The 57671-nt window shown below is 62.9% G+C and carries 41 protein-coding genes (1 of these 41 cut by a window edge); 22 read left to right on the top strand and 19 right to left on the bottom strand.

The features are described from left to right. The first annotated feature begins 130 nt into the window (after nucleotides 1-130). Both I2H31_RS16285 and I2H31_RS16280 read left to right on the top strand, forming a co-directional pair. Nucleotides 131-3322, top strand: a complete 3192-nt coding sequence (locus I2H31_RS16285) for an efflux RND transporter permease subunit (protein ID WP_196294106.1) — start codon at nucleotides 131-133, stop codon at nucleotides 3320-3322. Continuing rightward, nucleotides 3315-4763, top strand: coding sequence for a TolC family protein (locus tag I2H31_RS16280; RefSeq protein ID WP_196294105.1), 1449 nt, complete (start codon nucleotides 3315-3317; stop codon nucleotides 4761-4763). The genes I2H31_RS16285 and I2H31_RS16280 overlap by 8 nt, the downstream gene beginning before the upstream one ends. A 136-nt stretch (nucleotides 4764-4899) precedes the next feature. Here the strand turns inward: I2H31_RS16280 and I2H31_RS16275 are convergent, their stop codons facing one another. The 4 genes from I2H31_RS16275 to I2H31_RS16260 form a co-directional block, all read right to left on the bottom strand. Further along, nucleotides 4900-5424: a hypothetical protein gene (locus tag I2H31_RS16275; protein WP_196294104.1), complete on the bottom strand. Its 525-nt coding sequence runs from the start codon at nucleotides 5422-5424 to the stop codon at nucleotides 4900-4902. 49 nt (nucleotides 5425-5473) lie between these two features. Continuing rightward, nucleotides 5474-5911 (bottom strand): NAD(+)--rifampin ADP-ribosyltransferase, encoded by a 438-nt coding sequence (arr, locus tag I2H31_RS16270; protein ID WP_196294103.1) that lies wholly within the window; start codon nucleotides 5909-5911, stop codon nucleotides 5474-5476. A 422-nt stretch (nucleotides 5912-6333) separates the two neighbouring features. After that, nucleotides 6334-6489, bottom strand: a complete 156-nt coding sequence (locus tag I2H31_RS16265; RefSeq protein ID WP_196294102.1) for a hypothetical protein — start codon at nucleotides 6487-6489, stop codon at nucleotides 6334-6336. Nucleotides 6490-6686: 197 nt separating this feature from the next. Next, a complete protein-coding gene (locus I2H31_RS16260; protein WP_196294101.1) occupies nucleotides 6687-8366 on the bottom strand; it encodes a glycoside hydrolase family 43 protein in 1680 nt (559 codons plus the stop codon). A gap of 679 nt (nucleotides 8367-9045) precedes the next feature. Here I2H31_RS16260 and I2H31_RS16255 point away from each other — a divergent pair. The 3 genes from I2H31_RS16255 (at nucleotide 9046) to I2H31_RS16245 (ending at nucleotide 13831) form a co-directional block, all read left to right on the top strand. Then, the gene (locus tag I2H31_RS16255) at nucleotides 9046-9882 is read left to right on the top strand and encodes a rhamnogalacturonan acetylesterase (protein ID WP_196294100.1); all 837 of its coding nucleotides are present in this window, start codon (nucleotides 9046-9048) and stop codon (nucleotides 9880-9882) included. 151 nt (nucleotides 9883-10033) lie between these two features. Continuing rightward, nucleotides 10034-11038: a pectinesterase family protein gene (locus I2H31_RS16250; protein WP_196294099.1), complete on the top strand. Its 1005-nt coding sequence runs from the start codon at nucleotides 10034-10036 to the stop codon at nucleotides 11036-11038. Nucleotides 11039-11119: 81 nt separating this feature from the next. After that, nucleotides 11120-13831: a glycoside hydrolase family 3 C-terminal domain-containing protein gene (locus I2H31_RS16245; protein ID WP_196294098.1), complete on the top strand. Its 2712-nt coding sequence runs from the start codon at nucleotides 11120-11122 to the stop codon at nucleotides 13829-13831. 14 nt (nucleotides 13832-13845) lie between these two features. On the opposite strand, the gene I2H31_RS16240 is transcribed toward I2H31_RS16245, so the two are convergent. Continuing rightward, a complete protein-coding gene (locus I2H31_RS16240) occupies nucleotides 13846-14829 on the bottom strand; it encodes an alpha/beta hydrolase (protein WP_196294097.1) in 984 nt (327 codons plus the stop codon). A gap of 174 nt (nucleotides 14830-15003) precedes the next feature. Between I2H31_RS16240 and I2H31_RS16235 the strand changes: the two genes are divergently transcribed. From I2H31_RS16235 to I2H31_RS25240, 11 genes are all read left to right on the top strand, one after another. Continuing rightward, on the top strand, nucleotides 15004-16635 hold the full coding sequence (locus tag I2H31_RS16235) for a DUF6377 domain-containing protein (RefSeq protein WP_196294096.1): 1632 nt from the start codon (nucleotides 15004-15006) through the stop codon (nucleotides 16633-16635). A 329-nt stretch (nucleotides 16636-16964) separates the two neighbouring features. Further along, nucleotides 16965-20045 (top strand): SusC/RagA family TonB-linked outer membrane protein, encoded by a 3081-nt coding sequence (locus tag I2H31_RS16230; protein ID WP_196294095.1) that lies wholly within the window; start codon nucleotides 16965-16967, stop codon nucleotides 20043-20045. Nucleotides 20046-20069: 24 nt separating this feature from the next. Next, the gene (locus tag I2H31_RS16225; RefSeq protein ID WP_196294094.1) at nucleotides 20070-21716 is read left to right on the top strand and encodes a RagB/SusD family nutrient uptake outer membrane protein; all 1647 of its coding nucleotides are present in this window, start codon (nucleotides 20070-20072) and stop codon (nucleotides 21714-21716) included. 380 nt (nucleotides 21717-22096) lie between these two features. Then, the gene (locus I2H31_RS16220) at nucleotides 22097-23266 is read left to right on the top strand and encodes a T9SS type A sorting domain-containing protein (RefSeq protein ID WP_196294093.1); all 1170 of its coding nucleotides are present in this window, start codon (nucleotides 22097-22099) and stop codon (nucleotides 23264-23266) included. Between the two features lie 67 nt (nucleotides 23267-23333). Next, a complete protein-coding gene (locus I2H31_RS16215) occupies nucleotides 23334-24701 on the top strand; it encodes an alpha-amylase family glycosyl hydrolase (RefSeq protein WP_196294092.1) in 1368 nt (455 codons plus the stop codon). A gap of 23 nt (nucleotides 24702-24724) precedes the next feature. Then, nucleotides 24725-26836 carry a glycoside hydrolase family 97 protein gene (locus I2H31_RS16210; RefSeq protein ID WP_196294091.1) on the top strand — a complete coding sequence of 704 codons (2112 nt, stop codon included), beginning with the start codon at nucleotides 24725-24727 and terminating at the stop codon, nucleotides 26834-26836. Between the two features lie 49 nt (nucleotides 26837-26885). Then, nucleotides 26886-28292 (top strand): alpha-amylase family glycosyl hydrolase, encoded by a 1407-nt coding sequence (locus I2H31_RS16205; protein ID WP_196294090.1) that lies wholly within the window; start codon nucleotides 26886-26888, stop codon nucleotides 28290-28292. A 108-nt stretch (nucleotides 28293-28400) separates the two neighbouring features. After that, nucleotides 28401-29735, top strand: coding sequence for a metal-dependent hydrolase family protein (locus tag I2H31_RS16200; RefSeq protein ID WP_196294089.1), 1335 nt, complete (start codon nucleotides 28401-28403; stop codon nucleotides 29733-29735). Between the two features lie 266 nt (nucleotides 29736-30001). Further along, nucleotides 30002-30529 carry a hypothetical protein gene (locus tag I2H31_RS16195; protein ID WP_196294088.1) on the top strand — a complete coding sequence of 176 codons (528 nt, stop codon included), beginning with the start codon at nucleotides 30002-30004 and terminating at the stop codon, nucleotides 30527-30529. A gap of 72 nt (nucleotides 30530-30601) precedes the next feature. Further along, complete coding sequence (locus I2H31_RS25245) at nucleotides 30602-30937, top strand: IS5 family transposase (RefSeq protein ID WP_230687870.1); 336 nt, start codon at nucleotides 30602-30604, stop codon at nucleotides 30935-30937. Next, nucleotides 30853-31383 carry an IS5 family transposase gene (locus I2H31_RS25240; RefSeq protein ID WP_317192235.1) on the top strand — a complete coding sequence of 177 codons (531 nt, stop codon included), beginning with the start codon at nucleotides 30853-30855 and terminating at the stop codon, nucleotides 31381-31383. Before I2H31_RS25245 ends, I2H31_RS25240 begins: the two co-directional genes overlap by 85 nt. A gap of 13 nt (nucleotides 31384-31396) precedes the next feature. On the opposite strand, the gene I2H31_RS16185 is transcribed toward I2H31_RS25240, so the two are convergent. The 5 genes from I2H31_RS16185 to I2H31_RS25235 form a co-directional block, all read right to left on the bottom strand. Continuing rightward, on the bottom strand, nucleotides 31397-32113 hold the full coding sequence (locus I2H31_RS16185) for a head GIN domain-containing protein (protein ID WP_196294087.1): 717 nt from the start codon (nucleotides 32111-32113) through the stop codon (nucleotides 31397-31399). A gap of 66 nt (nucleotides 32114-32179) precedes the next feature. Next, the gene (locus I2H31_RS16180) at nucleotides 32180-32647 is read right to left on the bottom strand and encodes a hypothetical protein (protein ID WP_196294086.1); all 468 of its coding nucleotides are present in this window, start codon (nucleotides 32645-32647) and stop codon (nucleotides 32180-32182) included. Nucleotides 32648-32731: 84 nt separating this feature from the next. Beyond that, a complete protein-coding gene (gene uvrB / locus I2H31_RS16175) occupies nucleotides 32732-34777 on the bottom strand; it encodes an excinuclease ABC subunit UvrB (protein ID WP_196294085.1) in 2046 nt (681 codons plus the stop codon). A 263-nt stretch (nucleotides 34778-35040) separates the two neighbouring features. Beyond that, on the bottom strand, nucleotides 35041-36741 hold the full coding sequence (locus I2H31_RS16170) for a hypothetical protein (RefSeq protein WP_196294084.1): 1701 nt from the start codon (nucleotides 36739-36741) through the stop codon (nucleotides 35041-35043). Next, nucleotides 36731-37390 (bottom strand): RNA polymerase sigma factor, encoded by a 660-nt coding sequence (locus I2H31_RS25235; protein WP_317192234.1) that lies wholly within the window; start codon nucleotides 37388-37390, stop codon nucleotides 36731-36733. The genes I2H31_RS16170 and I2H31_RS25235 overlap by 11 nt, the downstream gene beginning before the upstream one ends. A gap of 369 nt (nucleotides 37391-37759) precedes the next feature. Between I2H31_RS25235 and wrbA the strand changes: the two genes are divergently transcribed. Further along, nucleotides 37760-38374 (top strand): NAD(P)H:quinone oxidoreductase, encoded by a 615-nt coding sequence (gene wrbA, locus I2H31_RS16160; protein WP_196294082.1) that lies wholly within the window; start codon nucleotides 37760-37762, stop codon nucleotides 38372-38374. 175 nt (nucleotides 38375-38549) lie between these two features. On the opposite strand, the gene I2H31_RS16155 is transcribed toward wrbA, so the two are convergent. After that, on the bottom strand, nucleotides 38550-39308 hold the full coding sequence (locus tag I2H31_RS16155) for a LytR/AlgR family response regulator transcription factor (RefSeq protein WP_230687866.1): 759 nt from the start codon (nucleotides 39306-39308) through the stop codon (nucleotides 38550-38552). 169 nt (nucleotides 39309-39477) lie between these two features. Continuing rightward, complete coding sequence (locus I2H31_RS16150; protein ID WP_196294081.1) at nucleotides 39478-40533, bottom strand: sensor histidine kinase; 1056 nt, start codon at nucleotides 40531-40533, stop codon at nucleotides 39478-39480. Nucleotides 40534-40936: 403 nt separating this feature from the next. Between I2H31_RS16150 and I2H31_RS16145 the strand changes: the two genes are divergently transcribed. The 3 genes from I2H31_RS16145 (at nucleotide 40937) to I2H31_RS16135 (ending at nucleotide 45351) form a co-directional block, all read left to right on the top strand. Then, the gene (locus tag I2H31_RS16145; RefSeq protein ID WP_196294080.1) at nucleotides 40937-41857 is read left to right on the top strand and encodes an ATP-binding cassette domain-containing protein; all 921 of its coding nucleotides are present in this window, start codon (nucleotides 40937-40939) and stop codon (nucleotides 41855-41857) included. Continuing rightward, nucleotides 41857-42690, top strand: a complete 834-nt coding sequence (locus tag I2H31_RS16140) for an ABC transporter permease (RefSeq protein WP_196294079.1) — start codon at nucleotides 41857-41859, stop codon at nucleotides 42688-42690. Before I2H31_RS16145 ends, I2H31_RS16140 begins: the two co-directional genes overlap by 1 nt. 144 nt (nucleotides 42691-42834) lie before the next feature. Next, nucleotides 42835-45351 carry a TonB-dependent receptor domain-containing protein gene (locus I2H31_RS16135; RefSeq protein ID WP_196294078.1) on the top strand — a complete coding sequence of 839 codons (2517 nt, stop codon included), beginning with the start codon at nucleotides 42835-42837 and terminating at the stop codon, nucleotides 45349-45351. A gap of 158 nt (nucleotides 45352-45509) precedes the next feature. Here I2H31_RS16135 and I2H31_RS16130 read toward each other — a convergent pair whose 3' ends face one another. Both I2H31_RS16130 and I2H31_RS16125 read right to left on the bottom strand, forming a co-directional pair. After that, the gene (locus I2H31_RS16130) at nucleotides 45510-46250 is read right to left on the bottom strand and encodes a shikimate dehydrogenase family protein (RefSeq protein ID WP_196294077.1); all 741 of its coding nucleotides are present in this window, start codon (nucleotides 46248-46250) and stop codon (nucleotides 45510-45512) included. A 126-nt stretch (nucleotides 46251-46376) separates the two neighbouring features. Continuing rightward, complete coding sequence (locus tag I2H31_RS16125; protein WP_196294076.1) at nucleotides 46377-47051, bottom strand: DedA family protein; 675 nt, start codon at nucleotides 47049-47051, stop codon at nucleotides 46377-46379. Between the two features lie 417 nt (nucleotides 47052-47468). On the opposite strand from I2H31_RS16125, the gene I2H31_RS16120 reads away from it, so the two are divergent. Both I2H31_RS16120 and I2H31_RS16115 read left to right on the top strand, forming a co-directional pair. Continuing rightward, on the top strand, nucleotides 47469-48392 hold the full coding sequence (locus I2H31_RS16120; RefSeq protein ID WP_196294075.1) for a bestrophin family protein: 924 nt from the start codon (nucleotides 47469-47471) through the stop codon (nucleotides 48390-48392). A 200-nt stretch (nucleotides 48393-48592) separates the two neighbouring features. Further along, the gene (locus tag I2H31_RS16115) at nucleotides 48593-50875 is read left to right on the top strand and encodes a T9SS type A sorting domain-containing protein (RefSeq protein WP_196294074.1); all 2283 of its coding nucleotides are present in this window, start codon (nucleotides 48593-48595) and stop codon (nucleotides 50873-50875) included. Between the two features lie 114 nt (nucleotides 50876-50989). Here I2H31_RS16115 and I2H31_RS16110 read toward each other — a convergent pair whose 3' ends face one another. The 5 genes from I2H31_RS16110 to I2H31_RS16090 all read right to left on the bottom strand — a co-directional run. Further along, nucleotides 50990-51820 (bottom strand): phosphosulfolactate synthase, encoded by an 831-nt coding sequence (locus I2H31_RS16110; protein ID WP_196294073.1) that lies wholly within the window; start codon nucleotides 51818-51820, stop codon nucleotides 50990-50992. 129 nt (nucleotides 51821-51949) lie between these two features. Then, a complete protein-coding gene (locus I2H31_RS16105) occupies nucleotides 51950-53353 on the bottom strand; it encodes a tetratricopeptide repeat protein (RefSeq protein ID WP_230687864.1) in 1404 nt (467 codons plus the stop codon). A 158-nt stretch (nucleotides 53354-53511) separates the two neighbouring features. Further along, entirely contained in the window at nucleotides 53512-54528 is a 1017-nt protein-coding gene (locus I2H31_RS16100) for an NAD-dependent epimerase/dehydratase family protein (RefSeq protein ID WP_196294072.1), read from the bottom strand. 121 nt (nucleotides 54529-54649) lie between these two features. Beyond that, nucleotides 54650-55432 (bottom strand): tyrosine-protein phosphatase, encoded by a 783-nt coding sequence (locus I2H31_RS16095; RefSeq protein ID WP_230687862.1) that lies wholly within the window; start codon nucleotides 55430-55432, stop codon nucleotides 54650-54652. Between the two features lie 14 nt (nucleotides 55433-55446). Further along, nucleotides 55447-57671, bottom strand: partial view of a polysaccharide biosynthesis tyrosine autokinase gene (locus I2H31_RS16090; RefSeq protein WP_196294071.1) — the 3' portion only. Its footprint extends 283 nt past the window's final position; only the last 2225 of its 2508 coding nucleotides appear in the window; the start codon falls outside the window, past its right edge; it ends in the stop codon at nucleotides 55447-55449.

Below are 57671 nucleotides of genomic sequence, written 5' to 3'. Positions count from 1 at the left end.
GGGCGCAGCCGAAGCAGCTCTGCCACGAGAACAATCACTTCGCTGCAACGAAGCGGCAGAGCTGCTTCGGCTGCATTTACCAGAGGGTTATCGGCTCTAAATCAGTCATTTTAATAAATAGCCAGCAGATATGTTTAGTAAATTCATTCGTCGGCCAGTATTTGCCATTGTTATTTCGATTGTCATCCTGCTGATGGGCGGGCTGGCCATCATGAAGCTGCCCACGTCGCAGTTTCCCGAGATTTCGCCGCCTCTGGTGATGGTGAGCGCTGCCTACCCCGGCGCCAGCGCCAAGGTGCTCACCGAGTCGGTGCTGATTCCGCTGGAACAGGCCGTGAACGGCGTGCCGGGCATGAAGTACATGACCTCCGACGCCGTATCGGCCGGCGAGGCCAACATTCAGATTGTGTTCAACCTGGGCACCGACCCCGACCAGGCCGTGGTGAACGTGAACACCCGCATTGCGCAGGTGCTCAACCGCCTGCCCGAGCTGGTGCAGCGCGAAGGCGTGGTGGTGAACCGCGTGGTGCCCAACATGCTGATGTACGTGAACTTGTACTCGAAAGACAAGAACACGGACATGAAGTACCTGTTCAACTTCGCCGGCGTGAACATGCTGCCCGAGCTGCAGCGCCTGAGCGGCATTGGCCGGGCCAACATCCTGGGCAGCCGGCAGTACGCCATGCGCGTGTGGCTGAAACCCGACCGCATGCGGGCCTACAACATTTCGGTGGACGACGTGATGAAGGCCCTGGGCGAGCAGAGCGTCATCGGCTCGCCGGGCCGTATCGGCCGCTCCGACGGCGGGCAGGCGCAGTCGCTGGAGTACGTGCTGAGCTACAAAGGGCGCTTTAATGACGTGGAGGAGTATAAGAACGTCATTCTCAAGGCCAACGCCAACGGCGAAAGCCTGCACCTGAAAGACGTGGCCGACGTGTCGCTGGGCTCGGAGTTCTACGACATCTACTCCAACCTGAACCAGTACCCCTCGGCGGCCATCGTGCTGAAGCAGACCTACGGCTCGAACGCTTCGGACGTAATCAAAGAGGTGAAAGCCAAGCTGGAAGAGCTGAAGAAAACCAGCTTCCCGCCCGGCATGGACTACAAAATCACCTACGACGTGTCGAACTTCCTCGACGCCTCGATTGAGAACGTAATCCACACCCTGCGCGACGCCTTCATTCTGGTGGCGTTGGTGGTGTTCCTGTTCCTTGGCGACTGGCGCTCGACGCTGATTCCGGCGCTGGCCGTGCCGGTGTCGCTGGTGGGCTCGTTCATGGCCATGCAGGCTTTTGGGCTCACCATCAACATGATTACGCTGTTTGCGCTGGTGCTTTCCATCGGCATCGTGGTCGACAACGCCATTGTGGTGATTGAGGCCGTGCACGCCAAGATGGAGGAGGAGCATCTATCGCCCTACAACGCCGTCCGCAAAGTGGTGGGCGAAATCAGCGGCGCCATCATCGCCATCACCGTCATGATGACGGCCGTGTTCATCCCGGTGTCGTTCATGAGCGGCCCGGTGGGCATTTTCTACCGCCAGTTCTCCATCACCATGGCCACGGCCATCGTGATTTCGGGCCTCGTCGCCCTGACGTTGACGCCGGTGCTCTGCGCCATGATTCTGAAAAACCACCACGGCCAGCCCAAGAAGAAATCGCCCCTGCAGCGCTTCTTCGACTGGTTCAACCGCGGGTTCGACCGCCTGACGAACAGCTACACGGGCCTGCTGGAGAAGATTGTGGCCAGCCGCCTCATCACCTTCGCCATGCTGCTGGCCTTCGGGCTGGGCATCTGGGCCATCACGGCCAAGCTGCCGGCCGGCTTCATCCCCAGCGAAGACCAGGGCCTGATTTACGCCATTGTGCAGACGCCGCCCGGCACCACGCTGGAGCAAACCAACGCCGTGTCGCAGCGCCTGGCCAGCCTGGCCAAGGACATTCCCGGCATTGCCAACATCTCCTCGCTGGCCGGCTACGAAGTGCTGACCGAGGGCCGCGGCTCGAACGCCGGCACCCTGCTGCTGGACTTGAAGCCGTGGTCGGAGCGCAAGGAATCCATTGCCGACATCATCGGCAACCTGGAGAAAAAAGCGCACGAAATCCCCGGCGCGACCATCGAATTCTTCGAGCCGCCGGCAGTGCCGGGCTACGGCGCGGCGGGCGGCTTCCAGCTGCAGCTGCTGGACAAAACCAACTCGGGCGACTATAAGGCGCTGGAAAAAGTGAACGAGGAATTCATGGCCAAGCTCAAGAAGCGCAAGGAGCTGGCCGGCCTGTTCACCTTCTTCTCGGCCGACTATCCGCAGTACGAGCTCAAGATTGACAACGAGCTGGCCATGCAAAAGGGCGTGAGCATCGGCAACGCCATGAACACGCTCAGCATCATGGTGGGCTCAACTTATGAGCTGGGCTTCATCAAGTACCAGCGCTTCTTTAAGGTGTACGTGCAGGCCTCGCCCGAATACCGCAAGCTGCCGCAAGACATCCTGAACATGTGGGCCAAGAACGACAAGGGCGAAATGGTGCCGTTTTCGGCCTTCATGAAAATCGTGAAGTCGCAGGGCGCCAACGAAATCAACCGCTACAACATGTACACCACCGCCTCCATTCGCGGCGGCGCGGCCGAGGGCTACAGCTCGGGCGAGGCCATCAAGGCAGTGCAGGAAGTGGCCCAGGAGCTGCCCCACGGCTACGACATTGACTGGGGCGGGCTGTCGAAAGACGAAGTGAGCCGCGGCAACGAGTCGACCGTGATTTTCCTGGTGGTGCTGGTGTTCGTGTACCTGGTGCTGGCCGCGCAGTATGAAAGCTTCCTGCTGCCGCTGGCCGTTATTTTCTCGCTGGTGGCGGGCGTGTTCGGGTCCTTCCTGTTCATCAAAATGTTTGGCTTGGCCAACGACATCTACGCCCAGGTGGGCTTGGTAATGCTGGTGGGTTTGTTGGGTAAAAACGCGGTGCTTATCGTCGAATTCGCGGCCCTGAAGCACGAGGAAGGCATGTCCGTGCGCGACGCGGCCATTGAAGGCGCCAAAGTGCGTTTCCGCCCCATTCTGATGACGTCGTTTGCCTTCATCGCCGGCCTGATTCCGCTGGTGGTGGCCACCGGCGCGGGTGCCATCGGCAACCGCACCATTGGCTCGTCGGCGCTGGGCGGCATGCTGTTCGGCACCGTGTTCGGGGTGATTATCATCCCCGGCCTGTACTACTTCTTCGGCACCCTGGCCGGCGATAACAAACTGATTCGGGACGAGAACGAAGCCCCCATCCTCGAAGGCGTAGAGCCCCGCGTGCAATTAGAAGAAATGGAGCCTTATGCTTAAGAAACGCTTATATCAATGCCTGAGCGCCGCCGGTTTGGCGCTTGCCGTAGGCGCCTGCAAAACGCCGGAGCTGGTGGTGAAGAACGAGAGCCGCAACACGCCGGCCAGCTACCCCACCGCCAGCGCCGCCGCCCCCATCGACAGCGCCAACCTGGCCCGCGTGCAGTGGAAGCAGTTTTTCACCGACCCCAACCTAAAAGCGCTGATTGAGACGGCCCTGCAAAACAACCAGGAGCTGAACATCACGCTGCAGGAAGTCGAGATTGCCCGCAACGAGGTGCGCGCCCGCAGCGGCGAATACCTGCCCTTCGTGGGCCTGGGCGCCCGCGCCGACGTGGAAAAAGTGGGCCGCTACACCCTGCAAGGCGCCACCGAGGAGCAGGTCGACATCAAGGAGGACCGGCACACGCCCGACCCGCTCACCAACTTCGAGCTGGGCGCGTTTGCCACCTGGGAAGTCGACATCTGGCACAAGCTGCGCAACGCCAAGAAGGCCGCCGCCATGCGCTACCTGGCGTCGGTGGAAGGCAAAAACTTCACGGTGACCAACCTGGTGGCCGAGATTGCCAACTCGTATTACGAGCTGCTGGCGCTGGACAATCAGCTGGCCATCGTGAAGCAGAACATCGGCATCCAGAGCAACGCGCTGGAGCTGGTGCGCCTGCAAAAAGAGTCGGCCCGCACCACGGAGCTGGCCGTGAAACGCTTCGAGGCCCAGGTGCAAAACACCCGCAGCCTGCAGTTCAAGCTGCAGCAGCGCATCACCGAAACCGAGAACAAGTTGAACTACCTGGCCGGCCGCTACCCGCAGCCGGTGGTGCGCGACGACGCCACGTTCAACGACTTGCAGCCGTCCGTCATCACGGCCGGCCTGCCCACCCAGCTGCTGAGCAACCGCCCCGACATTCGGCAGGCCGAGCAGCAGCTGGTGGCCGCGAAGCTGGACGTGCAAGTGGCGCGGGCCAACTTTTACCCCTCGCTGAGCCTGTCGGGCGGCGTCGGGCTGGCCGCCTTCACGCCGGGCCTGCTGGCGTCCACGCCCGAGTCGATGCTGTACTCGCTGGGCGCCGATTTGGCCGGGCCGCTATTCAACCGCAACGGCATCAAGGCCACCTACTACAGCGCCAACGCCGCGCAAACCCAGGCCGTGTACCGCTACGAAAAGACCGTGCTGAACGCCTACATCGAGGTGAGCAACCAGCTTTCCAACATCGGCAACCTGGCCCAGAGCTACGACGCCAAAGCCAAGGAAGTAGCGGCCCTGAACCAGTCCATCGACATCTCCAACAGCCTGTTCCGCTCGGCCCGGGCCGAGTACACGGAAGTCCTCTTCACCCAGCGCGACGCCTTAGAATCGAAGTTCGACCTCATCGAAACCAAGATGCAGCAGCTCAACGCCACGGTGAACGTGTACCGGGCCCTGGGCGGCGGCTGGCAGTAGGCACGCCCCGCGCGTAGCTGCAGCAGCTTAAGCCGCGAATAGAAACGCCCCGCAACGAGTTGATTGCGGGGCGTTTCCATTCGCGGCTCTGCTTTTGCATTCAGATAAACTATTGGCAGAAGAATACTTGAAATTATTACCAGATAAAATCAGTGTCTTCAAATGTTTTACTTGCAACGTATTTTGTGTTCGTTCCAAAGTAAATTTCATCTTCGTGGTAAAACAGCAGAGACCAGTTTAAGCTTTGGTCTATAACTGTTAAATCATCGGCGCTTCCGTAATAGAAACTATCAAAATACTTAACAAGTATTTTCCAGGGGATTATTGCTGCTTCTGTTGGCTGCCAAGACAAGAAAACTGGTTTGTCAAATGCAAATCCACGTTGATAAAGCCATTTCTTAACCTCATCACGGTTGTTATCCAGAATTCTTGCTTTATCAGTTACTCTAAATAAGCCTTTTTTGAAAGGTATATCATCATGTAAATTGGTTTGCATAATAAATTCCCACAGAAATCGCGAGGCTGCTTTATCTAAAGGATTAACTTGGTGAAGGTGCTCATTGGGTAATTTATTGAATTTATCTTCCGTAAAACGCCACTTCAAATGAGAGTCGTTAATTGAAATAATGTGTTCATAAATATTGTCAAAATTTACATTCATGCCTTTCGTGATTTTGTGCTTATAATAGGTTGTTTTTCTTACAGCAAATTCAATCCTCAATCGCCTCAATCCCAAGTTGCTTCAGTCGTTCCAGGTTTTCCTTCATGGCGTTGAGCTGCTCGGGGGAGTGGCCTTGCCAATCGGCGACCTCGCCGGTTACCCGGAGCGAGCTTTTGGAACGGTAGGATTTAGTTGGATTGCCGGGGAATTTCTTGTCCGTCAGATTTGGGTCGTCTTCCATCGGGCCGGTGGGCTCTACTATGTAAATGCGGCCGGGGCCGTCGCCTAAGGCCAACTCGGCGCCCCAAGTGGCCGCGTCCAGGGTGGCGGTTAGGTAGATGTAGGCCGCCTTTTTTCGCGCGCCGTAGTTTGACTTGAAGCCGGGTCCAATCAGGTCGCCTGGTTTCAGGTTGGCCTTGGTGCCGTGGTAGAGCGTCTGGGAGCGCAGGGCATCGGCAGGCGCTGTTGCGATTTCGGTTGCTTTCATAGTCGCAGTCTGTTGAAGCGGCAATTTATTTAACTTCAACTGGATAAATGCGGTGGCAAAGGTGCGCTACGGATTGCGGACCACGGGTGCAGCCGGGCCGTTCTGGCTGAAATGGCGTAGTTTCGCTCACCAAAAATTACCCGCCCGGCCCGTGTTTCCACGGTGGCTGTTGTGCCGGCACCCCGTTGCCGCTCGTCCTGGACCGGCGCCAGCGGCCGGCCCCGCGCGCCAGCGGCGCCGCCACGGCGCACGGGAACGGGCAACGCGCAGGCACGCTGCGACATCCAGATGGCCAAAGGCAACAAGCGCATCTCTACATCAAATGACTGGATTACCATTGCGGTAGAGATGCTTCGCTGCGCTCGGCATGACGTTCTTCCCTGCTGTCGCTTGTTGCGGCATGCCTCTCCAGCGCAGCGTGTTCAGCAACAACTGCTGCTCAAGCCGAAGCTGTTGCCGTTCTGGCCCCGGTAGTACTGCTCCACCGTGGCGGGCAGGTGCACGGTTTTGCCCTCGGCGTTGGCCAGCGCGGTCCAGCCGCCGGTGGGCAGGTTCACGGGCAGCTGGGCCACGTCCACGGGCGGGGCACAGAGGCGGTCCTGAGCCCACGGGGCGGCCTTATCCAGCGCTGACCTAAGCCAGCGTCTGCCGCGTGGCCGCATCCACCACCGACACCTTGACGGAAGAAGTGCCCAGGTCTATTCCCAACAACAGCATGGCAGGAAGTTAAAAGTCAGAATCAGATGAAGCGGCGGCAGGGGGTGAAGTCCATCGGCTATTCGACGCGAAACCAGTCGATGTCCGCATTGCCCGCATCGTTGAACTTGGCCGTACGCGAGCAGAACAGGCCCATTTTGGCGCCAATCCACTTGCCTTCGCGGGCTTGGAACTCGGCCCCCAGCGGCTGGAACGTCTGGCCGTTGAAGCTGTAGCTGAACTGGCATTTGGCGCCGGCCTTCACCGCCACGCGCAGGTAGATGGGCTGCCTGGCCTGGGCGGCCGGCACTTCCACCGGGGCCGAGGCGGTTTCGGCCGTCAGCTTGTCGGCGTCCTTGCACACGGTCTGGCTGAGCTGTAGCTTGCCGCCGGTGTTGGCGATGGAGAGGTAAGCGTAATCGAGCCCCATCATCATCAAACCCACTTTTTCACCTTCCACGCGGGGGCTGAAGGCGAGCTTGGCGGTGGCCGTGAACACGTCGGCGGGCAGCTTTTGCAGGAGCAGGTTGGGCACTTGCCAGTAGTTTTTGAAGCCTTCGGGCAGGGCCACGGAGTAGAGGCGCAGGTAGCCGCCCGCCGGGTTCAGGTAGGCCCAGTAGTCCTGCGGGTTGGCGTGCCACTGCCATTGCAGGCCCAGCCGGGCACGGCCGAACTCGTCGGAAGTGGCGGGCGTGGCCAGGGGCTGCGCCTTGCCCGCGATGCGGGGCTTGCGGTGGGTGCGCACGGGCTGGCCCTTGCCATCGCCGTCGGGGTCTTCGCCGATGATGGGCCAGTCGTTTTTCCACACCATGGGCTCCAGCAGCACCACGCGGCCGTAGGGCCCCTGGTCCTGGAAATGCAGGAACCAGTCTTCGCCCGCGTCGGTGTCGACCCAGGCGCCCTGGTGCGGACCGTTGACGGTGGTTTTGCCCTGGTCCATCACAATGCGCTCTTCGTAAGGGCCGTACACGCTTTTCGAGCGCAGCACCAGCTGCCAGCCGGTGGGCACGCCGCCGGCCGGGGCAAAGATGTAGTAGTAGCCGTTGCGCTTGTAAAACTTCGGCCCTTCGAGCGTGGGCTGGTCTTTGTGGCCGTCGAACACCAGCACGTCGGGGCCGGTGAGGCGCTTGCCGTCGGCACTCATCGGGCTCACGGCCAGGATGGTTTTGATGCCGGCCCGCGAGCCCGCGAAGCCGTGCACGAGGTAGGCCTTGCCGTCGGCGTCCCAGAGCGGGCAGGGGTCAATCCAGCCCTTGGCCTCCTTCACGCACACGGGCGCCGACCACGGCCCGGCCGGGTTTTTGGCCTTCGTGACGAAGATGCCCAAATCCGGGTCGGGGTAATAGATGTAGAACTCCTGGCTGTGGTAGCGGATGGCGGGCGCCCACACGCCGTTGCCGTGCTGCGGCAGGGCGTAGCGCGCCAGCGGCGGCTGCGCCTCAAACACGGCCCCGATGATGGACCAGTTTACCAGGTCCTTAGAATGCAGGATTTGCAGGCCCGGCACGGCGTTGAAGCTCGACGAAGTGAGGTAGAAGTCGCTGCCCACGCGCACCACGTCGGGGTCGGAATAGTCGGCGTAAAGCACCGGGTTTTTATAGGTGCCGTTGCCCAGGTCGGGCACCCACGCTTTCGATAGGGCAGGGGCCTGGGCGGCGGCTGTTCCCGTGCCGGCCAGCACCGCGGCTATCGCCCACCAGTGCCTGAAGAAAACCCGCAGCAGGCGCGGAAGGCCGGTAAGGACAGGAACACCATTCATGTGCAAAGAGGAGTTGTGCCGCAATGAGGCAGCAGTGCTTTCACCGGTGCAAGTAAGGTAATTAATTCAAAATATGTCCTATTCTGTATCGTTGCCGATAGGTTATGCTTTGCTTTCGTAAGCGCAAAGCAAATAAGCTTTCTTTTTTGTGAATAAAATTAAACAAATTCATTTGTGCTTCCAGGTAGTTAAGTAGCATTTAATGCTTTTTTGGTAAATATTTATTATATTAACATGATAAACAGCATGTTATCATAAATAATTTAGACGCGACACTATGGTTTTATCCATACGAGCATGAACACCTCATAATGGGTTACATCGCCTTTTACTTTTCCGGAAACGTTGCCGGGAATTTTCCAATACTGTTTCTAGGTATTCCTTGATTCTGATAAAAGTTCTATTAATCTTTAATGCTTATTATAAGAAAAACTCGCTCGAATAAGCTGCGCACTTTCTCCGGCCAATTTTATGAACTCACTTTTAACGGGACATTTCTCATCATCAGTGCGGCGGATGACGGCGGGTTCTGCCTTGGGTCTGGCAGGGGCAGGCGTAGCCACGCCATTGCCCTGCGCAACAACCCCGGCTCCACCGGCCAGTGGACCGCGCTGTGCGAAGCCTGACTGCGGGAAACGGGCTTTCTGACCGAGAAAAAATAACTTCTTACCTTTTGCTGATGACGACAAACTTCTTACCCAAAGCCAGCCTGTGGCTCGCGCTGCTGGTGCTGCTCACGGCGGCTTTTGCCGCGCCGGCTCCGCCCCGCAAAAAGATTAAGCTTTACCTGATTGGCGACTCGACGATGGCCAACAAAGTCCGGCAGGTGTTTCCGGAAACCGGCTGGGGTATGCCGCTGGTCACGTTTTTCGACACGGCGGCCGTCGTCATCGACAACCGCGCCCAGAACGGCCGCAGCACCCGCACCTTCCTGGCCGAAAACCGCTGGCAGCCCGTGGTGGACGCCTTGCAGGAAGGCGACTACGTCTTCGTCCAGTTCGGGCACAACGACGAGGCCGACAACTACCCCGACCGCTACACCTCGCCCGAAGACTACCGCAAAAACCTCGTCAAGTTCGTGACCGAGACGCGGAGCAAGAAGGCGTATCCGGTGCTGCTCACGCCCATCACCCGCCGCAAATTTGACAAGCAGGGCCACATTCAGGAAACGCACGTGGCCTACTCGAAGGTGACGGCCGAGGTGGCCGCACAGACCAAAACCCCGCTGATTGACCTCGACAAAATGAGCCGCGATTTGGTGCAGCAGTTTGGCGAGGAGAACAGCAAACTGCTGTTTCTGCAGCTCGCCCCCGGCGACCACCCCAACTACCCTTATGGCAAGAACGACAACACCCACTTCAGCGAGTTGGGCGGCCGCAAAATGGCCCAGTTGGCCGTGAGTCAGGTCATCGCCCAGAAGCTTCCGTTTCTCTCGGAGCACCTGGCCAAGCCCACCGCCAAGAACGCCGTGCCGCCGGCCACCAACGGCAAAGACGCCCAGCCCACCGCGCCGTGAGCAAACACGTGGGAAAGGACTAAAAAACCGTCATGCCGAGCGCAGCGAAGCATCTGTACCTCAATAGTAAATGAATGCGTTGCGCGGTAAAGATGCTTCGCTGCGCTCGGCATGACGGCTAAAAAACCTAACGAACTACATACATAATGACATGCATTTCCGCCATCTGTTATTAACCAGCGGGCTGCTGCTGGCCACGTCCGCCCTCTACGCCCAGGTAGCGCCACCTGCTCAGGCGCCCGCCAAAAAGGAAACCTTCCTGGTGCCCATTCGCCTGACCGTGGCGGCCGATGGCACCGGCGACTACCGCACCATTCAGGAGGCGGTGATGGCCGTGCGCGACTTCATGCAGGTGACGGCCACCATCTTCGTCAAAAACGGCACCTACCGCGAAAAGCTGCTGATTCCGCCGCAGAAAACCAACATCACCCTGCTGGGCGAAAGCGCGGAGGGCACCGTCATCAGCTTCGGCGACTACTCCGGCGACGCCCAGAAGCACAGCACCTACACCTCGGCCACGGTGCGCGTGGAAGCCAACGACTTCACCGCCGAAAACATCACCTTCGAGAACTCGGCCGGGCGGGTGGGGCAGGCCGTGGCCCTGCACGTGGAAGGCGACCGCGCCACTTTCCGCCGCTGCCGGCTGCTGGGCAATCAGGATACCCTGTTTCTGGCCGTGGAGAACAGCCGGCAATACTACCAGGACTGCTACATTGAGGGCACCACGGACTTTATTTTCGGCTCCAGCACGGCCGTGTTCGAGGGCTGCACCATTCTCAGCAAGACGGATTCCTACATCACGGCCGCTTCCACGTGGCCGCGGCAGGCGTTTGGGCTGGTGTTTCTGAATTGCAAATTGACGGCCGGGCCCGAGGCGAAAAAGGTGTTTCTCGGCCGGCCCTGGCGGCCCCACGCCCGCACGGTGTTTCTGAACACCGAAATGGGCGCCCACATCACGCCCACGGGCTGGGACAACTGGCGCCAACCCGACAACGAAAAGACGGCCTACTACGCCGAATATGGCTCCACCGGCCCCGGCGCCAACCCCGCCGGCCGGGCGAAATGGGCCCACCAGCTCAGCACCAAAGAAGCCAGGCAATACACGCTGAAGGCCATTTTCGCCGGCAGCACCGCTTGGGAGCCCGTGCGCAAATAGCCCGCGCAAGGCTGCTGCTTCAATTTCTTCGACCTTTCCCATTGCCGCCTTTCCGGGCGCGTTTTCACCCATTACCTCGCCATGAACAACCGCCTGATAGTGGCACTCCTGGCCGGCCTGAGCGCCTGCGTTTCCAGCCAGCCAGCGCAGCAAAATGCTGCCAGCGCCCCGCCGGCCGCCGCCGCTGCCGCCCCGGCGGCCGAAGCCGCGGCCAGCCTCCCGTTTCGCAACCCGGACCTGTCCTTCGACCAGCGCGTAGACGACCTGGTGGGCCGCCTGACTTTGCCAGAGAAAATATCGCAGATGCTGAACAACTCCCCGGCCATCGACCGGCTGGGCGTGCCGGGCTACAACTGGTGGAACGAGGCCCTGCACGGCGTGGCCCGCACCAGCCTCAAAACGACGGTGTTTCCGCAGGCCATCGGCATGGCCGCCACCTTCGACAAAGACGCCCTGCTGACCATGGCCACCATGACGGCCGACGAGGCCCGGGCCATCCATCAGGAGTACCAGCGGCGCGGCGAGCGGGGCCGCTACACGGGCCTCACGTTCTGGACGCCCAACATCAACATCTTCCGCGACCCGCGCTGGGGCCGCGGCCAGGAAACCTACGGCGAAGACCCCTACCTGACCGGCCAGCTGGGCATGGCCCTGGTGAAGGGCTTTCAGGGCGACGACCCGAAGTACTACAAAATCACGGCCTGCGCCAAGCACTTCGCCGTGCACAGCGGGCCCGAGCCCTCGCGCCACGTCTTCAACGCTCAAATCAGCGACTATGACCTGTGGGACACGTATTTGCCCGCTTTTCGCGACCTGGTGGTGGACGCCAAAGTGGCCAGCGTGATGTGCGCCTACAACGCCTACGCCGGCCAGCCCTGCTGCGGTAGCGACAAGCTGATGAACGACATTTTGTATAGGAAATGGCAGTTCACGGGCTACGTCACGTCCGACTGCGGCGGCATCATCGACTTCTACCGCAACCACAAAACCGACCCCGATGCGCCCAGCGCCGCCGCCACCGGCGTGCTGCACGGCACCGACCTGGAGTGCGCCAACGGCAAGCTCTTCACCTACAACTCCCTGCAGGAAGCCGTGAAGCGCGGCCTGCTCACCGAGCAGCAGATTGACGTGTCGGTGAAGCGGCTCTTCAAAATCCGCTTTCAGCTGGGCATGTTCGACCCGGCGGAGCGGGTAAAATACGCCCAGACGCCCCTGAGCGTGGTGGAAAGCGCCCCGCACCAGGCCCACGCCCTGAAAATGGCGCAGGAGTCCATCGTGCTGCTGAAGAACGAGAAGAACGCGCTGCCGCTGCGCAAAGACCTGAAGAGAATTGCCGTGTTCGGGCCCAACGCCGACAACGAAAACGTGCAGCTCGGCAACTACAACGGCTTTCCCACCACCAACGTGACGCCGCTGGCCGGCATCCGGGCCAAGGTGGGGCCGCGCACGGAGGTAACTTACCAGCAAGGCATCGACTACGCCAGCGACGTCGTGTACGAGCCCTTCGACATCAACAAGCACTTGGCGTACGAGGGCCAGCCGGGCTTTAAGGCCGAGTATTTTAAGGGCACAGCCCTGGAAGGCGCGCCCGTGGCCCGCGTGCAGGAAGCCCGCCTGAACCGCAACCTCGGCGACCCCGACCAGGAAATTGCGCCGGGCCTGCGCGCCGAAAACGTGTCGGCCCGCTACCTCGCCACCTTCACGCCCGAAAAAACCGAAGAAGTGGCCTTCCAGCTCACCGGCGACGACGGCTACCGCCTCTTCGTCGACGACCAGCTGGTGGTGGACAAGTGGGCCACCCAAAACTCCTCCACCAGCCAGTACGCCCTCAAAGTAGAAGCGGGCAAGAAGGTGAATCTCAAGCTCGAATACTTCCAGAACGTGGGGCGGGCCACCCTAAAGTTTGGCGGGGCCCGGGTGCTGCCCCTGGACCGGCAGCGCGTGCTGGCCCAGGCCAAAGCCGCCGACGTGGTGGTGTTTGTGGGCGGCATCTCGCCGCGCCTCGAAGGCGAGGAAATGAAGGTGGACATCGAAGGCTTCAGCGGCGGCGACCGCACCAGCATCGCCCTCCCAAAGGCCCAAACCGAGCTGCTGAAGCTGCTGCGCGCCACGGGCAAGCCGGTGGTGTTCGTGATGATGACGGGCAGCGCCATCGGCTGCCCCTGGGAGGCGGCCAACCTGCCGGCCATCGTGAACTGCTGGTACGGCGGGCAGGCCGCGGGCACGGCGCTGGCCGATGTGCTCTTCGGCGACTACAACCCCTCGGGCCGCTTGCCCGTGACGTTCTACAAGTCGGAAAGCCAGCTGCCCGCGTTCGATAACTACAACATGGCCGGCCGCACCTACCGCTATTTCACCGGCACGCCGCTCTACCCCTTCGGCCACGGCCTGAGCTACACCACGTTCAAGTACAGCAACCTCCAGGTGCCCGCCACCGCGGCCACCGGCCAGCCCGTCACCGTGCGCGTGGACGTGCAGAATACTGGCCCGCGCGCCGGCGACGAGGTCGCTCAGCTCTACGTGCGCCACCCCGGCGCGCCAGGCCGCACCGCCCTGCACGCCTTGCAGGGCTTCCAGCGGCTGGCGCTGCAAGCCGGCGAGAAGAAGACCGTGCAGTTCACCCTCACGCCCCGCCAGCTTTCGCAGCTCAATGCCCAGGCCCAGCGTGCCGAGCAGCCCGGCAAGGTGCAGCTTTTCGCGGGTGGTGGGCAGCCACTTAGCCAGTCCGTGGCCGCCGGCCGCGTCCTCAAGCGCGAGCTGACGCTGACCGGCAGCCGCGTGCCGATTGATTAAGGGCCGCCGCGCCGCTACTTGAACACGCGTTTCAAAAACGCGGCCGTGTAATCCAGCGTGGGCTCAAACCACGGGTTGAACAGCGGAAACGGGTGCGGGGAATCCGGAAAGGCGTGCATTTCGTGGTAGATGTGGAAGGCGTCCAGCTGCTTGGTCATGTCGTCGCGGCCGGCGTGCATCCGCGCTATTGAGCTGTTGATGAAGAGGATGGGCGGCGTTTGGGCCGTGACGTGGTTGAGCGCGCCGGCCTGGTTCCACAGCTCCGGCTTCTCCGTTTTGGTGCCGCCAAACCAGTAGGTGGCGGCCGAAGGACCCTTGCTGTCGTTGCCCTCGCCCGACTCGGGGTGAATGAAGGCCAGCGTACCGTCCACGTCCACAATGGCTTGCACGGCACTGGAGTGCGTGGTGTGGCAGGCGCGGCCTTCCAGCTGCGCGTCGCCGTTGGTGGTGCCCAGCAGCGCCGCCAGCTGCCCGCCGGCCGAAAAGCCCCACACGGCAATTTGGGTGGTGTCGATGCGGTAGGTTTTCGCGTTGGCCCGCAGCCAGCGGACGGCGGCTTTCAGGTCGGTCACGGCGGCTGGGTACAGCGCCTCGGTCGAAAGGCGGTACTCGGCCGTGACGGTCACGTAGCCTTTGGCGGCCAGCTGCTGGGCCATGGGCACGTGCTGCGACCGGTCGCCGGAGCGCCACCCGCCGCCGTGGATGAACAGCACCGCCGGGTAGCCTTTCCGGCGCTTGGCTTTGGGGTAAAACACGTCCAGCTGCAGCGCCCGGCCGCCCAGGGTGCAGTAGGTCTGGTTGGGGCGGCTGAGGATGGTGGCGGGCCCGGCCGGCCGGGCAATGCTGATGGCGGGGTTGGCCTTGCGGGCTTTGACTAGGGCGCTGAACACGGTGAATGAGGTGTCGCGCGGGGCCGGCAGCTGCTGGGCCCGCAGCGGCGCGGCGTCCAGCAGCGCCGACAGCCAGCTCAGAGCAAAAAAGAGAATCCGAACAGTCATCGAATGAAAAGCTAACAAGAAAGGCCTTTAGAAACCCAAAGGTGCGGGTTTTGGAAGTTCCAACGCATTCGCCGAACCTTCCCGGTTTGAAGAATTGGCCCAGCCAGAAAGTTCGCCGCGCAACTAATTGCTATTTTTGATGCTGGCCATTCCATTGATTTTTTGTCTCGCTTGGTGAAGCTCTTTTTCTTGTTTTGTGGCTTGCTGCTGAGCACCTTGCCGACCATGGCCCTGGCCGCGCCCACCCCGGCCGACAGCCTGCTCACGGAGCTGAACCAGGCCCTGGCCCGGAAAAAAGAGTACGACGGGCAGCGTCTGAACCGGCTGGCCGTGCTCACCGCCGATTTTGTGTCGTCGGAAGTGAACGACAACACCCGGTTCGACCTGGCCCTGCGCATCTACGACGAATACAAGGCGTTTAAGTACGACTCAGCCTTTGTGTACTGCCAGAAAATCAGGCGCTTGGCCCGGCAGCTGGGCAGCCCCGAGAAGCTGGAGGTGGCCAAGCTCAAGCTGAGCTTCGTGCTGCTGTCGTCGGGCTTGTTCAAGGAAACGTTTGAAACGCTCGACAGCATCAACCCGCGCCGCCTGGCGCTGCCCGACCGCCAAAGCCTGTACTTCCTGAAAGCCCGCGCCTACAGCGACCTCGGCGACTTCAACCAGGACGGCGCCTACCGCCCGGCCTACTACGCCAAGGCCCTGGCCTACGCCGACACCGCTTTGCAATACTGCCGCCCGCGCTCCTACGAGTGCCTGGAAGTGCAGGAATTCCGGGCCCAGAAAACGGCCAACCTCGCGGCGGGCGCGGCCGTCTACGACCAGATTCGGCGGCTGCCGCGCCTCTCGCCGCACCAGCTGGCCGTGAGCGCCAGCACCACGGCCTACCTCTACGAGCTGGCCGGCCAGCCCGAAAAAGCCTTCGAACTGCTGCTCGTGTCGGCCATTGCCGACGTAAAAACGGCCACCAAGGAAACCACGGCCATCTTCAAGCTCTCGGACTACTGCTACCGCCGGGGCGACCTCAAAAATGCCTACACCTTCATCCGCGAAGCCCGCGACAACGCCACGTTTTACAAAGCCCGCCAGCGGCAGATTGAAATCAGCCACATTTCGTCCATCATCGAAGGGCAGAAAATTAACATCATCGAAAACCAGCGCAAGTCGCTGAAAACCTACGCCATTATCATGACGGTGCTGGCCGGCGTGGTCATCGCCTTCGCGGTCGTGACGTGGTCGGCGCTGCGCAAGCTGCGCCGGGCCGACCGGCTTCTCTCCGCCGCCAACCAGGAACTGCTGGCCCGCAACGACGAGCTGCGCCAGCTCAACAGCGGCCTCAACGAGGCCAACAAGATTAAGGAAGAGTACATCGGCTACTACTTCCACAACAACTCGCAGTACATCGACAAGCTCGAAACCCTCAAAAAGCGCGTGGAGGCCCTGCTGAGCAGCAAGCAGTACGCCGGCGTGCAAAAGCTGGTGGACAGCGTGAACATCAAAACCGAGCGCAATGAGCTGCTGAAAGGGTTCGATACGGTGTTTTTGCGGTTGTTTCCGAACTTCATTGCCCAGTTCAACGCGCTGTTTCGGGAGGAAGACCGCCTGACTTTGTCCGACGACCAGCTCCTGACCACGGAGGTGCGCATCTTCGCCCTCATTCGGCTGGGCATCGACGACAGCGAGCAAATCAGCCGCATGCTGGGCTACTCCATCAACACGATTTACACCTACAAAACGCGGGTGAAAAACCGGTCGCTGGTGCCCAACGAAGAATTTGAGGCGCGCATTCAAGCCATCCAGGCCGTCTGAAATAGGGGAGGGCCGCCCGCCCGCCACCGACGCCGAAGAATACCCGCCGGGCCGGGTAACAGCTGTGATTCAAGAGGGGGCTTTGGCCCCTTTTTCTGTTAAAACACGGTGCTGAACGGGCAATATATCCTTAATATTCTAGTGCTGGTTTTTGTGTGTAAATAGTTGAAAATCAATAATAAATATATCGGACGGGTTGATATTTTTCATACTTCGCTTTGACAAATTCCGGGTGCTAAAGGCGGGGTCTAGTTTTGGTCACTTCCCCGTCCCAAACGATTGCGGGAAGGCGGCTTGCTGCTCCTTGTCTCATCCCAATATCCCACCCAATGCGACACCCGTTACCCCCTCCTTTTGCTCCTCAATTTCTAAGAAAGCTCGGGCTGATTCCGGTGCTGGGCGCGCTGACTTTGGGCGCCACCAGCGCCCCAATGGCGGCGCGGGCGGCCCGGCCCGCGGCCGTTGCAAGGCTGGCCGGCGGCACTCTCACCGGGCGGGTGGTGGACGCCAAGGGCGAGGGCGTTCCCGGCGTCACGGTCATTGTGGAAGGCACCAAGCAGGGCGTGTCGACCGACGTGACGGGCGCCTACACGCTGGCCAACGTGCCGGCGGGGCCGCACACGCTGGTTTTCTCTTTCATTGGATTGAACCCGGCGCGCGTAACGGTAAACGTGGCCGAAGGCCAGGCCACCGAAGTGCCGGTGACGGCCCTCAGCGAGAACACCACGCAGCTGAACGAAGCCGTGGTGGTGGGCTACGGCACCGCCCGCCGCCAGGACGTGACGGGCTCGCTGACCACCGTGACTTCCCGTGACTTCGTGAAAGGCCAGGTGACCTCACCTGAGCAGCTGGTGCAGGGCAAGGTGGCCGGCGTGCAGATTACCACCACCGGCGGGGCGCCCGGCGAGGCCAGCGTGATTCGCGTGCGCGGGGGGGCGTCGCTGAACGCCAGCAACGACCCGCTCATCGTCATCGACGGGGTGCCCGTGGACAACCAAGGCATCAACGGCGCCGGCAACCCGCTCTCGCTGGTGAATCCGCAAGACATCGAGACGTTTACGGTGCTGAAGGACGCCTCCGCCACGGCCATCTACGGCTCGCGGGCGGCCAACGGCGTCATCCTCATCACCACCAAAAAAGGGCTGGAAGGGGAGAAGATGCGCGTCAGCATCAGCTCGCAGGTATCCAGGGCCACGAACTACGGCAAGGTGGACGTGCTGAGCGCCGACGCCTACCGCACGCTGCTCAACAACGCCGTGGCGCAGGGCATTGCGCCGGCCACCAACCTGGCCTTTCTGGGCACGGCCAACACCGACTGGCAGGACGCCATCTACCAAACGGCCTGGACCACCGATAACAACGTGAGCCTGACCGGCAGCGTGAAGCACCTGCCCTACCGCGTGTCGGTGGGCTACCTGGACCAGGACGGCACCCTGAAAACCGGCAACCTGAAGCGCAACTCGGCCTCGGTGGGCCTCTCGCCCCGGCTGCTCGACAACCACCTGCGCATCGACCTCAACGCCAAAGGCACCTGGGCCGACTTCCGCTTTGCCGACCAGGGCGCCATCGGCGCGGCGGCCCGCTTCAACCCCACGCAGCCGATTTACGACGCGGGTTCGACGGGCTTCAATGGCTACTACGAGTGGCGCGACGGCGCCATTCCGAACCCGCTGACGGACCGCAACCCGGTGGCCCTGCTCAACGACAAGCGCGACCGCAGCACGGTGCTGCGCAGCATCGGCAACGTGCAGTTGGACTACAAGGTGCACTTCCTGCCCGACTTGCACGCCAACCTGAACCTGGGCTACGACCTCTCGCGCAGCGCCGGCACGGTGTTTATTCCGGCGGCCTCCTCCATTGCCTTCGCCAACAAGGGCCAGAACACCTCCTACCGCCAGGAAAAGAACAACAAGCTGCTCGAAACCTACCTCAACTACACCAAGCAGATTGGCGACCACCGCGTGGAGGCGCTGGCCGGCTACTCGTACCAGGATTTTTACCGCTACGAGCCTTTCCGCTTCGGCTACCGGGCCGACGGCTCGCGGGTGAACCCCGTGGAGCCGGCCCAGAATCCGTTCAAAACGCAGTACACGCTGCTGTCTTACTACGGCCGGGTGAACTACAATTTCAAGGACCGGTACCTGTTCACGGGCACCCTGCGGGCCGACGGCAGCAGCCGCTTTCTCAAAAACCACTGGGGCGACTTCCCGGCGGCTTCGGTGGCCTGGCGCGTGAGCCAGGAGGGTTTCCTGAAGGATTCGCGGACGGTTTCGGACCTGAAGCTGCGCCTGAGCTACGGCAGCACCGGCCAGCAGGACGTGTACAGCGTGGCCGGCGACTACCCCGCGCTGGCCAAGTACAACCTCAGCGCGCCGGTCATCAGCCAGATTTTTGGCACCGATACCATTCGCACGCTCAAGCCCAACCCCTACGACGCCAACCTGAAGTGGGAGCAGACCGAAACCTACGACGCGGGCCTGGATTTTGGCTTCTTCGACAACCGCCTGACCGGCACCGTGGACGTGTACCTGCGCAAAACCAAGGACCTGCTGGCCGTGATTCCGATTCCGGCGGGCAGCAACCTTTCCAACACGCTGCTCACCAACATCGGCAACCTCGAAAACCGCGGCGTGGAACTGGCCCTGAACTACCGCGTGCTGCAAGGCCCGGGCCTGAACTGGTCGGTGAACTTCAACGCGACCATGAACCGGGGCAAAATCACCAAGCTCTCGCAGGTGGAAGACCCCGCCTACCAGGGCACGCCCACAGGCAACGTCGGCAACTTCCAGTTTGTGCAGATTAACGCCGTGGGCTACGCGCCCAACACCTTCTTTCTGTACCAGCAGAAGTACGAGGGAGGCAAGCCCTTGCAAGGCCCCACGGCCAGCCCCAGCCCGGTGCAGTACGTGGACCAGAACAACGACGGCATCATCAACGAGCGCGACAAGGTGTACGGCAAAAACCCCGCGCCCAAGGCCATTCTGGGTTTCAGCTCGGACCTGAGCTACGGCAAAGCCAGCCTCGCCTTCACGGTGCGCTCCAACCTGGGCGGCTACGTGTACAACAACGTGGTGGCCGGCCAGAACAACTACTACGGCCTGAACACCACCCTCAACTACGCCGCCAACGTGGTGCCCGCCATCTACGAAACCGGCTTCAAAAACGGCCAGCCCTACAGCGACATCAACCTGGAAGACGGCTCGTTTGTGCGCCTGCAAAACGTGACGCTGGGCTACGATTTCGGCTCGCTGTTGAAGGAAGGCACCACCCTGCGCTTCACCCTGGCTGGCCAAAACCTGCTGCTGCTGAGCAAGTACTCCGGCCTCGACCCGGAGCGCGCCACCGGCATCGACAGCAATTTCTACCCGCTGCCCCGCACCATCACGGCCGGCCTCAACATTGGCTTTTAATCGCCGCTATTCTTCCTGCTTCCTATGAAATCCCACCCCATTCTGCGCCGCGGCGGCCTGGCGCTGGCCCTCGGCCTGGTCACGCTCACCGGCAGCCTCACGGGCTGCAACAAGGACCTCGACCGGACGCCCTTTTACGACCTCAACACCGAGTCGGTGTACCGCGACCCGGCCAACTACCTCCAGGTGCTGGCCAAGTGCTACGCCGGCTTCAACCTCTCGGGCAACCCCGGCAGCCCCGACGTGTTTGCCGGCCAGGGCAAGGACGAGGGCGAAACCTCCTACCTGCGCGCCTACTGGTACTTGCAGGAGCTAACCACCGACGAAGCCGTAGTGGCCTGGAACAGCGGCCCGCTGCAGGAGCTGAACACCACGAGCTGGTCGTCGAGCAACGACTTGATAAACAACTGCTACACCCGCATTTTCTACGAGGTGGCGCTGTGCAACGAGTTCATCCGCGAAACCAGCGACGACAAGCTCAGCAGCCGCGGCATCACGGGCCAGACCGCCGCCGACGCCCGCCAGCAGCGCGCCGAAGCCCGGTTTCTGCGCGCCCTGGCTTACTATCACGCCCTCGACCTGTACGGCAACGTGCCCTTCGTGACCGAGGCCGACGCGCCCAGCAAGGCCCTGCCCCACCAAACCAGCCGCGCGGCTCTGTTTGCCTACGTCGAGAAGGAGCTGCAGGAAATCGAGCCCAACCTCAAGCCCGCCCACACCGCCGCCTACGGCCGCGCCGACCGGGGCGCCGCCTGGGCCCTGCTGGCCAAGCTCTACCTCAACGCCCAGGTGTACACGGGCACGGCCCGCTACACCGACTGCCTGACGTACTGCAACAAAATCCTGACCACGCCCAGCTACGCCCTGGCCCCGGAATACCGCCTGCTGTTCCTGGCCGACAACAACGTGACGGCGGCCTCCGAAATCATTTTCCCCATTGAGAGCGACGGGCTGGTGTCGCAGGTGTACGGCGGCACCACCTACCTGGTGCACGCCGCCGTGGGCGGGCGCATGCTGGCCAGCGGCTTTGGCGTGAACAGCGGCTGGGCCGGCAACCGCACCCGCAAAAACCTGCCCTTGCTGTTCCCGACGCCCGCCAGCGGCTTCGATACCCGCGCCATGTTCTTTACCAATGGCCAGACGCTGGAAATCAACGACCTCACCTCGTTTACCGACGGCTACGGCGTGACCAAGTGGCGCAACAAAACCTCGACCGGCGCCAACGGCCACGACCCGCAGCAGATTTTCGTCGACACCGACTTCACCCTGCTCCGGCTGGCCGAAGTGCAGCTCATGTACGCCGAAGCCGTGCTGCGCGGCGGCACCGGCGGCACCCAAACCCAGGCCCTGGCCTACGTGAACGCCCTGCGCGACCGCGCCTACGGCAACGCGGGCGGCGGCACCGACGGCCACGTCAGCCTGGCCGAGCTCACCGCGCCCGACTTCCTCCTCGACGAGCGGGGCCGCGAGCTGTACTGGGAGGCCACGCGCCGCACCGACCTCATCCGCTTCGGCAAGTTCACCAGCAACTACAACTGGCCCTTCAAGGGCTATACCGGCGCCGGCGACACCAAAGCCGGCCACGACGTAGCGGCCACGCGCACGCTGTTTCCCCTGCCTTCCACCGACCTCGTGGCCAACCCCACGCTGGTGCAAAACCCGGGCTACTAGCCGCGGCAACAACCATTCGGTTTGGGACTTAGTGCCTGGCGCTCTAGTGGTGGGAAAACGGGGCGTAGTGAACCCCGGAATGGCACTGGTAATGCCAGCTAGTTGAGCGAACCCAGGCACTAAGTCCGAAACCACAAGTGGCAAAAGCGCCGATGGCCAACCAGGCCAGCCCGTTCTGCCGAGCGCAGCCGAAGCATCTCCACCACGCCGCCCGGCACCCCTCTCCCTCGGGAGAGGGGCCGGGGGTGAGGCGCCTTATGAGGAAAACGAAGGAGATGCTTCGGCTGCGCTCGGCAGAACGGGCTGGCTGGATTGGCGCCGTTTTTCCTGCCTTCCATCCGCTTTTCAATTCCCATCCACCATTTCATTTTTCGGTTGCCATGAAAAAAACCATTACCCTTTCCCTGCTTGCCGCCTTAGCTGGCCCCACGCTCAACGCGCAGGCGCAGATTACGCTCGACGGCGTCATCAACGCGGCCGAAATCGGCGCGGCGGCCGGCGGGCGCTACACCTCGCTGGGCGCCTTTACCCCGGCGCACGTGGGCAACGCGGGCTTCGGCAACGCCGGCCTGCTGCGCCTGTACGGCGCCAACAGCGCCAGCAAGCTCTATCTGGCGCTGGCCGGCACCATTGAGGCCGGCAACAACAACTTCCAGATTTACATGGACCTGCCGGGCCGCACCGGCGTGGCCGCGGGCACGGCCATGCCCGCCATTGCGGGCACGGCCAGCGTGTTTGGCACCTTTGCGGGCGGCGGCATCGGGGGCACCAAGATGGAGATGGAAGTGGACGCCGCCATTGCCACCACCGGCAACATGGACGTGCAGGCCGCCGTGTACACGGCCACCACGGGCGTGGCCAAGTCGCTGGGCGACGGCCTCGGCGCGCCGGCCGTGAACACGGGCGCCCCCAGCACCATCCCGGCTTCGTCGACCACGGGCACCTACAGCTTGTTTGCCGGCACCCGCGTGGCCTACCTGGCGCCCACCACGCCCACCGGCGACATCACCAGCAACCCGGGCAACACCACTGGCGGCGGGGCCGGCTCCTACGGCCTCGAGTACGAGTTCAACCGCGCTTCGCTGGGCTTGCCCTCGGGCGCGTCCATCGTGCGGGTGCTGGCGGCCTACGTGAGCGGCGACGGCTACTGGTCGTCGGACGTGATTCCGGAAATCCCCGGCAACGGCAACAACAACCTTGGTTTCAGCCCCGATTTCACGGTGCTGGCCGGCACCCAGGCGGCCACCGCCAACGTGGTGGTGCTCAGCAGCCGCCAGGCCCAGGACGCCGTGGTGGCCCTGAGCGTGTTTCCGAACCCGGGCCGGGGCGAGTCGACGGTTTCGTACCAGGTGCTCGGCGGCCCGCAGGCCGTGGCCGTGCGCCTCACCGATTTGCTGGGCCGCGAGGTGCAAACGCTGCTCAACGCCAAGCAAAACAGCGGCTTCCACGACCTGAAAGTGGACACCAATGGCCTGGCCGCCGGCATTTACCTGGTGAAAGTGGACGTGGGCGACAAGGTGGCCACGCGCCGCCTGGAGGTGACCCGCTAACGCTTGGCTGGCCGAATAATCGGGCCCGGCCAGCCAAGTGGCCGGGCCTGCATTTCTTCTTGCTTACATGAAAAAACCGATTTTTTGCGCGCTGTGGCTGGCCTGGCTGGCTTTCGCGGCCCCGTGTCTGGGCCAGATGGCTACCAGCAAAGCCGCCAAAGACCCCGCGCCCTATGGCCGGCCCTTCGGCGGCGTGCCCGACGGCCGCGACGCGACCATCTACCAGGTCAACATGCGGGGTTTCAGCAAGGAAGGCAACTTCCGGGCCGTGACGGCCCGGCTTGATTCCATTAAAGCGCTGGGGGCAAACGTGGTGTACCTGATGCCCATTTTCCCCATCGGCCAGCTGCGGGCCGTCGACTCGCCTTTTGCGGTGCAGAACTACACGGCCGTGAACCCCGAATTCGGCACGCTGAACGACCTGCGCGCGTTGGTGGCCGCCGCCCACGCCCGTGGCCTGGCCGTGATGCTGGACTGGGTGAGCAACCACACCAGCTTCGACCATGCCTGGATAACGCAGCACCCCGACTGGTACGTGCACGACGCCGCGGGCCGCATCGTGAACCCAATACCCGACTGGAAAGACATTGCCCAGCTCAACTGGGCCCGGCCCGAAGTGCACGCGGCCATGATTGGGGCCCTGCGCTACTGGGTGCTGGCGGCCAACATCGACGGCTACCGCTTCGACTACGCCGACGGGCCCACGCAGGAGTTTTTCGCCGAAGCCCTGGCCAACCTGCGCGCCCTGCCCGGCCGCAAGCTGCTGCTGCTGGCCGAGGGCGACAAGAAGAAGCACTACCTGCAGGCGGGCTTCGACCTGTGCTATGATTTCGGTTTCATGAACGTGATGAAAGGCGAAATCTTCGCCCGGAACAAGAGCGTCAGGCTCCTCGACTCGGTGAACACCGCCAACTACCGCAACGCCCCGCCCAACGCCCGGATGATGCGCTACACGTCCAACCACGACATCAACGCCTGGGACGGCACGCCGCAGCAGCTGTTCGGCGGCGAGCGCGGCATGATGGCGGCCTTCGTGGTGGCGGCCTACATGCGGGCCGTGCCCATGATTTACAACGGCCAGGAAGTAGGCTACGCCGAGCGGGTGCCGTTCATGGGCCCGCGCCGGCCCATCAATTGGACACCCAGCCCGGCCCTGACCCGCGAGTACAAGCAGCTCCTCCGCTTCCGCAACGGCAGCCCGGCCGTGCGCAACGGCGCGCTGGCCTCCTACAGCACCGACGACGTGTGCGCCTTCACCAAAACCGCTGGCCAGGAGCAAGTGCTGGTGTTGGCCAACCTACGCAACGCCGCCGTGAACTACCCGGTGCCGGCCAGCGTGGGCAGCGCCGGCTGGCGCAATGCCTTCGACGGCCGGCCCACCGACCTGACCCGACTCACCTTACAGCCGTATCAATACCTGATTCTGAAAAAGTAATTGCCTCCCGGATACCTACCTCAATGAGAAAACTATTGCTGGCCTTGCTGGTGCTTCCGGCCGCAAACCGCGCCCAGGCGCAAGCCGCCGCGCCCCTGACTGCCCGCCTCGACAACGTGCGCCTGACCGTGGCGCTGGGCCCCGATGGCCGCCCCACCTACGCCGTGGCCTACGGCCCGAAAACCGTCCTCAAGCCTTCGCGCCTGGGTTTGAGCTTTGCCGATGGCAAGGGCTTCGATGGCCCGCTGGTGCTCGCGGGCAGCGAAACCAAAGACGTGGACGACACCTGGCAGCCGGTGTGGGGCGAGGTGAAAGACATCCACAACCACTACCAGCAGCTCACGGTGCACCTGCGCCAGCCCGCCGCCGACGGCCGCCGGCTGGACGTGGTGTTCCGAGTGTTTGCCGATGGCGTGGGCTTCCGCTACGAGTTTCCGCGGCAGGCCGGGCTGCAGTACTTCACGGTGCAGGACGAGTTTACGGAATTCAACCTGCCGGCCAACCACAAGGCCTTCTGGATTCCGGGCGACTACGACTCGAACGAGTACGCCTACACCACCAGCCGCGTGAGCGAGGTGAACACAGCGCCCATTAAGCCCATTCAGGAAAAATTTCCGGCCACCCGCATTCAGACGCCGCTCATGCTGAAGTCGGACGACGGGCTGTACGTCAACATCCACGAGGCCGCGCTGGTGAACTACCCGGCCATGTTCCTGAACGTGGACCCCAAAACCTTCGGCCTGAGCAGCCAGCTGGTGCCCGACGCCACCGGCACCGGCGCCAAAGCCTACCTGCAGGCGCCCGAGCACACGCCCTGGCGCACCATCGTGGTGAGCGACAAAGCGCCCGAGGTGCTGGCCAGCAAGCTCATCCTGAACCTGAACGAGCCCAGCAAAATCGCCGACCCCAGCTGGATTAAGCCCCAGAAATTTGTGGGCGTGTGGTGGGAAATGCAGGTAAGCCGCGGCTCCTGGAACTACGCCGACACCTTCAACATCAAGCTGGCCGGCACCGACTGGCGCCGGCTCAAGCCCAACGGCCGCCACATGGCCAACACGGCGCACGTGAAGCAATACATCGACTTCGCCGCCGCGCACCACATCACCGGCGTGCTGGTGGAGGGCTGGAACGTGGGCTGGGAAGACTGGGCCAACAACTGGAAGGAGGAAGTGTTCGACTTCGTGACGCCCTACCCCGATTTCGACGTGGACGAGCTGCAGCGCTACGCGGCCGGCAAGGGCGTCAACATCATCATGCACCACGAAACCAGCAGCTCGGTCGCCAACTACGAGCGCCGGCAAGACGCCGCCTACCGCTTCATGAAGCAGCACGGCTACACCTCCGTGAAAACCGGCTACGTGGGCCGCATCATCCCGCGCGGCGAGCACCACGACGGCCAGTGGATGGCCAACCACTACGTGCGCACCGCCCAGAAAACGGCCGAAAACCAGATAATGGTGGACATGCACGAGGCCGTGCGCCCCACCGGCCTGCACCGCACCTACCCCAACTGGCTGGCCTGCGAATCGGCCCGCGGCAACGAGTTCAACGCTTTCAGCGAGGGCAACCCGCCCGAGCACGAGACGATTTTGCCCTTCACCCGCTTCATGGGCGGGCCGATGGACTACACACCGGGCATCTTCAAAATCCAGGGCTTCTCGGCCGCAGTGCCCAAGCGGCAGGTGCACACCACCCTGGCCAAGCAGCTGGCCTTGTACGTGACGCTCTACTCGCCCTTGCAAATGGCGGCCGACCTGCCCGAAAACTACCAGCAGCACCTCGACGCGTTTCAGTTCATCGAGGACGTGCCCGTGGACTGGGACGACACCCGCATCCTGGCCGCCGAGCCCGGCGACTACCTCACCACCGCGCGCCGGGCCAAGGGCAAAGACGAGTGGTACCTCGGCAGCATCACCGACGAAAACGCGCGTCAACAGCCCGTCAAGCTCGATTTCCTGACCCCCGGCCGGCGCTACGAGGCCACCATCTACGCCGACGGCAAGGGCGCCGACTGGCTGAAAAACCCCACCGCCTACCGCATCACCCGCCAAGTCGTGACCAGCAAATCGGCGCTCACCCTGCAGCTGGCGCCCGGCGGCGGCGCAGCCGTTAGCTTCAAGCTAATTAACAAATAACTGTCGGATTCACAGCTTGATAAATCAGGCTCCGACTAATCTTTTCCCAATGTCTATACGTCGTAGTCTCGTTAGAAACAGCCTGGTGCTGCTGGCCGCCCTCAGCGCGCTGAGTGCCTGTAAGAAAGACCCGCCGGCTCCGCCCGGCCCCATCGCGCCGCCCACCACGGACACGCCCGCGCAATACGGCACGCCCTTCGCCGGGGTGCCCAACCGCGAGGACGCCGTGATGTATCAGGTAAACATGCGGGCCTTCAGCCAGAGCGGCAACTTTGCGGGCGTCACGGCCCGGCTCGATTCCATCAAGGCGCTGGGCGTGAACGTGCTGTACCTGATGCCGATTTACCCGATTGGCACCGACAGCAAGTCGGTGAACTCGCCCTACGCCGTGAAGGACTACCGCGCCGTGAACCCCGAATTCGGCACCTTCACCGACCTGCGCGCGTTGGTAGACGCCGCCCACGCCCGCGGCCTGAGCGTGATGCTGGACTGGGTGGCCAACCACACCAGCTTCGACCACCCCTGGATAACCCAGCACCCCGACTGGTACGTGCACGACGCCGCGGGCGCCATCAAGTCGGTATCAAATGGCACCGTTACCTACCCCGACGTGGCCCAGCTCGATTTCACCAACGCCGCCATGCGCCGCGAAATGATTTCGGCCATGAAATCGTGGGTGTACACGGCCAACGTCGACGGCTTCCGCTGCGACTATGCCGACTTCCAGCCCGGCGACTTCTGGAAACAAACCACCGACACGCTGCGCAACGTGCGCACCCACAAGCTGCTGCTGCTGGCCGAAGGCACCCGCGCCGTGAACTTTACCTCGGGCTTCGACTACAATTTCGGCTTCAGCTTCTACGGCGGCATCTACAACGTGTATCGCAACAACCAGCCCGCCACGGCGTTCGACGGGCTGAATGCCAGCGAATACGCCGGGGCCACCGGCACCCAGCAAGTGGTGCGCTACATCACCAACCACGACGTGAATGGCTCGGACGGCACGCCCGTGGGCCTGTTCGGCGGCAACGCGGGCGCCATGTCGGCCTTCGTCATTGCGGCCTGCTACAAAGGCGTGCCGCTGATTTACAACGGCCAGGAAGCTGGCATGACCACCCCCATCACCTTCCCCTTCACCTCGGTGAAAGTGGCCTGGGGCCGTCATTCCGACGTGAAGCGTGCTTACCAGGAACTGCTGGCAACCCGGGCCGCCAGCCCCGCGCTGCGCACCGGTACGCCCACGCCCTACAGCACGGCCAACGTGTGCGCCTTCACCAAAACCGCTGGCCAGGAGCAGGCCCTCGTGCTGGTGAACGTACGCAACGCCCCCACTACCTACCCCGTGCCCGCCGCGCTGGCCAACACCACCTGGACCAACGCCCTGCAAGGCGGCCCCTTCGCGGTGGGTACCACCGTGGCCCTGCCCGCCTACGGCTACCTGGTGCTGAAAAAGTAAGCTGTGCCGGGTGCGAAAAGCCGGGCAGCTGCGGCCACAAGCCGCCGGGCCGCGTAGCTTCGCGGGGCACGCGCCTGGCGTGGCCACCGTTTCTAGCAGCTCGGTTTTATGCGTGGTTTCCATTTGCGATTTAGTGGCAAGGTCCGGTTAAGTCTTTCCTGGCGGCCCTGGCTGGTGGCGCTGCTGCTAGGTGCTGCGGGCCTGCGGGCCCAGCCCGTGGCGCCGCCCGGCGCCGGGGCGGCCGGGGCCGTGCTGCTGCGGCCCGCCGCGGTGTTCGATGGCCAGGACCTGCACGCGGGCTGGGCCGTGCTGGTCGAGAACGGGCGGATAAGCGCCGCCGGGCCGGCCGCGCAGCTGGCCGTGCCCGCCGGCGGCCGCACCCTGGAGCTGCCCGGCCTCACGCTGCTGCCCGGCCTGATTGAGGGCCACTCGCACCTGCTGCTACATCCCTACAACGAAACTTCCTGGAACGACCAGGTGCTGCTCGAGTCCCAGGCCCTGCGGGTGGCGCGGGCCACGGCGCACGCCCAGCGCACGCTGCTGGCCGGCTTCACCACCGCCCGCGACCTAGGTACCGAGGGCGCGGGTTTTGCCGACGTCGGCCTCAAGCAGGCCATTGACCAGGGCATTATTCCCGGCCCGCGCCTGCTGGTGGCCACCCGGGCGCTGGTGGCCACGGGCAGCTACGGCCCCAAGCTCTCGGTGGACGAAGACGTGCCCCAGGGTGCCCAGGAGGCCGACGGCGTCGACGGCCTCATCCGGGCCGTGCGCGAGCAAATCGGCAAGGGCGCCGACGTCGTCAAGGTCTACGCCGACTACCGCTGGGGGCCCAATGGCACCACCTTGCCCACTTTTTCGCAGGAAGAACTGGCCCTGGTGGTGCAAACGGCGCGCTCGGCCGGGCGCGGCGTGGTGGCCCACGCCAGCACGCCCGAAGGCATGCGCCGCGCCGTGCTGGCCGGCGTCGAAACCATCGAGCACGGCGACGAAGGCACGCTGGAAGTGTTTCAGCTAATGAAAAAGCGCGGCGTGGCCCTGTGCCCCACCGTGGCCGCCGGCGATGCCACCGCGCAGTACAAAGGCTGGCACAAAGGCCAGGACCCCCTGCCGCCGCGTCTGCAGCAAAAGCACCTCAGCATGCAGGCGGCCCTGAAAGCGGGCGTGCCCCTGGCCCTGGGCGGCGACGTGGGCGTGTTTGCCCACGGCGAAAATGCCCGCGAAATGGAGCTGCTGGTGCAGGACTACGGCCTCACGCCACTGCAGGTGCTGCGCCAGGCTACCAGCGGCAACGCCCAAATTTTTCACCTCGCTGACCGTGGCAGCATCCGCCCCGGCCTGCTGGCCGACCTAGTGGCCGTGGCCGGCGACCCCACCCAAACCGTGGCCGCCGTGCGCCAGGTGCGCCTCGTGATGAAGGGCGGCGTGCTCTACAAGCAGCCCTGACGCCGCCGGTTTGTGCCGGAAATTAGTACAAAAAAAGCCCAAACCGGTCAGGTTTGGGCTCTAAATACGGCGTGTGACAAAGTTACCGGGCTTTGCAGAACAATTGAGCTTGACGGCGGAAAATTTCCAAGGGCGCGTCCACTTTTTGCGGCAGTACACGAAGTTTCCGGGCGGGTCCAGTGGCAGGAATGGCCCCCGGCTGGCGAAATATTTTCGCTAATTTTAGCCCTTTGGCTTCGGCCGTTTCTTTTGATTTTCCCGCTTTTATGCCATTACGTTTACGCCATGCCTTCTCCCTTGCGCTGTTGCTGACCGGGGCCACCGCCGCGCATGCCCAGTCGCCGGGCGCTACGCCGCCCGCGCCGCCCAGCACGGAAGCAGCCGACCCGCGCGTGGGCCCGCTGCTGCTCCCCAACCAGCGCAGCAGCACCATTTATACCAGCTACAAATCGTACCTGGCCGCGCGCTACGCCAACGACCGGGAGGCCCAGGCGGCCATTCACATGTTTGGCCGCAAGCAAACCGGCAGCCTCGTCTGGCTGCTGGGCGGGGGCGGCGCCATCGGCTACCTGGCCTCGCAAACCGGCACCACCAAAAGCGGCAGCGGCACCCGCACGTTCACCATCAGCCCGCTGGGCTACACCGTGTTCATTGGCCTGGTGGGCGGCATCAGCGCCGGCAAAATTGCCCGTTTCAACAACAGCCGGCTATACGAAGCCCTGAAAGAGTACGACCAGACGCACTCCTTTCCGGACTACGTGAATGCCAAAGTGAAGGACAAGGACTACCGCTAGGACAGGACACCAGATGGTTGCTGCTTGCGCGACTGGCTAGAGTGTGTGGACAGTAAGGGGTAGTTTTGGCGCATGCGCCGCCACGAATTAAGTGAACACGAATGGAACGCTGTCGAACCTCTTACGCTTGGCCGACTGAGTCGAGGGCGCGACAACCGACTGTTTGTCAACGCCGTGCTTTACCGTGTGCGCACGGGGATTTCGTGGCGTGACTTGCCTGAGCGGTTTGGCCCGTGGAACACGGTCGCGCGGCGCTTTCGGCGCTGGGCGCAAGCCGGGGTGTGGGAAGCCCTGTTCCAAGCGGTGCAGGAACCCGACTACGCGTGGGTGCTGGTGGATTCCACCACCGTCAAGGCCCACAAAGCCGCAGCCGGGTCAAAAAAAGCACGTCCGCGACCGAAGGATTAGGCCGCAGCCGGGGCCGCAGCCGGGGCCGCAGCCGGGGCCGCAGCCGGGGCGGCTTCTCCACGAAGCTGCACGCGGTGCTCGACGCACTTGGCAACGGCTTACACCTGGTGCTCACGCCGGGCCACTGGGCCGACTGCACCCAACTGCCAGCCTTGTTGGCGGGCTTACGCCACGCACCCGGGGCCGTCGTGGCCGACAAAGCCCACGACACCAATGCGGTGCTGGCCGCCATTGCCAGCCGCCACGCCGAGCCGGTCATTCCGCCCAAAACCAGCCGCAACGAGCGCCGCGCCTACGACCAGAACCTCTACGCCGACCGCAACAAGGCCGAACGCTTTTTGGGGCGGCTCAAGGAGGCCAGAGGCTTTGCTACACGCTACGATAAAACCGCTGTGTCCTTCTTAGCCACTGCGCACCTACTCGCCGCGCTCGATTGGCTGCGCTAACTGTCCACACACTCTAGTTGGCGCGGCGCACGCTGCTGCCGCCCGAATGCGTGGCGTTGGCCACGCGGGCGTTGCCCTTGTAGCGCACGTCGGAGCCGCCGCCGGCGTTGGCGGTCAGCTCGCCGTCTACGGACAGGTTTACGTCGGAGCCGCCGCTGGCGCGCACGGTGGCCCGGCTGCTTTGCAGGTCGAAAGCGTGATAGTCGGAGCCGCCGCTCACGTCCACGGTTTGCTGCTCGACGCGGCCGGACAGGCTGAGGTCGCTGCCGCCCGAGGCCGAGCAAGTCAGGGTTTTGGCCGTGAGGCTGAGCTTCACGTCGGAGCCGCCGCTGGCGCTGATTTTGAAGGCGTCGGCCGAGAAAGTGGACTGGCCCTTGGCATCGGCGCCGCCGCTCAGGCTCAGGGCCGTGAGGCGGGGGCAGGTGATGTAGACGTTGGCCTTGCGGTTGTTGCTGAGCAGGTTTTTCCAGGAAAAGCCGTTTTCCCAGCCAATTTTCAGGGTGCCTCCTTCCACTTTGGTCACCAAGTGGGCCTGGGCTTCGTCCGAAGCTTCCACCACCACCGAAGTATTGGAGCCCTGCGTCAGCACCACATCAATGCCGCCGCTGGAGGCCACCGCCTCAAACGTGCCCAGCTGGCGGGGCTGCTTCACCTGAGCCTGCACCGAGCAGGAACAAAAAACGGTGGCGGCCGCGAAAACGGCACTGCGAAAGGGAAATAAGGGTTTCATGGCGGCGAGTAAATAGGTGCGTTGCAATATAGATGCTCGCCGCCGGCCATCGGTTGCCTGTCCGCCTTATGGTATCGCCTTGCGGAAGAGGTAGCGCGTCTCCGAATAGGTGTTAAAAGACGTGGTGCTCACGTAAACCGGGTCGGCCGGGTCGGTTGCCCGCGCGTCTTTCTCGATTTTCTGCGTTGCGCCGGTGGTTCTCGACTCCGTGCGGATTTCCACAAATTCCCAGCCCTCTGCCAGCAGCTCATTGACGGTGCGCATCAATAAACCTTCCAGCTCGCCCTCAAAATCGAAATGCCGGCGCGAAGGCTCCAGCTTTACCTTGCCATGCCAGGCGGGCGCCAGCCACACGCAGTCCGACACGGGGTGTATCATCTGGTATTGATAGCGCACCCCGGGCGTGTTCGGCATCGTGGTGGTGCTCACGGTGGGCTGCAGGTTGGTGTCGGGTAGCGGCAGCGGCACGGGGAGCGACTGCGCGGCGGCCGTGCGGCCCAGTAGCAGGGCGGCGAAAAGTACCAAGTGTTTCATAGCGGGCAAAAGCAGAAAAAGGGGTTGACGATGCCGTCACAAGTGGCATCGTCAACCCCTTTCCCGAATTTCGTGCTAACCTGTTTACTCCCGCTTGCCCTTGAGCATGGTTTTGAGCGCGGCCAGCTCGTCGCGCAGCTTGGCAGCGGTGAGGAAGTCCAGGTCTTTGGCGGCGGCTTCCATCTGCTTCTCGGTGGTTTTGATGAGCTTTTCGAGCTCGGGGCGCGTCATCATGGCTACCACGGGCTCGGCGGCAAGGGCCAGGGCCGCGCCACCGTCGGAGTCGGGGCCGGCGTAGCCCTGGGTTTCCACAATGCGGTAGTCCGACAGCGCCGTTTGGCCCATGATTTCGGAGTGGCTCTTGCGCACCGTGCGCGGCGTGATGCCGTGCTCCTCGTTGTAGGCCAGCTGGGTAGCGCGGCGCCGGTTCGTCTCGTCAATGGCCCGCTGCATGGAGCCGGTGATGCGGTCGGCGTACATGATGACCTTGCCGCGGTCGTTTCGCGCCGCCCGGCCCATGGTTTGAATCAGGCTGCGCTGGTCGCGCAGGAAGCCTTCCTTGTCGGCGTCCAAAATGGCCACAAGGCTTACCTCGGGCAGGTCGAGGCCTTCGCGCAGCAGGTTCACGCCGATGAGCACGTCAATTTCGCCCAGCCGCAGCTTGCGCAGGATTTCCACGCGGTCCAGCGTTTTCACGTCGGAGTGCACGTATTCCACCTTGATGCCGAGGCGGTCCATGTACTTGCTCAATTCCTCGGCCATGCGCTTGGTAAGGGTCGTCACCAGCACCCGGTCGCCCATTTTCACGCGGTTGTCCACCTCGTCCAGCAGGTCGTCAATCTGGTTCACGCTGGGCCGGATGTCAATTTCGGGGTCGAGCAGGCCCGTGGGCCGAATAATCTGCTCCACGATGGTGCCGCCGCTTTGCTCCAGCTCGTAATCGGCCGGCGTGGCGCTCACGAACACGGCCTGCCGGTACATGCTCTCGAACTCGTTGAAGGTCAGCGGCCGGTTGTCGAGGGCCGAAGGCAGGCGGAAGCCGTACTCGATGAGGGCGGTTTTGCGGCTGCGGTCGCCGCCCCACATGGCCCGGATTTGGGGCATGGTGGCGTGGCTTTCGTCCACCACCAGCAGGTAGTCGTCGGGGAAATAATCGAGCAGGCAGAACGGCCGGGCGCCCGGCGTGCGCCGGTCGAAGTAGCGCGAGTAGTTCTCGATGCCCGAGCAGTAGCCCAGCTCCCGAATCATCTCCAAATCGAACTCCGTGCGCTCCATGATGCGCTTGGCTTCGGCGTCGCGGCCTTCCTTTTCAAAGTAGGCGTGCTGGTGCACCATGTCGTCCTGGATTTCCTTGATGGCCGTGTTCAGCGTCTCCTTGCCGGTCACGAACAGGTTGGCCGGGTACAGGGCAATGCCGTTGGCCTCGTCGCTGAGCTTCTTGCCGCTCACCGGGTCAATCTTGTGCACCGACTCGATTTCATCGCCGAAGAAGTAAACGCGCACGGCGTAGTCGGCATAAGCCGGAAACACGTCCACGGTGTCGCCCTTCACCCGGAAGGTGCCGCGCGAAAACTCCACCTCGGTGCGCGAGTACAGAATCTGCACGAACTGATACAGCAGGTTATTGCGCGTGTAGCGCATGCCCGGCTTGAGGAAAATGACGTTTTTGGCGAATTCCTCGGGGTTGCCGATGCCGTAAATGCACGACACCGACGCCACCACAATCACGTCGCGCCGTCCGCTGAGCAGGGTGGAGGTGGTGTGCAGCCGCAGCTTCTCGATTTCCTGGTTGATGGCCAGGTCTTTCTCGATGAAAACGTCGGTGCTGGCGATGTAGGCTTCCGGCTGGTAGTAGTCGTAGTAGCTGATGTAGTACTCGACGGCGTTGTTCGGGAAGAAGGCCTTGAACTCGCCGTAGAGCTGGGCGGCCAGCGTTTTGTTGTGGCACAGCACCAGGGCCGGCTTGCCGGTTTCGGCAATGACGTTGGCCATGGTGAAGGTTTTGCCGGTGCCGGTGGCGCCCAGCAGCACCTGGGCTGGCTCGCCGTTGTTCACGCCCTCCACGAGCTTGGCAATGGCCGTGGGCTGGTCGCCGGTCGGCTTAAATTCAGAGGTCAGTTGGTACTCCATGCAACGGGAAAGGTAGGCCGAAATGCTCAGCCTACCTTAACCAAGATGGAGGAAATTGGGTTTCGCCGAAAGTGGGAAAAGGCACGTGAGGCGAGAACGAAAAAAGAACGTCATATCGAGCAAGGAACGTCATGTCGAGCGCAGCCGAGACATCTCGCGTGCGTCGCCTGTCATCCTGAGCGCAGCGAAGGACCTTCTCACGCTAGAGTTTTCTAGCGTGAGAAGGTCCTTCGCTGCGCTCAGGATGACAGACGGAACTTCAACTACCTGCCAAACTCCACGCCCGCTTCCATGCCGAAGCTATACGGCCGGCTCTGCGCCAGGAAGCTCTGGGCCGGGTGCGCGTTCAGCGGCACCAAGCCCATTTCGGCCACGGGGCCGAGGGTGAGGGCCCAGTTGCCGGCCACGGGGCGGTATTGCGCGCCGGCCGCGCCGCGCAGGCTGCCCAGCACCCGGCGGTAGGGGCCGCCGGTGGTCAGCACCGAGTAGGTTTTGGTGGCTTCGGGCTCGCCGGCTACTTCGCTGCGCACGCCCAGCAGGGCGCTCACCACGCCGCCCAGGCGGCCGTAGAAGCTCCAGCCGCGCTTCACGGGGTTGGAGTAAGCCACTTCAAAGGGCACGCCGCCTATGCGGTAGCGGAAATCGGTGGTGCGCAGGGCGCCGTTGGTGAACGAGCCCAGGTCGTAGAGCTGCTCGCCCACGAAGGACGCCGTGGAAGCCGACCTGGCCGACGCCTGGGTGAACTCCAGGCCGGTGCTGGCCGACCAGTGGCCTTTCAGATGCCGGGTGGCCAGCAGGGCAATGCGCTGGCTGAGGCCGGGGCGCAGGTTTTCGCGGTACTGGGCCGCGGCAGCTTCCGTCAGGGCCGGCGAGTCGGGCCCCAGCGCGGGGTTGTAGCCGAATTCCGGCTCGATGCCTTGGCGCGAGAAATTGACGTTGGGATTAAACAGGCCCGCCGTGTAGCTCAGGCCATAATGCCATTTGTCTAAAGCTTCCGTGGGCGCTGGTTCGGGCAGGGCCACCGCGGCCAGGCCCTTGGGCAAGGCCGTGGCCTCAGCCAGGCTCAGCGCCGCCGGCCGCACGGCCAGCAGGCCCAGCGTCTGGGCGTCTGCTGCGGCCGAAGCCTGCGTAAGGGCAGCCACGGAAGTGGAAGCGAGGCCCGCCGTTTCCGTAGCCGCGCCGGTGCCGGTTGCAGCAATAGTTGCCACCGATGCCAGGGTGCCGCCGGCCGCGCTGGCCGCCACCGTGCCGGCTTCCAGGCTGCGGGGCGTGCCACTGGTACCAGCGGCTGGGTTCAGGCCTTCGCGGGCAATGGTGGCGCGGGAGCCGGCAACTCCGGCTTCAGCTACAGAATACTGCGCAACGCGGGCAGCCCCGGCGCCTGGGCGGGCGGCGGGGGCATTATCACCAAAGCCATTGCCCACGGACGCTGCGCCGAAGCCCGTGCCCGACGAGGCAGCAGTGGTGGCGTAGCGGGCCGTGGCGTCGGGGCGGCGCGCGGCGGGCGCTACGGTCTGCGCGGCGTAGGTGCCGGCCGTGGCCGAGGTCGCGCGGCCGTTGGTCGATTGTGGCAATAGGTTAGCGCCATTAAGCTGGCCTGCGTCGCCGGCCGGGCCGTTGCTGGTCGACGCCGTGGCGGAGTTCGCGTTTGGGCCGGTGCCGGCGGCCGGCGGGGTGGCCACCTTGGCCATTTCCGCGCCGCCGAAGCTGCTGTCGTGCTGGGCCCACCAGCCGGTGCCGGCCAGCGTGGCCAGCAGTAGGCTGGCCGCCGCCACCCAGCGCGTGGCCACGAGGCGCTTGCGGTAAACTTCATTTTGCCGAATCAGCAGGGAATTGTCAATCTGGTCCCACAGCATGGGGCGCGGCGGCACGGCGGCCTCCTCCCCCAAGTGGTGGCGGAATAATTCCTCCAGGCTGCCAGTGGTTTTAGGCGTAGTGTTATCGTCGATAGGATTAGCTGACATGGCGGGTTGGAGCACCGAGGCGCTCCAGTTTAGTTTGTAAGATGACGCGGGCCCGGGAGTACTGCGATTTGCTCGTGCCCTCGGTGATGCCCAATAATTCGCCGATTTCCTTGTGGGTATAGCCTTCGATGGCGTATAGGTTGAACACCATGCGGTAGCGGGGCGCCAGTTCCTGCACCATGTGCAGGAGCTCCTGGAAGTTATAGTTGCTGAGCGTGAACTCTTCGCTGGCCAGCGTTTCGGGGTAGTCGCCGTCGCTCACCGCCACCAGCGAGGCGTTGCGGCGGTGCTGGCGCAGGGCCGCGTTAATCATGATGCGGCGAATCCAGAATTCCAGCGGGCACTCGCGGCGGAAGCTGGCCAGCGTGCGAAACACCGTGAGGAAACCCTCCTGCAGCACGTCCTCGGCCTCGAAGGTGGTTTGGGCGTAGCGCAGGCACACGGCCATCATTTTGCCGGCGTACTTGTCGTAGAGCAGCTTTTGGGCGAGCTGGCGGCCGCGCAGGCAGCCGTCAATCAACTCGGCTTCGGTGGGCGGGCTGGTCACGGCCGAGCTGCGGCTGGCGGTGAGGCGCGGCGCCACGGGCGCGGCCGCTTGGTCGGGCAGCACGTCGTCGGCCCCGAACGCAAACCAAGTGGCCGCGCTCACGCCGGCAGCCGGTAACCCAGGCCGGCGGGGGAAAGTGTAGACAAGGTCATTTTCTGCAGCATGGAAAGGTGGTTGAGCCGGGGCAAAGCCCGGCCCGCACAAGGCGTGCTGCAAAGGGGAGGCACCGGGCCGCCAAAAGGTTGCAAGCAAGTTGCCAACCTCCCGGAATATCAGTTGAAGCAGGGCAAGCCACCTTTCCATTCCCGAAGATATTCAGCAGCACGCCAACAACCTTTCTTCTGATTTGCCGGTATTACCTATGTACCTACATTAAATTTGACCTCAACCCGCGCTGTTGCGGCCCTTTGCTGGCCAGCTAGTCGGAACCTTCGGTTTTTCATCATTCTCCAACCCCCCAAACCCTTTCCCATGAAGACTCTTGTGCTGTTTTATTCCACCTATGGCCACATCTGGAAAATGGCCGAGGCCGTGGCAGAAGGCGCCCGCCAAGTGGCCGGCAACGACGTGGTGGTGAAGCGCGTGCCCGAAACGCTGCCCCCGGCCATTCTCGACCAGATTGGGGCCACCGGCGCCCAGCAGGCCTTCGCCCACGTGCCCGTGGCCACGCCGCAGGAGCTGACGGAATACGACGCCATCATTTTCGGTACGCCCACGCGCTACGGCAACGTGTGCGGCCAGATGCAGGCCTTCATGGACAGCACCGGCGGCCTGTGGGCCACGGGCGCGCTGGTGGGCAAAGTGGGCGGCGTGTTTGTGAGCACGGCCACCCAGCACGGCGGCCAGGAAACCACCATCCGCAGCTTTCACACGGAGCTGCTGCACCACGGCTTCGTGATTGTGGGCCTGCCCTACGCCTGGCAGGGCCAGATGGGCCACGAGGTGGTGACCGGTGGCACGCCCTACGGCGCCAGCACCGTGGCCGGCGGCCAGGGCGAGCGCCAGCCCAGCGAAAACGAGCTGGAAGGCGCCCGTTTCCAGGGCAAGCACACGGCCGAGATTGCCAGCAAGCTGGCCGCGAAGTAGGTCCCTGTCATTGCAAGGGCGCAGCCCGTGGCAATCTGTCCTAATATCCTTTTACCAAAAAAGCCCCGGCACTGCGCAATGCCGGGGCTTTTTGTTTCATTGAAGGGTCTGTTTTTGGCAGGACAGATTGCCGCGCTGCGCTCGCAATGACAGCCGGTTACCGCTCTTCTGCCTCCTACAGCTGGTTGTGCGCCCGAATCAGCTCGGCGAACGACTCGCGGTAGGTGTCGCCCACGGGCAGCAGGCGGCCTGCTACCTGAACTTTGCCGCGCTCCACGTGCTCGATGCGGCTGAGGGCCACCAGAAACGACTTGTGGATGCGGGCAAACCGCTCGGGCGGCAGGACTTCCTCTACCCGCCGGAAGGATTGCAGGGTGAGGATTTTGCCAGCGCTGGCGGTGTGCAACAGCAGGTACTCTTTCATGCCTTCGATGTAGAGAATGTCATCGAAGGCCACGCGCTGCAGGCGGTGCTCGTTTTTGACAAACATGGCATCGGCCGGCGCCGGAGCGGCTGGGGCGGCCTGGGGCTCTGGAGTGGCGGCAGGGGCAACCGGGGCGGCGCTGCCGCTCGGCACGGCCTGGCGTACCTTGCTCACGGCCTGCAGGAACCGGTCGAAGGCAATGGGCTTGAGCAGGTAGTCGGCCGCGTTCAGGGTGTAGCTCTGCACCGCGTACTGGTCGTAGGCGGTGGTGAAGATGATGCGCGGGGCAGGCGCGGGCAGCAGCTGCACCAGCTGCAGGCCCGTGAGGCGCGGCATGTGAATGTCCATGAACACCACGTCGACGGGATTGTCCTGCAGGAACGCCAGGCCGGCCAGCGCGTCGTGAAACTGCCCGCGCAGCTCCAGAAACGGCACTTGCGCGCAGTAGTCGGCTAGCAGGTCGAGGGCCAGGGGTTCGTCGTCGAGGATGGCGCAGGTCAGGCGTTGCATAGTCTAGGCAGGAGAGGGAAACGCTTTTTGCAAGCAAGAACGTCATGTCGAGCTTGTCGAGACATCTCGCGTGCTACCACTAATCCAATCGATTTAGTTACTGCGGCACGCGAGATGTCTCGACAAGCTCGACATGACGTTCTGTTGTTTAGCGTTCCCGTTGTTTTGCTCAGCTCTCCCCATCAAGCTGCAGCACCAGCTCCACGGCGTACTCGCCCGGCAACGTGCGGACGTGCAGCGCGTGCCGCTCGGGGTACAGCAGCACCAGCCGGCGGCGCAGGTTGTGCAGGCCCAGGCCGCCGGGCTGGGGCGGCAGGTCGGCAATGGCGGCCACGTAGTTGTGCACCGAAAAGCGCAGCTCGGCGCCGTCCACTTCCAGCTCGATGCGAATGGCTTCGGGGCGGGCGGCGAGGTCGCCGTGCTTGAAGGCGTTTTCGACCAGCGGCAGCAGCAGGAGCGGGGCCACCGGCGGAAACGCGTCGAGCGGGCCGTGGGTGCTGAAGACGATGGCGGTTTCGGCCTCGCTGGCGGGCAGGCGCAGGCGCTGCAGGTCGAGGAAGCTGCGCAGGTGGGCCAGCTCCTGGGCCAGCGATACCGTGTCGGCGCTGCTGTCGTAGAGCAGGTAGCGCATGCTTTCGGCCAGGCGCAGCACCGCCTCCGGGGCGCGGTCCGACTTGCGGCTGGTGAGGGAGTAGATGTTGTTGAGGGTATTAAACAGAAAGTGCGGGTTGATTTGGGTTTTGAGCATGCCCAGCTCCGTGAGCAGGTGCTGGCGTTCGAGCTCGCGGCGGTTGCGCTGGCCCTGCAGGTACTCAATGGTCATGCGCACGCCCGAGCTGGCCGCCAGCGTGAGCAAGCCGGCCAGCAGCAGCCCAAACCACAAGTCGCCCCGGAAGGACCCGGACATGGGATGCGCGGGGCTCATCAGGCGGTACACCGCGTCGGAAACGGCAATGCGCAGCAGCGAAAACACCGCCGCCGAGGCCAACGCCAGCAGCAGGTAGGAACCCAGGCGGCCCAGCGGCAGCGTGCGCGGAAACAGCACGAGCCAGTTCCAGTAAAACAAAACCGCCGTGAGCAGGTCCAGGGCCGCGTTGCGCACAAACCAGGTGTTGTTCAGCTCGCCCGCGGCCTTGGGGTTCATACTGAGGGCGTAGTACAGCAAAGCATCGATGGCCAGCAGCGTCCCCACCAGCAGCACGTGCACCCACCGCGGCATGGGCATGTGGTCGTGGGTCCGGGGCCACCACCGGAAACGGGCGGCCGTAGCGGGTCGGCGGGGCGCCCGTCGTTCGGCGGGAACACCTGAAACCGCAGCAGCGGGCGAAACGAGAGAGTTTTCCACGCCGAAAGGTAGGAAACGAGCCAGTGGCGCCGGCCGCGTTTCAACCAACGCCGCCCCCGCCGGCACCAACGCCCGGCGGGCCTTCACCAACCCGAAGTGGTGGCGCCCGGTGGCGGGTTGGCAGGAAAGAAGGCCGGGTTGAGGGGCAAAAAAGCCGTGTTGCCGGGAATGGCTTCGGGGTTGGTTGAATAGCCGTTTGCGGATGTTTTGGCGGGTCTAGGTTTGTATCGGATTTCAGCTCTAAGCCGTTGTCCGGCGCTTTTCTCACCTTCTCTTTTCTGCAATGAATACCGCTCCCCTTGTTGAAACCACCGACCTTTCGTTCCAATTCGGGGAGCGGCCCGTGCTGCACGGCCTGGGCCTGGCCGTGCCGGCCGGCAGCATTTACGGCTTTCTGGGGCCCAACGGGGCCGGCAAAAGCACCACCCTGCGCCTGCTGCTGGGGCTGCTGCGGCCCGGCGGCGGCACGGTGCGCCTGTTTGGGCACGAGCTGGCCCGGCACCGCGTGGCCCTGCTCAGCCGGGTGGGCGCCCTCATCGAAAACCCCTCGCTCTACGACCACCTCACCGGCCACGAAAACGTGGAAGCCACCCGCCGCCTGCGCGGCCTGGCGCCCGCCCGCACCGCCGCCGTGCTGGCCCAGGTGGGCCTGAGCGCCGCCGCCCACCGCCCGGTCAAGGGCTACTCGCTCGGCATGAAGCAGCGCCTCGGCCTGGCGCTGGCCCTGCTGCCCGACCCCGACCTGCTCATCCTCGACGAGCCCACCAACGGCCTCGACCCGGCCGGCATCAGCGACCTGCGCGCCCTGCTGCGGCAGCTGCGCGAAGAGCACGGCAAAACCATCCTGCTCTCCAGCCACCTCATCGGCGAAGTGGAGAAAGTGGCCACCCACGTGGGCGTCATTCAGCAGGGGCGGCTGGCGTTTCAGGGCAGCCTGGCCGAGCTGCAGGCCCGCCAGCAAACCCGGGCCGAGCTGGTGCTCGAGACCGCCTGCGCCGCCACCTGCCGCGGCCTGCTGGCGGAGCTGCGCACCGCCACGGTAGCGGCGCCGGGCACCCTGCGCGTGCCGTTTCAGTCGCGCGAGCACACCGCCGCGCTGGCCCAGGCGCTGGTGGCCGCCGGCCAGCCCGTATTCAGCCTGCACTGCGAGCAGCCCACGCTGGAAGACACCTTCCTACACCTCACCGAAACCGCCTCCAACTAATGAACCCGACTGTTTCCACCGCCAATCTGACGCTGCCGGCCGTGCCCGGCCCCTTCGTACAGCTGGGCCGCAGCCTCGCCGCCGATGCCCTGAAGCTGCGCCGCACCGCCGCGCTGTGGCTCACGCTGGCCAGCGGCGTGCTGCCGGTGCTGCTCAATTTTTGCATCTTCTACTTCAAAGGCCACCTCTTGCTGAAGCCCGGCGTGGACGGCTGGGCGAAGTACGCCAGCATGAGCTGGCAGACGGCCGCCGTGCTGCTGCCGCTGTTTGTGGTGCTGCTTACCAGCCTGGTGGTGGGCGTGGAAAACAAGGCCGAAGGGTGGAAGCACCTTTTTGCCCTGCCGGTGGGCCGCCTGCCGGTGTGGCTGAGCAAGCTGCTCATCATTCTGGGGCTGAATGCGCTGGCCCAGGTGCTGTTTGTGGGCTTGCTGCTGGCCGCCGGGCACCTGCTGGCGACTTTGCGGCCCGAGCTGCACCTGCAGCAGTTTGCGCCGCCCGTGCACCTGCTGGGCCGGCTGCTGGGGCGCACCTACCTGGCCACGCTGGGCATTGTGGGCGTGCAGTACGTGCTGGGCAAATGGCAGTCGGGGTTCGTGCTGCCGGTGGCGGCGGGCATGGCGGGCTGGGTGGCCGGCCTCACCCTGCTGCGCTGGGAGCACGTGGGCTGGATTCCCTACGCCGGCCCCATGCTCACGCTGCTGACCACGCCCTTCAAGCCCGTGCCGGGGATGGCCATGCCCACCGTGGCGCCGCACGAGTGGTACCAGCTGCTGTGGTTCGGCACGGCCACGGTGCTGGGCTACGCGGTGCTGCGCTGGCGCAACCTGGCCTGACCATCAGAGCGATGTAGAGACGCGCTGAATTATGATAAAAAGCGCCACTCATAGCTGAATCACAAGCTCAGCCCAAACTTTTCCAAACACCAACCCGCAACGCTCGCCTTTTTTCTGCATCCTTTCGCACACCTCTTTTCTGCAATGAAACACACCCTACTCGGCCTGTCGCTGCTCGCGGCGGGCATTAGCCCCGCGCTTGCCCAGGCCCCGGCCACCACGCCAACCACTGCTTCCGCCACCAAGCCGCTGGGGCTGCCAGAGGCCCCCAAAGGCACCGGCCGCCTCACCGGCCTCGTGCTGGACGGCGCCACCAAAAAGCCGGTGGAATTTGCCACCGTGGCCCTGCTGCCCGCCACCGGCGACACGCCCGTGGACGGCACCGTGGCCGACGACAAAGGCCGCTTCAGCCTGCGCGGGCTGGCCCCGGGCGCCTACCGCCTGCAAATCAGCTTCTTGGGCTACGCGGCTTTGGTGCGCGACGTGACCGTGACCAGCGGCCCCACCGATTTGGGCCCGCTCAGCCTCACGGCCACGGCCCAGCAGCTGGGCGACGTAACGGTGACCGGCGAAAAGGAAACCGTGGAAGTGAAGCCCGACCGCATTGTGTACAACGCCGACCGCGACCTGACCAACAAGGGCGGCGTGGCCGCCGACGTGCTGCGCAAAGTGCCGCTGCTGAACGTGGACCTGGACGGCAACGTGCAGCTGCGCGGCAGCTCCAACATCAAGGTGCTCATCAATAACAAGCCCAGCAGCATCCTGGCCGGCAACCTCGCCGATGCCCTCAAGCAACTGCCCGCCGACCAGATTGCCTCCGTCGAAGTCATCACCACGCCGGGCGCGAAGTACGACGGCGAGGGCACGGCCGGCATCGTGAACATCATCCTGAAAAAGAACAACCTGCAGGGCGTGAACGGCAGCGTGAACGCCGCCGCCGGCAACCGCAGCTCCAACGCCGGCTTCAGCTTCAACGCGCGCCGCGGCAAGATTGGGGTGAACACCAACCTGAGCACCTACCTCTACTACAGCCCCAGCGCCAGCACCACGGCGCGCACCAACTTCGACGGCTCGCCCGACAAGCTGCTCTCGACGCTGAGCCAGAACGGCAGCGGCGACAACGTGGGCGGGGGCGGCTATGGCCGGGCGAGCGTGGACTACGACCCGGCCAAAAACCACAACCTCACCTTCGGCTTCAGCGGCAACCTCAACCGCAACCGCAACGAGAACGAGCAAACCAACAGCCTGGTGAGCAACGTGGGCGGCCCGAGCCAGCTTTTCACCCGGGCCACCGAGTACAAGTTCAACTCGTCGAGCTACGACGTGAACGGCACCTACACCCGCACCTTCGAGGGCCAGCCGCGCCGCGAGTGGAGCGTGCTGGCCCAGCACTCGCGCAACCGCAACCTGCAGCCCTACTCGCTCGACCAGTACGAGAACCAGTTCACGGCCACCGGCCTGCCCAACTACTGCGAAAGCAGCGACAACCTCTCGCGCAACCTCGAAACCACGCTCCAGACCGACTACACGCACCCCATCGGCGACCAGCGCAGCGTGGAAGTGGGCGGCAAGGCCATCCTGCGCCGCGTGCTGAGCGACTACCAAATCCAGACCGCCACCGGCACCGACGGACCTTTCCTGGTGGACCCGCAGCGCTCCAACCGCTTCGACTACGACCAGAACGTGGCCGCCGCCTACGGCACCTACGGCTTCGCGCTGGGCAAAAAGCTCAACTCCCGCCTCGGTGCCCGCCTCGAGCGCACCGACATCGTGGGCCGCTTCCAGCAAAACGACGTCACGCGCTTCACCAGCGGCTACACCAGCCTGCTGCCCAACGCCAGCCTCAGCTACACCCGCAAGCCCGGCAACACCCTGCGCCTAGCTTACAGCAAGCGCATCCAGCGCCCCAACATCTACTACCTCAACCCCTACGAAAACCGCGTCGACCAATTCAACGTGAGCAAGGGCAACCCCGAGCTAAACCCCGAGTTCACCGACAGCTACGAGCTGAACTACAGCACCTTCGTGAAAGGCTCGGTGCTGAACTTCTCGCTCTTCACCCGCCAGACCAACAACGCCATCGAGGCCGTGCGCACCCAGCGCCTCGACACCACCAAAACCACCTACGCCAACATTGCCCGAAACCGCAGCTACGGCGCCAGCGTGTTCGGCTCTTTCAAGCCCACCCCGAAGTGGGAAGTGAGCGGCTCGACCTCGTTCACCTACGTGGTGCTGCACTCCGGCGCCCTCAGCACCACCAACGAGGGCCTCATGTTCAACCTCAACGCCAACTCCACCTACAAATTCACCAAGACGCTGAGCGCGCAGTTCTTCGGTGGCATCAACTCCTCCCGCGTGCAGCTGCAGGGCCGCGCCTCGGCCTGGAACTGGTACTCCATCGGCATCAAAAAGACCATCATGAAGGAAAAAGGCGACCTCACCCTCAACGCCGACAACTTCCTCACCGAGCGCCGCGACCTGAATTCCTACGTCAACACGCCCGCCTTCACCCTGGAGCAGCACAACTACATCGCCCTGCGCGGCCTGCGTCTGGCCTTTGGCTACCGCTTCGGCAAGATTGAAAACACGCCGCCCAGGTCCCGCCGCAGCATCCGCAACGACGACCAGAAGGCCGGCGAAACCCAGGGCGGCCAGCAGTAGGTGCACCGCCCTTAAACGAGAAACGAAAGCCCGTCATGTCGAGCTTGTCGAGACATCTCGCGTGCAGCAGTAACCCAATCGACTGGATTAGTTATGGCACGCGAGATGTCTCGACAAGCTCGACATGACGGGCTTTCCCTTTTGCTCACTGCCAATACTCACTGCTCATTCCAAATAGCCCACGCCGCCTCGGCCTGCAGGCACAGCATCTCAAACCCGTTTTTCACCTGCGCGCCGGCCTCTTTGCCTTTGTGCATAAACAGCGTTTCGGTGGGGTTATACACCAAATCGTGCAGGTGATGCTGCGGGGTGAGCGCCGAGTAGGGCAGGGGCGGGCATTCGTCGGTGCGCGGGAAGGTGCCCAGCGGCGTGGCGTTGACGATGAGCGCGTGGGCCGCCACCAGCTCGGGCGTGAGGTCGTCGTAGGTGAGGCCGTGGCCCAGCGGGTCGCGGCTCACCAGCCAGTGCGGAATGCCGAGTTCTTGCAAGGCCACTACCACGGCTTTGGCCGCGCCGCCGGTGCCCAGCACCAGCGCCCGCGCATCGGGCGGCGCGGGAAAAAAGCGCCGCAACGACTCGCGGAACCCCACATAGTCGGTGTTGTGGCCGCGCAGGCGGCCGTCGGGCGTGCGCTCTATCACGTTCACGGCGCCCACGCGGGTGGCGGAGGGCGCCAGGTCGTCGAGGTAGAGCATCACCGATTCCTTGTACGGCACGGTCACGTTCAGGCCCACCAAGTCCGGGTGGGCGGCCAGCAGGGCCGGCAGCTCGTTGATGGAGGCCAGCTCAAACAGCTCGTATTCATGGTCGCCCAGCCCCAGCGAGTAAAACTTCTGGGTGAAATACGTTTGCGAAAACGAGTGGCTGAGGGTGCGGCCGATAAGCCCAAACTGGCGCATGCAAAGGAGAGGGTAGTAGAGCGAAGGGTTATCAAAAGAACAATAAAAAACGCCCCCAACCGTCCGGTCGGGGGCGTTTTCGCCAAATTGTAACAATTTATCTCCGACAATCGCCGGGCCCTTGGTTTAGCGGGCGTTGGCGGGCTGGGAGCCAAACTTGCTTTTCAGGAACGACCACAGCGGCGGCAGCACCGATATCAGAATGATGGCGTAAATGACCAGGGTGAAGTTGTTCTTGACCAGCGGAATGTTGCCAAACAGATAGCCCGCCAGCGTGAGCGAAATCACCCACAGCGCCGCCCCCGCAATGCTAAAGGACGCAAAGTAGCGGTACGTCATGGTGCCCACCCCGGCCACAAACGGCGCAAACGTGCGCACAATGGGCACGAAGCGCGCCATGATGATGGTTTTGCCGCCGTGCTTGGCGTAAAACGCCTGGGTTTGGTCGAGGTATTTGCGGTTGAGGAACTTGTAATTCTCACGAAACACCCGCGGCCCCAGGTAGTCGCCCACCAAGTAGTTCAGGTTATCGCCGATGAAGGCCGCCGCGATGAGCAGCGGAATCAGCAGCCAGATGTTGAGCAGGGGGTGGCCCGATTCGGGGTTGGGTTGGGCAGCTAGCGTGCCAGCCACAAACAGCAGCGAGTCGCCGGGCAGAAAAGGCATCACAATCACCCCGGTTTCGGTGAAAATGATGATAAACAGGATGAGGTAAGTGAGGTTGCCGTACTCGTGCACCACGTTCACCAGGGTTTTGTCGAGGTGAAGGAGTAGGTCGAAAAAGTGCTTAATGATTTCCATGCCGGGCGTAAGTGGACCACAAAGAAAACCCGCGCGCGCCAAAACGGGCCAAGACCGGCAGCCGGCCCCAGCTGCCAGCCGCCGGCCTTGGCATGACCCGCCGCCCGGGACCGGCAGTATTGCGCGCCTGCCACGGCGCGCCGAACTTTTTATTGTGAAAGTTTTTCTGGCTCCATTTAAAAAATATTATACTGTCCCAGAGCGGCCTGGGGGACTTTTAGCGGCTCCAGAATGCCGCTCTGGGCTTGCGCCGGGCGGCCTGGCCCCAAAGCTGGCATGACCTGTGATAGGCCTGCCCCGAACAGCTTCTTATCCGTGGGCCCGGCGCATGTGTCAGTTCGGCGCGCCAATAAAAAATTGGCCCAACCTCAACGAAACCTTTGCCGTTGCAGGACATAAGAAAAATTTACCATTCCGATGATTGTTTATCAAGGAGGGGACTGGTGGCGGGCCCTGTGGCACTTCCACACCTCCGCCGTAATTCGTTTGCTGCTGAAGCGCGTGGCGCTGGTGGGCCTCTACGGCTCGGCCATCGCCGTGGTGAGCCTTGATTTTCATACCCTCAACGTCCGCATCGGGCGCGAGTACCTGTCCATTCTGGGCATTTTGCTGAGCTTGCTGCTGGTGTTCCGCACCAACACCGCCTACGACCGCTACTACGAAGGCCGCAAGGTGTGGGGCATCATGGTATCGCAGTGCCGCGGCCTGGCCATGGAAATGAACGCTCTGCTGCCCCGCGAGGCCAAATCGAGCCGCCGCTACTTCGCCGCCCTCATCTCCAACTTCCCCATTGCCGTAGAAGGAGCCCTGCGCAACCGCATGCGCTTTGATAAGATGGAGGCCACCCCCGACATCATCGAGCGCCTCCAAAAGGCCGAAAACGTCCCTTCTACCCTCATTGCCGTGCTCATGGAAAGCGTGGAGCAACTGCGGCAGGTGCAGATTTTCGACCCCATCCACCTCGTCAACATCAAGCAGCACTACCTCAGCCTGATGAGCGTAAATGGCACCTGCGAGCGCATCAAGGCCACGCCCATTCCGTACTCATACAGCTTCTTCATCAAGTGCTACATCACCATCTTCATCATGATAATGCCGCTGGTGCTCGTGGATTCGTGCGATTGGTGGATGGTGCCCATCACCATGATTGGGGCCTACGCCATGCTGGGCCTGGAGATGATTGGCAACGAAATCGAGAACCCGTTTGGCTACGACAGCAACGACCTGCCCATCACGCAACTTTCCAACAAAATCCGAGTAAGCGTACACGATTTGCTCGGGGTGGAGCTGCCCGCCGAGAAAAAAGCCCTGGCCACCGTGCCCTATAGCGTGGTGCATTAATGGCAAGTTTGCTATGAATCGGCATTTAAAGGCTGATATATTTGGCGCGGTACGGCTCTTTGTTACCTTTGAACGTTTCAATAAAAAAATTAACTTTTTTCCAGTCGGGTAGACCTTTTTTTGACTCCTCCGTATATGCGCCTCGCTACGGTCCACCGGCAAAGCGTTTCCCTCCCTTTAACATCCAATTTCCCACACCAATGCAAACGTTAACCTTTACTCAGAAGCTGTTGCGACAGCGAAGCTTTTTCAGCTTTCTCCTCCCCTTATTAGCCATCTTTGCCGCTCTGGGCTCCTCGCAGAAGGTGTCCGCGCAAGCCTACGCCTTTTCGAATCTGACGCTGACGGCCAGAACGACTTCGGCCGCTACTTCCAGCACGAACACCTACTACGTTCGCCGCACCAGCACCAGCCAGCCTTTATTTGCCGGCACCGCTCTAGGCGGCACGTCGGGCGGTAGCGCCGTGAAATTCGACCCGGCCAACGGTGGGGTATTGACCTTGGATGCCTCGGCAATTCAAGCGGCGGGGGCAGGCTCCCCTTCGGGACTCCCCATTACCTCCGCTAACCTTTTCTACCGCGTTTACTTAGTAGGTACCGGAGCTGGCCAAATGCCTAGCTACTCTGTCGCCAACCTGGCTGACCAAGGCAACAACACGAATTTTGCGAACAACTCAATAAATGTTAACCTCCTGACCCAGCCTCAAGTATTGGGTGGTGGCGACTACGCTGTCGAGATTTACTTTGTGTATACCTACAACGACCCCGTTGATGGACCCACACAGGTGCAAAGCCCCGGCTCCGGTACTGCCATTGCTTTCTTCTCGCTGGTATCGCCGGCCGTAACGCCTCCCGGCGGCAGCACGACGTGGATTAGCACCACCAGCAACGATTGGACGCTGGCTGCTAACTGGAGCAACGGCGTGCCGACTCGCTTCTCGGATGCCATCATCCCGGAGAAAAACAGCACCAACACCAACACGGTAACGCCCGCGCTGCTCAACCCCGACCCGAACCTGTACGAGGTGCGCACCATCACCCTGAACGGTACCAGCAACGCCACGCGCGCCCTGCTGCGCATCGGCCAGACCACCGGCGGCGGAACGATTGGCGCTACGCTGAACGTGTACGGTGACCTGAACACGTTTAGCGGCGGCATTCTGGCGGCGCAAACGGGGGCCAACGGGGTGCCTAACCCGGCCCTGAACTCAACCATTGCCCTGAAAGGCGGCGACCAGGTTATCCGCGGTTTGCTGGAAATTGCCGACATCCGCATCGAGGGAACCGGCGTGAAAGCGGTGGTTAACGCCATCAACGCCAGCAACGTCTTCGTGTTCTCGCCCGGCGTGAGCGCCATTGTTCGCACGGTATCCGAAAACCGGAATCCGGTAACCGGCGTTTCCACTTATCCGCTGAACACCACCAAGACCTCCAACGTCAACCTGAAAAGTACGGGCGTCCTGCTCGGGGAAACCAACACGGCTTTCATCGAAGGCGTGGCCCTGGCCGACCGCAACCTGCAAGCCGGCGTGACCCAAACCTTTGGCAACATCGGCGTTGACATCACCCCCAACCGCGACATCACGGGCCCCACGGTTCAAATCACGCGCACGGTGGGCGACCCGCTGAGCGGACCCATCGGCAACAACGCCCGCCCGGTGAAACGCCAGTACGGCGTGTCGGGTGACGTGAACAACGCCCCGACGCTTTCCACGGTGGTTTTCCACTACCTGGACCGGCCCGACGAGCTGAACGGCAACGACGAGAACAACCTCGTGCTGTTCCGGACCGCCAACAACGGCATTCCCTACGACCCGCTGGGTGGCCAGGTGAACACCGCTGCTAACACGGTCACGCGGGATTTCGTGGCCAACATCAACACCATCACGCTCGGCGACAAGAACAACCCGCTGCCCGTTACGCTCACCAGCTTCGAAGCCAAAAAAGTGGGCACCAACGCCCTGCTGACGTGGCAGTCGGCCAACGAGCGGAACAATAAAGGCTACAACGTTCAGGTTTCGACCGATGGCAAGTCGTTCCGCACCCTTGGCTTCGTGTCGAGCGAGTCGCCCAACAGCACCACTCAGCGAGAGTATTCTTACACGGACGTGCAGGAAGGCAAAACCGGCATCCGCTACTACCGCCTCGAGCAGGTAGACCTTGACGGCAAAACGGCGCAGTTTGCCGCCCGTGCCGTTAACTTCGGTGGCAAAGCAGCAGAAAGCACCGCGGTGGCTTACCCCAGCCCCCTGAACAGCGGCGACCAACTCCGCCTGGCGCTGGGCGCTGGCCTGGCCGGTACCGGCCAGATTCGGGTACTTGACATGACCGGCCGCACCGTGAGCACGCAAAGCGTTGACCTTGAAATCGGCGCCAACGACGTAGAAGTGGCCCGCATGGGTGAGCTGAAAGCCGGCATCTACATGGTCAACGTCACGTTGCCCAGCGGCGAAACCAAGAAAATGAAAGTGGTGAAGCAATAAGCTCTCATCATTGCCCACAAAAAAGCCGGCTCCCGAAAGGGGGCCGGCTTTTTTATGTCGCTTGGTTTTCAGAAAAACAGTGCCCGACGCGTGGGCCGGGCATCGTTTCGGTACTTAGCCGCGGGGCATGGATGTGCCGGGCTTGGTGGTTTTGGCCGCGGGGCGGAACATGGGGTCCACGGCGTCCATGTCGAGGAAGTGCGTGAAGGTGTCGCCGCGCAGGCCCAGGCGGATGGTTTCGAGGCTCACCACTTCGTTGGGTGCAATGTTGCCCAGGTTCACGTTGGCGCCCAGCAGCTTGATGAACCACACCTGCTGGGCTTTTTGCGGGGCTTCCCACAGAATCTTCTCCGAGGGAATTTTGGTCAGAATTTCCTCTACCAGGCCCGAGCGCACCTCGCCGGTACTGCGGAACAGGCCCACGTTGCCGCCTTCGCGGGCTTCGCCGATGACCTTGATGGCGCCGGCTTCGAGCTCGGTTTCCATCTGCGAAATCCACTTGTAGGGCGGAATGATTTTTTCGGCATCCTTCGAGCCCACTTCGCTCAGCACGCGCACGCTCTTGCTCAGTTCGCGGATGTACTCGCACTTGCGGCCGTGGTCCAGGTCGATGCTGCCGTCCGATACCTCGGCGTATTCCATGCCGAAGCTGTCGAGCAGGCGGCGGTAGTCGTCGAACTGGTTGCGGATGATGAAGGCCTCGAACAGGGTGCCGCCGAAGTACACCGGAATGCCCGCCGCGCGGTAGATGTCGAGCTTGCGCTTGAGGTTGGGCACCACGTAGGACGTGGCCCAGCCCAGCTTCACCACGTCGGTGTAGGAGCCGCCCACTTCCAGGAAGTCTTCTACTTCGCGCAGGCTCATGCCCTTGTCCATTACCATGGTGTAGCCTTGTTCGCGGGGCTTGCTGGTGCGCTCGGGCAATTGAGAGAGGTCGTAATTCATTGCAAAAAGAGGGGAGTAAAGGCGATGGGGTGAGGAAATGGCGGCCGAAAACGGGCGGGGCCGCCAACAAAAAACCGCCCGTTCGGGCGAACGGGCGGTTGCAAAAGTAGCGTCAAAGTGAGGGAAATGTTATTTCCGGAACTGCTCGATTAATTTCTTCAGGCCCGGCTGCTCGCGCAGCTCGGGGAAGTAGTCGAACAGCAGCACGTGCTGGTCGTAGTTGAGCGTGAGGGCGGTTTCCAAGGTGGCGTAGGCCTCGCGCAGGCGGCCGTCGGCCAGCAGGTAGGCGCACAGCATGTAGTAGAAGTGTGCCTCGTGCGGGTGCAGGTTCACGGCGTGGCGCACCAGGTCCACGGCTTCGGCGTAATGGCCCTGCTCGTAGAGAATGGCGCTCCAGCTCACCCAGCCCTGCACGTCGTCGGGGGCTACTTCGGTGGCTTTTTCGTACGATTCCAGCGCGCTCACCACGTTTCCCACCTGGTTTTCGGCCGCGCCCAGCGCCGACCAGTACTCGCCGCTTTCGGCGTACAGCTCGGTGGCCTTGCGGAAGTAGTGAATGGCCTCGAACCAGCGGCCCTGCTCCTGCAGCAGCACGCCCTGCCCAAACCAAGCCTCGTCCATTTCCGGATTCAGCTCCAGCGCCTGCCGGTAGTACTTGCGGGCGGGCTCCCAGTCGCGCAGCTTCTCGTAGCACTCGCCAATGTTGCATAGGGCTTCGTCCGTCGGTTGGCCAGGCGGGTAGGCCAGCTCAAATTCCGGAATGGCCTTGCGGTACTCCTGCTGGCACACAAAGGTGTCGGCCAGCCAGTGGTGAGCGTCGTGAAAATCGGGGCTGATGGTGACGGCGAAATCGAACGCCTCGGCGGCCTTCGTAAAATCTTCGCGCCGGTACCAGTACTGGCCCAGGTTGTACCAGGCCGTGGCCGAATAAGGGTCGTCATCGGTGAAGCGCTTGAAAAACTCCTCGTGCTCTTCCAGCCGGCCCGTGATGTCGAGGCAGTGCAGCAGCTCCTGCACACCGGTTTCGTTGTCGGGGTTCAGGCGCAGGCTCTGCTTGTAGTGCTTGGCTGCGCTCTTGAACTTCTGCCAGCTCTGAAACGCCAGGCCCAGGTTGAAGTGAATGTCTTCGCGCTCGGGCTCCTGCTCCAGGCCAGCCCGGAAAAACTCCACCGCTTCGGCAAACTCGCCGCGCTGCGTGCTGATGATGCCCCGCGTCACGGCCACGTCGGCGTTGGTGGGGTCCAGGGCGGCCACTTCGTCAATCTGGCGCTCGGCTTCGGTGTAGTCGCCGCGCATGGCCATCACCTGGGCGCGGTCAATCAGCAGCTCGGTGGAGAAGGGATATTGGCCCAGCGCGGCCTCGCAGGCCTGCAGGGCTTTGTCGAACTCGGCATTGGTGACGTAGTGGTCGATGATGTTCTCGAAGTCCTCCAGGTCGAAGAAAACGGGCTCCTGCTGCGCCACCATCTGCTCGAAACGACGCACGGTGTCCAACACGGCCCGGTGGTTTTCAAAATGTTCGTTCATGCGCATAAAATCGCAGTTAAGTGGATTAATCGGGGTTTCGCAAAGGCGCAAGTTCAACGGCGAAAAATTAAAAAGAAACCGTTGGCCAAGGCCTTATCACTCCACTTGCTAGTGCTCTGTCAATGATAACAAATATTGGGCAAAACCGTGCAATCCGGCTGTTGCTAAGATACGATAACCGGCGGGGCGGTGGTCGGGTTTTCGGCCAATTCGGCCGCACACCAAGCCAGCGTATCGGCTAACGAGCGGAATGATAGCCCGGTAGCGCTTTGTACTTTGGCGTGTGCGTACACCACCGGCCGCCGCCCGGCCCGCGCCGTGTCTTTGGTAATAAGCGGCCGGGCGCCGGTAAGCACGGCCCGGGCGTGCTCCAGCCGCCAGATGACCTCGGCGGCCCAATCGGGCACGGCCACCGTGGGCGGGCGGCGCTGCAGCGCCGCCGCGGCCTGCCGGAAAAAGTCGCCCAGCGGCACGGCCTCCGCGCTCAGGATGTAGCGCTCGCCGCTGAGGGCCGGCAGGTCCAGTGCCAGGGCCAGCAGCTGGGCCACCACGTCGCGCACGTCCACAAAATTGACCAGCCCGCGCGTGTAGAAGCGGTGCTGCTGGTGGACATAGCGCAGCAGCCGGGTGCTGCTGCGCGTCCAGTCGCCGGGGCCCAGCACCACCGAGGGATTCACAATGACGGCCGACAGGCCCTCGGCCACGCCCCGCCACACTTCCAACTCGCCCAGGTATTTGGATGTGGCATAAGCCGGGTGCGCGGCCCCCAGGTCCCAGGTGGCGGCTTCCGTCACCGTAAGCGGGCCGGTGGCCGTGGCTGCGCCCGCCGGCGTGCCCAGCGCCGCCACCGACGACACGTGCGCCAGCCGAATACCGGGCCGTTCCAGGCAGGCGTCTACGATGGCGGCGGTGCCTTCCACGTTCACGCGCAGCAGCAAATCCTCTTCCTGCGGGGCGTACGACACCAGCCCGGCGCAGTGAAACACGTGCGTCACGTCGGGGGTGAGGGCGGCCCGCAGCAGGTCGGTGTCCAGCAGGTCGCCGGCCAGCCATTCCACGCCCGGCGCGGCCCCGGCAGGCACGGCCCCGCGGTGCAGGGCGCGCACCGCCAGCCCGCGTGCGCGCAGGCCCTGCAACAAAAAGGAGCCAATGAGGCCGGTGCCGCCGGTGACGAAAATCATGGGTTTGGTGCTGATTGGTTGACGGTTAGTGGTGAGTGGTAGTCGTTGGCAGTGGGTCAATAATCGTATATTACACTACTCACCTGCTATTAACCGTTAACCATTAACCGTTCACCACTACTTACAGCGTATTATTCAGCAGCGGCAGGTCGAGCAGCTTTTTCAGGTAGGGCTGGGGCACGGTGCGTTTCAGCAGGGTATCGGTGTGGCGCAGGTGGTGCGTGTCGGTGCCCACGAAGTCGACCAGCCCGCCGTCAATCAGCTGCTCGGCCACCTTTTTGGCCCCGGGCGAGTAGTAGCCCGACAGCGAATTCAGGTTGACCTGCAGCAACACGTCGTAGTTGCGGCGCAGCTTTTCAATCTCGGCCAGGCGGCCGTACAAGTACGTGTAGCGCTCGGGGTGGGCCAGCACCGGCCGGTAGCCCTGGGCCTTCATTTCAAAGATGATTTCGAACAGGTTCAGCGGCTCGTTCATGTACGACGTCTCGAACAGCAAGTACCGCTTCTCGCCCCCGAAGGTGAGCATCTCGGTGCCATCGGCCAGTTTGTGGCCCAGAAACTCGTCCAGGTAATACTCAGCGGCGCAGTCGAGCGCCACATCGCCCAAGCCGGCCCCGGCGGCGGCGTCGCGCAGCAGCTGTAACGCGGCCCGAATGCCCTCCGGCGTGTTCTTGTAAAAGTCGCCCATGATGTGCGGCGTCATCACCAGCTTGCGAAAGCCGAGGTCGCGCAGGGCCCGCAGCAGCTCCAGCGAGTGCTCCACGGTTTCGGCGCCGTCGTCGAGGCCGGGCAGCAGGTGAGAGTGCATGTCGGCGCCCAGCGCGGCCAGGGCCGCCACGGGGGGCGCCGCCGGAGCCGCGGGTGCCGCTGCCCCGCCAAAAAGCTTTTGCCAGAGCGAAGCCATTTACTCAGAATGCGTTAAGATAAGAACTTCTTCAGCTTCTGGCCAAAGGTGAGCGGCTTGGTGGCCGGCTCCTCGTAGTAGCCCTGGCCGTATGCGCCGTACCCATAGCCGTAGCCATACCCGTAGCCGTAGCCATACCCGTAGCCCGCGCCGGCCGGGGCGTCGTTGAGGATGGTGCACATGGTGGAGAAGTTATTGCTCCGCATCAGCCGGTTCAGGTTCTTGATGAAGGCCTTGCGCGAGTAGTCGGCCCGCACGATGTAGAGCGGAATGTCGGCCTTGCGCATGATGAGGATGCCGTCCGTCACGAGGCCCACGGGCGGGGTGTCAATCAGAATCACGTCGTAGGTCCGGAACAACTCCTGAATCATCAGGTCGAACCGGTCGCTCAGAATCAACTCCGACGGGTTGGGCGGCGTGGGGCCGGCCGAAATGAACTGCATCGACTCGATGCTGGTGGGCTGAATGCACTCCTGCACGGTGTGCCGCTCAATGAGGATGGTGCTCACGCCCCGCGTGTTCTCGGCGCCGAAGGCCAGATTCACCTTGGGCTTGCGCATGTCCAAATCCAGAATGATGACGCGCTGGCCCGAAAGGGCGATGATGCCGCCCAGGTTCACCGTCACGAAGGTTTTGCCCTCGCCCGAAATGGTCGACGTCACCGAAATCAGCCGTTTCTTCTTGGCCGAACTGATGAAGTCCAGGTTGGTCCGGATGGAGCGAATGGACTCCGAGATGGCCGACTTGGGGTTCTTGTCTACCACCAGGCGCGAAATTTCCATCTTTTCCTTGTCGTAGGTCGGGATGATGCCCAGCACCGCCGCCTTGGTGTTGCGCTCCAGCTCGCGCACGTTGGTCACGGTGTTGTGCATAAAGTAGCGCACCGCAATCAGGCCCAGGCCCAGCAGCAGCCCGCCCACCAGCCCAATGGCGTAGGCAATAAGCTTGCTCGGGAAAATGGGCGCCGCCGGCAGCGAGGCTGGCGACAGGACTTGAAAGTCAGCAATCTGGCCGGCTTGCTGAATGTCAAAATCAATTTTGCGCTCAAATAAGCTTCGGTAGTTCTTGCCGTAGAGGTCCACCGGACGCCGGAGGCGTTCCAACTGCGTGCCCTGCTCCGGCTTGTCCTGCAACTGGGCGCTTAGCTTATCATTCTGCTCATTGAGCATGCGCAGCTGGCGGCGCAGCAGTTGCTGGTCTTGTAGCAGCAAGCGCTTGATTTTGTTGCGCGTAAACGCCACGCTGGCTTCCCGCTGCTGCACGGCTTCGGTTTTGTCGGTGCTGGAGCGGCGCAGGCGGCGCAGGTCCCACTGCTGGCCGTTCAGGTCGTTGAGCATCCCGGCCAGCTGCGGGTCTTCGATGCCGGCAATAGCCGGAATACTCTGCTCCACGGTTTCGTTTTCCGTAGTCGTGATGCTCTCCTCGTTTATTAGGCGGCTGACGCCCACCAGCAGGTTGATTTTTTCCTCCAACTTGGCCCGTTCATCCTCCAGCTTTTCCAGTTTGGCCACAATGGCGGCGGCATCTGCCTCCACATCGTAGGTTTTGTTGGTCTGAATGAAGGCTTGCAGGTCGGCTTCGGCTTGCTGAAGTAGCCGTTTGGTATCGTTCAGGGTTTTTTCAAGAAACTTCGATTTCAGGTCGGTCGACTGCCGTTTCTGAAATAGTTTTTGCTTCAAATACACCCGGTCAATGGTGTTCACCACGCTTTGGGCCTTGGTTGGGTTGAAGTCTTTAAACGAAATCTGGATGGTATTAGCGTCCGGATTCACAATGTCAACCGTCAGGTTTTTGTCCAGATAGGCATTAACCGCCGCCTCGTCCTGAATTGTGAAGTGATAATCCGATTCGCGGGCGGCCTCGTTCAACTCCGGTGTGCCATCTACCTGCAACCGAATGCCCGGCAGCACAATGGGCTGGCCCAGCGAGTACTCACCGCCCAGTGCCCGGCCCTGGCCTACAAAGTCCAGCCGAAAGCGCTGCGGACCCGTGAATTTCAGGTTGAACTTGCGGTTGTACAGCGCCGGGTCCGTGATGGTGTCCTGAATGCGAAAGGGGGAGGTGCCGTACAGCTCTGTTTCAAGCACCGTGCCCTGCACGTAATAATTCACGTGGAGCGTCAGCGAATCGCGCAGACGCTGGTAGATGAGGTTGGATTTAATCAGCTCGACCTCGCCCGCCAGCTTGTTGCCCCGGCCTTTGTCGGCGGCCGGCGCCAGCTGGTCGGCAATGCCAACTT

This window comes from Hymenobacter ruricola (assembly GCF_015694525.1).
Lineage (GTDB): Bacteria > Bacteroidota > Bacteroidia > Cytophagales > Hymenobacteraceae > Hymenobacter > Hymenobacter ruricola.
The sequence above is the reverse complement of the archived record's forward strand: the minus strand, read 5'-3'. Positions and strand labels throughout refer to the sequence as shown.

Coding starts and splice junctions, on each gene's coding strand:
- I2H31_RS16245 (WP_196294098.1), top strand. CDS start 11,120: ATGAACAACCGCCTGATAGTGGCACTCCTGGCCGGCCTGAGCGCCTGC.
- I2H31_RS16215 (WP_196294092.1), top strand. CDS start 23,334: ATGAAAAAACCGATTTTTTGCGCGCTGTGGCTGGCCTGGCTGGCTTTC.
- wrbA (WP_196294082.1), top strand. CDS start 37,760: ATGAAGACTCTTGTGCTGTTTTATTCCACCTATGGCCACATCTGGAAA.
- I2H31_RS16100 (WP_196294072.1), bottom strand. CDS start 54,528: ATGATTTTCGTCACCGGCGGCACCGGCCTCATTGGCTCCTTTTTGTTG.
- I2H31_RS16210 (WP_196294091.1), top strand. CDS start 24,725: ATGAGAAAACTATTGCTGGCCTTGCTGGTGCTTCCGGCCGCAAACCGC.
- I2H31_RS16255 (WP_196294100.1), top strand. CDS start 9,046: ATGACGACAAACTTCTTACCCAAAGCCAGCCTGTGGCTCGCGCTGCTG.
- I2H31_RS16115 (WP_196294074.1), top strand. CDS start 48,593: ATGCAAACGTTAACCTTTACTCAGAAGCTGTTGCGACAGCGAAGCTTT.
- I2H31_RS16110 (WP_196294073.1), bottom strand. CDS start 51,820: ATGAATTACGACCTCTCTCAATTGCCCGAGCGCACCAGCAAGCCCCGC.
- I2H31_RS16130 (WP_196294077.1), bottom strand. CDS start 46,250: ATGCGCCAGTTTGGGCTTATCGGCCGCACCCTCAGCCACTCGTTTTCG.
- I2H31_RS16170 (WP_196294084.1), bottom strand. CDS start 36,741: ATGTCAGCTAATCCTATCGACGATAACACTACGCCTAAAACCACTGGC.
- I2H31_RS16220 (WP_196294093.1), top strand. CDS start 22,097: ATGAAAAAAACCATTACCCTTTCCCTGCTTGCCGCCTTAGCTGGCCCC.
- I2H31_RS16250 (WP_196294099.1), top strand. CDS start 10,034: ATGCATTTCCGCCATCTGTTATTAACCAGCGGGCTGCTGCTGGCCACG.
- I2H31_RS16135 (WP_196294078.1), top strand. CDS start 42,835: ATGAAACACACCCTACTCGGCCTGTCGCTGCTCGCGGCGGGCATTAGC.
- I2H31_RS16285 (WP_196294106.1), top strand. CDS start 131: ATGTTTAGTAAATTCATTCGTCGGCCAGTATTTGCCATTGTTATTTCG.
- I2H31_RS16185 (WP_196294087.1), bottom strand. CDS start 32,113: ATGAAACCCTTATTTCCCTTTCGCAGTGCCGTTTTCGCGGCCGCCACC.
- I2H31_RS16180 (WP_196294086.1), bottom strand. CDS start 32,647: ATGAAACACTTGGTACTTTTCGCCGCCCTGCTACTGGGCCGCACGGCC.
- I2H31_RS16260 (WP_196294101.1), bottom strand. CDS start 8,366: ATGAATGGTGTTCCTGTCCTTACCGGCCTTCCGCGCCTGCTGCGGGTT.
- I2H31_RS16120 (WP_196294075.1), top strand. CDS start 47,469: ATGATTGTTTATCAAGGAGGGGACTGGTGGCGGGCCCTGTGGCACTTC.
- I2H31_RS16195 (WP_196294088.1), top strand. CDS start 30,002: ATGCCATTACGTTTACGCCATGCCTTCTCCCTTGCGCTGTTGCTGACC.
- I2H31_RS16205 (WP_196294090.1), top strand. CDS start 26,886: ATGTCTATACGTCGTAGTCTCGTTAGAAACAGCCTGGTGCTGCTGGCC.
- uvrB (WP_196294085.1), bottom strand. CDS start 34,777: ATGGAGTACCAACTGACCTCTGAATTTAAGCCGACCGGCGACCAGCCC.
- I2H31_RS16200 (WP_196294089.1), top strand. CDS start 28,401: ATGCGTGGTTTCCATTTGCGATTTAGTGGCAAGGTCCGGTTAAGTCTT.
- I2H31_RS16150 (WP_196294081.1), bottom strand. CDS start 40,533: ATGCCCATGCCGCGGTGGGTGCACGTGCTGCTGGTGGGGACGCTGCTG.
- I2H31_RS16240 (WP_196294097.1), bottom strand. CDS start 14,829: ATGACTGTTCGGATTCTCTTTTTTGCTCTGAGCTGGCTGTCGGCGCTG.
- I2H31_RS16280 (WP_196294105.1), top strand. CDS start 3,315: ATGCTTAAGAAACGCTTATATCAATGCCTGAGCGCCGCCGGTTTGGCG.
- I2H31_RS16095 (WP_230687862.1), bottom strand. CDS start 55,432: ATGGCTTCGCTCTGGCAAAAGCTTTTTGGCGGGGCAGCGGCACCCGCG.
- I2H31_RS16155 (WP_230687866.1), bottom strand. CDS start 39,308: ATGCAACGCCTGACCTGCGCCATCCTCGACGACGAACCCCTGGCCCTC.
- I2H31_RS16230 (WP_196294095.1), top strand. CDS start 16,965: ATGCGACACCCGTTACCCCCTCCTTTTGCTCCTCAATTTCTAAGAAAG.
- I2H31_RS16275 (WP_196294104.1), bottom strand. CDS start 5,424: ATGAATGTAAATTTTGACAATATTTATGAACACATTATTTCAATTAAC.
- I2H31_RS16145 (WP_196294080.1), top strand. CDS start 40,937: ATGAATACCGCTCCCCTTGTTGAAACCACCGACCTTTCGTTCCAATTC.
- I2H31_RS16125 (WP_196294076.1), bottom strand. CDS start 47,051: ATGGAAATCATTAAGCACTTTTTCGACCTACTCCTTCACCTCGACAAA.
- I2H31_RS25245 (WP_230687870.1), top strand. CDS start 30,602: ATGCGCCGCCACGAATTAAGTGAACACGAATGGAACGCTGTCGAACCT.
- I2H31_RS16140 (WP_196294079.1), top strand. CDS start 41,857: ATGAACCCGACTGTTTCCACCGCCAATCTGACGCTGCCGGCCGTGCCC.
- I2H31_RS16225 (WP_196294094.1), top strand. CDS start 20,070: ATGAAATCCCACCCCATTCTGCGCCGCGGCGGCCTGGCGCTGGCCCTC.
- arr (WP_196294103.1), bottom strand. CDS start 5,911: ATGAAAGCAACCGAAATCGCAACAGCGCCTGCCGATGCCCTGCGCTCC.
- I2H31_RS16105 (WP_230687864.1), bottom strand. CDS start 53,353: ATGCGCATGAACGAACATTTTGAAAACCACCGGGCCGTGTTGGACACC.